Genomic DNA, 53,161 nt, shown 5'->3' on the forward strand with positions numbered 1-53,161 from the left:
TTACAGATGCCAAGAATCAAACCTTCACGATTATTAAGGAGATCCATAACAGCATCCATCATTTTTGGATTCCTGAAAACCGCAGCAATGAATTTACCTGAACCATCCGGTTGATCCCCAGCGCTGAAGCCCCCTGGAATCATGATCATCTGAGATTCCTGAATCTGCTTGACCATTTCATCAATGGACTCAGTAATGGCTTGAGCCGATCGGTTCCTGAAAATGGTGGTGACTGGTTTCCCGCCGGCATTTTCAAAGGCTCTGGCTGAGTCATATTCGCAATTTGTTCCTGGAAAAACAGGAATAAAAATTTGCGGTTTCCGAAATATCGGGGAACACTTGAGCTTTGTTATTTTAGCAAAGCTCAGGGTTTCCACATTTCCAAAACCATCAACCTTTTCCGGATAAACTTCCCTGAGTGGGGCTTCCCATGCCTCTGTCAGTTCTGCCAGGTCAATCGCATCATTTTGATACATGATTTTGCCCTCACTGTTGGTATATCCAATAATGGTTCCACCATCAAGCGGTTCCTTGCTTTCCACAAGAATACTTCCAAATAATGAATCAAAAAGTCTTTCCTGCGTAAAACAGGAAGCCAGATTAACCCCAATACCGTTTCCAAAAGCCATTTTTGCCACAGCTTCCGCAATTCCTCCCAGGCAGATGGTTTTGGCACTGACAATATTTCCAGCCTTGGCATGGGCTTGAATCGTCTCATAAACTTCTTTAATGCCATCTAAATCAGGAATGCCATTTTCTTCCATTGGCAATTCAAATAATTGCAGGATTGATTTGGGTGATTTTAGATCACTGGTTATAATAGCATCAATATGCGCAGTGGTCACCCCGAAGGAAATTAATGTGGGAGGAACCGTCAAATCTTCAAAGGTACCTGACATACTGTCTTTTCCACCAATAGCAGGTGTTCCCATTACTTTTTGTACTCTGTGAGCCCCTAAAAGCGCAGCAAAAGGACGTCCCCATTTAACCGGATCTTTTCCCAGACGCTCAAAATATTCCTGAAAACTTAAACGGGCCTTCTTATAATCCCCGCCTAGGGCGACAAGTTTAGACAGACTCTCAATGACACCCATCATTCCGCCTAAAAACGGACTTGCTTTTGCAATAACAGGATTATAGCCGTGAGTCATGATACTGCAGGTGGTGGTATCCCCTTTAATCATTGGAATCTTTGCCACCATACCATCCATTGGAGATAAAGCATTTTTCCCGCCATAAGGCATGGTAACTGTTCCAGCGCCAATGGTTGAATCAAACATTTCCCCTAAACCGCGCTGACTGGCGACATTTATATTTTGAAGTGTTTCTATTAGCTGGTCCTTAAATGAAACTTCTTTTTTCGCTAAAGACTGTTCCAGTTTTCCAGGCTTTTCAATAATAATTTCAGTAAACTGAGGGGCCCCATTAGTTTCCAGGAAATGACGGGACAAATTAAGAATTTCTTTCCCACGCCATTTCATAATCAAACGGCCGGTATCCGTGACCAAAGCCACTGGCGTCACCTCAAGGTTTTCGGCATTCCCCATTTGAATAAATTTCTCAACATCCTTGGGTTCAACCACTACTGCCATACGTTCCTGTGATTCTGAAATAGCCAGTTCGGTACCATCCAAACCATCATATTTTTTAGGCACTTTGTCCAAATCAATTTCCAGGCTGTCCGCCAGCTCTCCAATGGCAACCGAAACACCACCGGCACCAAAATCATTGCATCGTTTAATAAGAGTGGATAATTCTTTATTCCTGAACAGCCGTTGGATTTTTCGTTCTTCAACAGGATTCCCTTTTTGAACTTCCGCGCCGCAGCTCTGGATGGATTCTTCGGTATGCGCCTTGGAAGACCCGGTTGCGCCACCACAGCCGTCTCGCCCGGTTCGTCCTCCAACCAAAAGAATGACATCTCCCGGGGTTGGTCGTTCCCGAATTATATTTTCTTTGGGAGCCGCAGCAATCACCGCCCCAACTTCCATGTGTTTAGCCAGAAAGCCCGGGTCATAGACTTCAACAACCTGTCCGGTTGCTAATCCAATCTGGTTTCCGTAAGAGCTGTAGCCATGGGCTGCTTCCAGGGAAATTTTTCTTTGCGGCAATTTCCCTGGAATCGTATCTTCTATGGGTGTTCTCGGATCCCAGGCACCGGTTACCCGCATGGCCTGGTAAACATAGCTTCGCCCGGAAAGAGGATCACGAATAGCTCCTCCCAAACAGGTGGCTGCACCACCAAAAGGTTCTATTTCAGTGGGATGATTATGGGTTTCATTTTTAAACATTAAAAGCCATTCTTCATCCACGCCATCATGATCCACGGTTATTTTAATGCTGCAGGCATTGATTTCTTCAGATTCATCCAGATCTTCAATAAGATCCCGTTTTTTAAGAACCTTGGTTCCAATTACGGCCAAATCCATAAGCGTCATCGGACGATCGGTATTTTCCCCATAGACTTCCAAACGGGAATCAAGGTATTCTTCAAAGGCCAAGCCAATTTCTTTAGAAAGTGCATCCTCCCCATTAAAAGAGACATCCTGTATGTGCGTTTGAAAGGTCGTGTGACGACAATGGTCTGACCAATAGGTATCAATGACCTTTAATTCAGTAATGGTTGGATTTCGCCCTTCATCGTCCTTAAAATACTGTTGGACAAAGACAATGTCTTCATTGGCCATGGCAAATCCGGAATCACATCGAAATTTTTCTAAATCTGCAGGATTCAGTTCAATAAATGTTTCCAGAGTTGTAATATCTGATGGTTCACGAACCAAATCAACCAGAGCTGATAATTTTTCCATGGTTGTTTCCTCAGAGTCAACAGGATTAATCATGAATTTTTTAATTCGGTTAAATGCTTCCTGATTAATATCTCCTTGGAGAACAACAATCTTTCCTACTTTAATCAGAGGGCGATCCCCAGAAAGGATTTGAACACATTGAACTGCTGAATCAGCATGCTGATCATATTGACCGGGTAAATATGATATCCCAAAGATTTTATCTTTTTCTCCGATTGAAATATTATCCTGATAAACATTATCCACATTGGGTTCTGATAAAATCGTGTTAATCACCTGATCAAAAACTTCATCGGCAACATCATCCATATCATATCGATATAGGATGCGGACGGCATTAAGACCTTGAATCTTTAATATTTTTTGAAATGACTGAACGAGGGACTGGGCTTCAATATCAAAACCCTGCTTCTTTTCTACAAATATTCGTTTGATCACTATTATTCCACCTTTTTTTAAATGATGATACTATTTTACTATTTCCGAACGTTTTTTTCAATAGAATTTGGAACGTTCGGATTATTTTTTTATTTTTCTTAAATTATTTTTATAAATTATGCTTATTTAAGGGGAAAAAAGGTATGCTATTATAGTAAGAATATAACGTCAGGAAGTGTATTATGAAAATTATCCATTTACATCACAGTGGTTTTTTAATTCAATTCGAAGATAAAACACTGATTTTTGATTGTTTCACAAAAATTCCCAACAACTTTATGCGAGCAGGGTTACCCCATTATTTCTTTGTAACCCATGGTCACCGCGATCACTACTCCAAAGATATCCTAAAGACTGGAAGTGAGTTTCAACCAACCTATATTTTCAGCGATGACCTCCCTGAGACAGGAGCCCCCAGAAACTATCGAATGGCCCCCTATCAACACATGACATTGGGTGGTATGGATATTAGAACCTTTGGTTCCACTGATCTCGGCGTCTCTTTTTATATTGCCGCCAACAGTCATCGAATCTTCCACGCCGGGGATCTTAACTGGTGGGATTGGGATCCTACCCTGAAGCCGGAAATTGATCCTGCCCAGGAAGAAAAAGATTTTAAGTCAGAGCTTTCAAAACTCAAAGGACTTCCAATGGAATTTGCCTTTATACCTGTGGATCCTCGTTTGGGGGATTCTTTTTACAAAGCCGGAAAATATTTTATTGAAGAATTCCATCCAAAGGTACTGATTCCCATGCATTTTTTGGATGATTTTTCCATTATTAAAAAGTTTAAAGAAAAGGTCGAACCGACCGAAACCATTATTCCAGATTTTAAAGGAAGAAATACCACACTGAAGAATCAATGGTCAAAACAACACTAAATAATTCAGCGTCAGTTTCCTATCAAACTTTTTTTCGATTCAAAAGCAAACAAAGCCGACACAGTTGGATCAATGCAACAGTGTCGGCTTTTTGTATGTTTCTCGTTACATGCCAGGCGAGTTAACACAAAAAATACTAAAGCCGATTCTGCATTTTTATCTGCAAAATCGGCCTCAGCTCAAAATTTCTGATGTCATCTTTCTGGACTCACCCCTTTCTAATTACCAAAAATCTTCTTTCTCACTTTTCCAATGTAAACTTTTCACTTAACTGTTGGGGATTATCTTACTTTTAAAACAGAAGTATTTTTCTTTCATGTAAACTCATATGAAAATTATTTTGAGATAATCTAAAGTATTATTCTTTTAAACAAAGATTCTGTTTTTCGAAATCATGTATGGACTTTCTTCCAAACTGTGAAAAACGCTTCTTTGATTTATAAAACTTATCCTTTAAATTGACCTTTAATTTAATCATCAGTCGAGTTATTCTCCCGATTGTATTAATTTCAGAGCAATCTGTTCTTTTGTCCAAATCTTTTCTCCTGATAAAATTAGATTCATCTAATCGGTTTGTGTTCAATTTTTATCTTTAATAACGACCGATTATCCAAAAATTTTATCGATTAGTTAAGAGACTGTTTACTTTTCAATGATCAAGTTCATTGAATTCAGAAAAGGATTGAGTTGATCTTTGATTCACCTTTATTGTAACATGTTTTCACTCAATGTAAATTGTTTTTTTGTAAACGTTTGTAACATTTTTATATAAGTATCATTTCGAACTTCTGACATTGAAATACTTATCACTTTTGTCCAGTCTCAAGGGCTTAAATCCCCTTATAATCTTCCGATCCATCTTACTGCTCTGATGAATTTATTCGTCGGTGACGGCATGAACTTAATTGCTTTTTCCGGACAGACAAACGTGCAATAATAACAGTTGATACAGACAGAAGTATCAAGTACAATTTTTCCATCAACTTCTTTTATGGCATCAACCGGACATGCATAAATACAACTTTTATGTCTGGTGCATTTTGAATCGTCGATTGAAAGATCCACATAAGTATCCTTTACAAAAATACTGTCTTTATTGAAAATTCTGTTAAGGTCTTTTTTTACCAACTTTTTAAACTTTATGGGACCGATCTCCCCAAGAACCTGAATATCTTCAAAATTTTCAATCATCCCTCGTTTCTTTGCCTGCAATAAAATCGGCAGTTTTTCAGGATCATATCCGATCATTTTAGCAACAATAACATCCAGTGCAACAGCATTGGATGAGGCGATTATCCTAGAAACCTTTACAGGTCGGCCCAGGGCAGTTGGCCCACCATCCAAACCTACAATAGCATCCATAATCGACAGAGCAGGCTTTACCACCCGATGGATATCCATGAATACATCTGAAAGCTCAAATTCATCGTCAAGCCAGCGGTGAATTTTTTGTTTGTATCCACCCGGAAGACACCCAAACATGTTTTTTATGGCCCCTGATAAACGCAGCGAGCCATGGGTTTTAAGTTTACAGGCATCAATCACCATATCAGCCTCTAATAGAATTTTTGGAACATACAGCTCTTTTAAGCTTCTTATATCCCTGGTTATTCTGACCACTTGTTCTTCCTCAAACGCAATCAGAGTTGCACCATATTTATTGGCAACAACATCTATTTCTGATGTTGCAAATGCCTTTCTGGTAAGCCCCTGCTGGTAAAACGATATCGAATCACCAATCAGAATCTCGCAATTTTTTTCACTTAAAATTCTGCAAAGTGCATCGATCAGTGAATAATGAGTAATGGTATGCTGCTCCGGTCTGTTCTGTGTCAGAAGATTTGGTTTTATCAGAACAGTTTTATGCTCAGGAATGACGAACCCTATTCTTTGAATCGCTTCTTTAACTGCCTGATAAACTTCTTCTGTTTCGTAAGATGTACATTCGACTGCCGATACCTTTTCCATATTATTACCCCTTGCCTACTTATTCTATTAACTACAATACCCCATAAACACCACCTTTAAACAATGCCGCCTGATGTAATAAAAAAACCAGGGGTTCCCCCTGGCTTAAATAATTTGGTACTATTAAAAAATAATCTATTGCAGCAAAAATTTGTTATTCTCCCACTTTATTTATTTCATCAACATTACAATAGTCTTTTTTCTGCTTCTTAAGATATTTATCAAAACCATAAAATTGAGTCTGACTATAGGAAATAAGTTTTCCGGCCAGCTCACTGTTTGACGGTAAAAACCAATCAACGAATAAATGTTCACCACTTTGCTGGGTTGCTGCATTGAGTTGCTTGTATTCTCCATAATTTACGGATGATGAAATTTTTATTTGTTTACAAATTTCCGACATAATACTCTCACCTTTATAATGTGCAAACAAGGCGACATTGACACTTACCGGTTTAGCCCAATTATCATTTCTTAGCTGTGTTTTTAGTTGCTTTGTTAAATAGATAACACCATCTAATTTTGAATCTCTTGCAACCAGCATGATTAACTGAGAAATAATATATTCCGAACGAAACGTTCTTCCTGTTTCTTCAATTGTAAATGAAGCAGAAATAGATAATAGCCATAAAGACATCAATGTTTGGATCGCCTGATCAAAATTAATGTTGTATTTATCTTTTTCTTCTTCTGTTAAAGTATTAAACTCTGATATATCATAAACATTAACTGCTGTATTAAAGACCCTTATTGTATCGTCAAATTTCGCATGTGAAACATTGAAAACATTATCAGGCGGTTTACCCATTTCTATCCAGCAGTCATAGGACGATGTTCCAAAATAAAGACAAGGCAGGCCAGGTATACTAAAACGCTGGGTAGCAATTGTCCCTCTGTTATCAAACCCAATATGAAGCATATTTTCCGGTTTAAAACCGTTTATCCGATCACTTAATCTGGAACGGAATAAATCGACTTCTGAAAAAAGGCACTGATCATCTTCATCAATATCATTTCTGAAAACCTTAAGGCCTTTTAATGCCAGACTGTTTTCTAAATTTGAAACAACTAAAGGGTTTTGCATGAGGGGTTTTAAAATAACATTAAGACCATTTAAAGCGCCTCTTACATTACCGGAATAATATCTCTGTATGACTTCCAGAACAATATTGCCTGTTTTTCTTATTGTATCCTGAATGTCATAGGGCACTTTATTTTCCACAAGAATCGCATAAATCTCATTATATTTTTTTTTTAAAGCAGGATAATAATCTTTGTCTTTTGAAACCAAAGTCGGTGTAGTAAAATTATCTTGTTCAAACTTCATTGTCCATGCATACATTCAGATCACCAATACCCTTCCCTAGCTATCTCACACTGCATTTGTTTTATTTCTATTGAAAATATTTTACACCTCATTAACCTCATGTGCAATGTAAAATGACGATGTTTGAAAGTTTTTATTGACATACACCATTATTTATGATATTTTTTATTTATAATCATTCTAATTACAATAAAATCAATTAAAAACGGAGGAAAACAAATGGCAGAATCAAAGACCCTTAAAAATCTTATGGACGCGTTTGCCGGAGAATCTCAGGCAAACAGAAAATACCTGGCCTATTCTAAAAAGGCTGAAACTGATGGTAAATTAAATGCTGCAAAACTCTTCAAAGCAGCAGCGGATGCCGAAACCATACATGCACTCAAACATTTTGAAATTGCCGGAAAAATTAAATCAACCACTGAAAATCTGAATGATGCTGTTGCCGGTGAAACACATGAATATACAGAAATGTATCCTGATTTCCTGAAAGAAGCTGAAGCTGAAGGCAATAAAGAAGCAATCAGAATATTCACTCTTGCCATGAAGGCAGAAGAAGTTCATGCAAAACGATATCAGGAAGCCTTAGCTAATCTTGATCAAACGGATGAAGTATTTTATTATCTATGCCCGGTTTGTGGGAATATCGAAAAAGAAGTGCCTGATAAATGTGTGATCTGCAATGTTCCTGGATCCATGTTCATTAAATACTAAACGAAACGCCAGGTAAAAGCAATAAAGATCGGTGCATATTTTCATGCACCGATCTTTTTTTTCTAAAGAGAAAACCGGCTCCAATATTAAGAGAACTTTTTCTCGTTTTTAAAATGATGAATCAGAAAATATATTCCCATGCATATGAGTGCCGAAACCAACAAAGAAATCATTCTAAATCCGTCAATCAGCTGATCTGAATAATCAATGACCAGGTCGGTGAAAATGGTTACGAGCAATGTGTTTTTTGCTTCAATAAGAACAAAAAGTCGTATCACAAGCACTGAAAAAGCAATGGACAATATATAAAATAGTGCATACAGATTAGAGTTTATCGGGGCAATTTCGCCAACTTTCCTGATTTTAACCATAATATCCGATTTTCTGCTCTTAAAGGGTATCCCTGAGGCAAAGTCTTTAACAGATCTGTCGTTGAATCCCAGGCATTCCATCAACTTATCTAAATTTTCCATCGCCTCATTCCTCCTTCATATAAGTTTTCAGTTTTTTACAGGCTCGGTTTAATCGTGAGGATAATGTTCCCATGGGAATTTTTAAAAATTCGCAAATGGTTTTGTAATCCCAATCATAATAATATCGCAGAATAACAACCCCTTTGAGTTCATGAGGCAACAAATCAAGGGATTTTCCAACCTCTCCAAAGTCCAGAGAATCGATATTGTCATAGCTTAAGGCATGATCCTTATATAAGCTTTCGCTAGTTTCCAAATCATCGAGATAAATCATTTTTTTGTTTTTTCTTAAAAGATCAAAACAGGTGTTATGAACAATTTTCAAAAACCAGTTTTTAAAATTGCTGCCTAACCGGTATTGTCTTATTTTGGAAAACCCCTTTAAAAAACTTTCAGCTACCACGTCCTGTGCATCAAATTCATTATTAAGAAGGGAAAACGCGTAAATATAAGCGTATTTCTCATAGCGTTCAACAATGGATTCAAAATATTCAGAATTGCCGGTTGAAATAATCTTCTTTATGAGTTCATCATCGTCTTCCCCTTCTTTATGTTTAATCAGCACATTTCACCTCCGTTTGTTCTGCATACTTATATAACGGTTGAACCTGAGGTTTTCTTCCCGAAAAAATATTTATTTTTATTTTCTAAAATAGAAAATGTTTGCAAAATATTTTGTCTTGTCCTTATTGATACATATATTCTCTGGTTAAAGGCATTTCATTATTTACGCCTTTAGTAAACAATAGTTGGTGAATATCAATGTTCCCACAATTAAAAGATGCCGCACAGCCATTTAAATACAATCGCCACATCCTTGTAAAGGTTTCGTCCTTAATCTTCATGATTTCAGGCAAAGCATTTTCAAAGTTTTTTGCCCAATGCTCTAATGTTTTTGCATAGTGTATTCTGAGGCTTTCCGCATCGATTAAATGAAAATCCTCATTTATTATGTTTGATGTTAATTCTTCGACTGTAGGTAAATATCCTCCGGGAAAAACATACTTATCTATCCATGTATCTATTGCTACTCCACTATTGCAGGTGATGGAATGAAGCAGGGAAACGCCCTTTGGCATTAATAGTTTGTCTACTGCACAAAAGTATTCGTGGAGACAGTCCTTACCAACATGCTCTACCATTCCCACACTCACTATTCTGTCGAACTTTCTTTTTTTCAGTTCCCGATAATCAAGCAACTGCACTTCCACAAGATCTTCCAGCTTTTCAACTTTGATTCTTTCTTTAACTTTTAAAAATTGCTCAGAGCTTAATGTTATTCCCATAGATTTTACCTGATACTCTTTCGCCGCAGTTAGAATTAATTCTCCCCAACCACAACCAATATCAAGCAATGTTTGTCCCTTTTCAAGGTTTAATTTTCTTAAGATATAATCCACCTTATTTTTCTGAGCATCGTTCAAAGTATCATCAGGGGATTGAAAATACCCGCAGGAGTAAGTCATTGAATCATCTAACCAGAGTCTATAAAAATCATTGCCGATATCATAATGATACTCGACATTATCTTTACTTTTTTTTCTATTGTTACTAAAAAATTTATTTATAATAGGCCCATGCAAAAAGCTTTTACTATTATTATAGAGATATTCGATAACCTTTTGTAAATTCCCATCTAAATCAATGGCATTAGACATATAAGCCTCACCTAAAGCCATAGAAGGATCCTTTTTGATTTCAGTTAGCGGTATGGGATTATTAAAAATAAACGTAAATTCACTCTCTCCTTCTCCATATTTTATTACCTCTCCATCCCAAAATCTTATTTTAAAAGGCACAAAAAATGCATTTTTCAAAATAGTCTTATATAATATCTTGTTCATTTCCATAGTTTCAATTCCTTTCCTCAGTTAGATATTTTTTTTTTAAACACAAACGTTATTAACAATCTCTATTACTTTACCCCATATCTCTTTCTTTAAACAAATCAACTTCAGGGGGATTAAACATAAAAATTAAATTCTAATGTATAGTAGGGTTGGATTTTCATAGATTTTTCCAACCAACTTATCGACATTTTTTTCCCAGAGAGTCATTAACCTGTTAACTTAAGCAGTAGCAGTCTTTTGCTCTTATAGCTTCGTTAAATAAGCGGATTCAACAGTTTCTATACTGGCTGTATGATTAATACAGCACCAATTGCTATCAAAAGGCTTAATAATGTACCAACTAAATAATATTCTGCAAATGAGGGTTCTTTAATAATTTTATTATATCTTGTAAGGGATTTTGCCGCAAAGATTAATCCGACAGCTGCATATTGATTCAGCAGCACTAGAATTACAATTAGTATTCTTTCCAAAATACCGATAAGTTTTCCCGCATTTTTATATTCTGGTGCTTTTTCCTCACTATTCGTATTATTCGGCCAAATATTTTCTTTATTATTAATCTCTTTTATTAATATATTTGCCGGTTTTCCGATAATTAAGAAAACAAAAATGAAACGCAAGAATACTGACGGATCAATGGACATTCCTAAGTTATTATAAAATAACAATAACATCTTTCCAAATTGATTTAAGTCAATTGCATTACTATTTACGTAAATAGAGGCAAAAATTACTATCATTGCACTATGTAGAATTTGATCAACTATAAAAATATTTCTAAATATAAAATTTTCTTTATTGATTTCAATATTAACCCTTGTTTTTATGAAGTCAATTAGAAAATGACTGATCACTACAGGCAGAAAAACCACAATAAAAAGTTTGAGATTCAGGACTGGTGAAATAGTTAAAAATACTGTTAAAGCATAAATTAAAGCATGTAAGTATAAAGGACGTTTCTCCTCTTTTTTGTCCATTGCCATTTTTAATGTTTGAAAATAAAAATCACCAATAAAATGACCGCATATTAAAAGCCAAAACAGATTATTATCAATCATCATAATTTTTATTCCGATCTAAAGCATCACTATTTGTCACTTTGTTCAGATACTTTACCGCTTCTTCTGAATTATTTTTCATTTGATATATAGATGCAATTTTTTGATAAATTGCTGCGGTTTCAGGATGATCTGGTCCCAATTGTCTTTCTTTGATTAATAAGGCTTTTTTTAAATACTCAAGAGCTTCGTTCAGATTACCTTTTCTTAAAAAAATTGTTCCCATATTATTGTAAATAGAAGCGGCTTGTGAATCCTTCAACCTTTTTGGCAGAGTTTTTTTGAAGAACTCCAGTGCTTTATCTAATTCACCTATTTCTAAAAAGATATTACCCATTCTTATGTAAATATCTTCTAAATCCGAATGATCATCTCCTGAAACTTTTTCTCTTATTTCTAAAGATTTTTGATAATATTCCAAGCCTTTATTCAGTTCTTTTTTTAATGAATAGATTTCCCCTAAGTTATAATAAGTCGTTCCAATACCCGACTGATCCATTCCTGGATATTTTTCAAATATCGATAAAGCCCGTTCATAGAATTCAAGTGCTTCATCGTATTTACTCTGAGCTGAATAGATGTTTCCCATATCGTTATAAGTAGCTGCAACATTTGGGTGGTCTTCTCCAAATGTCTTAATTTTGATTTTTATGGATTTTCGAAACAATTCCAGTGATTTTTCATAATTTTCCAGTTTAAAATATACTCTGCTAATATTATCATAATTAGCAACAAGCTCCGGATGATCAGGATCCAATTCCTTGATTCTTATGTTTAAAGCCTTCTGTAAATTTTCTAAAGAAGCTTTAAAATCGCATTGTTTCATCAAGTATATTCCTTTATTATAATAACTTGTTGCTTGATTGAGCCTATTCCCTTCGATCTTAAAATCATATTCAATGCGCAAATATTTTTCAAGTGTATTTAATAATTTCCGATAATCTTCATAGTGAGCAGCTCTAAGGTGCCGTGTTACCGTTGAAGGATTTAACCCTAATTCAGCAGAAATTATATTTTGCTGTCCATCTATTTCAGACATTTTCCAGGCAACTTCTCTTTGTTTTTCTGTCCAACTGCTCATGAGTAAATCAATTGAAAGACACAATGCATTAATAAGTTCCTGGTCAATTTTATCAGTCTTAACATTTACTGAAAATGACGTTTTGTTTTTGTTTTTTTTTCCTTTTTCTATTCCTTCACGAGCAAAATAATATGCAGGTCCATCTGCCCCAACAGCTTTCTCCGGATTTATTTTTGTGTAGATATCACTGATCCCAATGCCAAAGCGAATCGCATGGGGATAAAGTTCTTTTAATATTAGTTCAATAATTTCAATTGATATCGATGATGCACTTAATAAACCCTGAAATTCATCCCCTAAAGTAATGGTAAATTTTGAAACAATATTTTCCTTAAAATTATTATTAATTTGTTCAAGAACATTCTCCAATTTTTCCTGGACAATTTTACGTTCGGTTGGATTGATTGATTGTGATTTTATTAAATCACCAATGATTGCACAATACATAATTCACCTTCTTATCCATTGTTTTTATAAGCATCGTATCATATCACCCATGCATTTTCAATGCATTTGCACATAAATATACAGATAGTCTATATTTGCTCATTTATACGCAAATATAGACTATTTGCGTATAATTTTAGGTATCCTTTCACTTTTCCTGTATTATATAAATTCCTCGAGGACTGCTTTACTATTTTTTTAATCCTCAACTTAAAAACAAATAACGGTTTTTCAGAAAGCATGCAATTCTCAGGCCCAGTTGCCGTTTTTGAAAACGCAGATTTCACAACCATCTTTTGTGATCCCCGTGATTTCCAGATCTTTTGTGCCAACCATGAAGTCAACATGGGCTCTCGACTGGTTTGCCCCTACTGCTAATAATTCTTCCTTGGTCATTTTGCCTCCGCCTTTGATGGTAGTGGGATAGCATTCACCCAGGGCAAAATGGCAGGCCGCATTCTCATCAAACAATGTATCATAGAAAAGAATACCCGTATTGGAAATCGGGGAATCATAAGGCACAAGAGCCACCTCACCCAGGCGGTTTGAATTCTCATCCGTATCAATAATCATTTTTAGAATATCAACTCCTTTTTCCGCCTTATAATCAGTCACCCTGCCTTCATGGAAGGTAATGCTGAAATTCTCAATGAGATTCCCCTGATAGGAAAGAGGGACCGATGACACCAGGATCCCTTCCCCCCTGTAACAGTCCGGCGTGGTAAAGATTTCCTCGGTGGGCATATTGGCAAAAAAATAGACTTTCTCCGGAGTAAATTCTCCCCCGCCTTCCCAGATATGATCTTTCTGGAGACCCAGGGTAAAATCAGTGCCGAGACTGTTTTTATAATGAAGAGAATCAAAATGATACTCATTTAACAAATCGCATTTTTCTCCCAGAAATGCATTGTGTTTTTCCCATGCTTTAACTGCATCTTCCCTGCCGATGCGTACCGAATCAAAAATAGCATCCCAGAGTTTTGCCACAGCCACTTCTTCTGACAGATCAGGAAACACCTTCATGGCCCATTTCTCTTCAGGCACTGCTGCAACACACCACTGAAAATCACTGTTCATCATCATTTTATAATAGGGTTCGAATGCCTCAGCAGCTGTCTGGGTACTGGTTTTCAGCTTTTCGCTGTCCACGCCCAAATAGGCTTCTGGATCACTGCCAATCACTGAAATCACTGCAGCTTTCTTTTTTGCGTAATAATTTCGTGACTCAGCCTGCCATTCTGGAATATTGCCAAAAACTTCCAGTGCTGCATAGTCAAATCGAAGTCGGCTTGTCTTCACATCGTTCCAGAAAACAATGACATCCTTTGCTCCGGCTTTATAGACTTCCTCAACCACCATTCTTCCAAAGATGTGATTCTCGACCGAGCAGTTTAAAACCACATATTGGTCCTTCTGGACATTTGCCCCTGTCCGTACAATTAATCGAGCATATTCTTTTAATTTTTCCATATGATTCATCTTAGCTTCTCCTTCGTATTAACGACCTGTTTTTGATTTATTTAAGATTGTATCATAAAAAGCCTCTTAAGGAATGGAATACCCTTTGACAATTCAAAGCTTCTTTGTTACACTTAAGAGTGATAATGTGACGGAAAGTTTTTAGACCACGATGCAATGTTCGTCATGGTCTTTTGAAATAGACAGGGAGTCAAATTAAAACTTGATTCCCTGTTTTTTGTTTTGCGCGAATGCAGTCACCAAGTGCTTGCGCGTACTTTGGGACTGTCCGCGGACAAAACAAGAAACTCGCAATACGCGTTTCTTGTGGTTGTATTCAAATATAGGAGAAATATTTATGGGATTATTGGACGTTATAAATGTATCACACTCTTTTGGCGACAAGGCTTTGTATCAGGAAGCCTCCTTTGAGCTTTATAAGGGTGAACATATGGGAATTGTGGGACGAAACGGCACAGGCAAAACCACACTTTTAAATTCACTCATCGGAGAAGTTATACCGGATGAAGGTGAAATTCGCTGGCAAAAAGGCATCAAAGTCGGATATCTGGATCAGCATGCCAAAATTGACAAGGAAATTTCGGTATTTGACTATCTGAAGACTGCTTTTTTCGAGCTTTATGACACTGAAGCCGAGTTGAGTAAAATTTATGAAAACATGGTGGATGACAGCAGTGAAAAGGCCCTTAATAAGGCTGCTGACCTCCAAAGTCTTTTGGAAAATTCCGGTTTTTATGAAATTGAAAGCAGCATCTTAAAAGTTGCCGATGGTCTTGGCATTACCGCATTGGGAATGGACAGCAAAATTGCCAAACTCAGCGGTGGTCAACGGGCAAAAGTCATTTTAGCAAAACTGCTTCTTGAAGAACCCAATGTATTATTATTGGATGAACCAACTAACTTTCTCGATAAAGAACATGTGGATTGGCTGACAGACTATTTAAGGGCCTATGAGGGAACATTTCTTGTAATTTCCCATGACTTTGATTTTCTTGATAAGATTACCACCTGCATCTGCGACATCGAGTTTTGTACAATCAAAAAGTATACCGGAAATATTACAAAGTTCATTGAACTCAAAGGTCTCAGAAAAGAAAGTTATATCAGGGAGTTTGAATCCCAAAAAAAAGAAATTAAGAAATTTGAAGATTATATATCAAAAAACAAGGCCCGGGCTTCCACTGCAAATATGGCAAAAAGCAGGCAAAAACAGCTTAATAAAATCGAGCGGCTTGCTCCACCTGAATCAGCCCCGAAGCCAAATTTTCGATTTAATGCATTACCAATTTCAGCTCAGAGATCTTTATCAGTAAAAGATCTGGAAATTGGCTATGACTACCCCCTTATATCCAAATTAAATTTCAAGGTCGAATCAGGTCAGAAAATAGTAATCACAGGATTCAACGGTATCGGCAAATCAACCTTGCTTAAAACATTAATACATCAGATCCCTGCGATCTCCGGAAAATTCAAATTTGCGGATAATCTGAAAACCGGATATTTCGAACAGGATCTGAACTGGGAGAATCCCCTTCAAACCCCTATACAAATTGTCTCCGATGAATTTCACAAGCTGTCTCAAAGTCAGATCAGAAGGAATTTGGCCCAGTGCGGATTAAAAGCAAAAAGCATGCAACAGTCGGTATCCACGCTTAGCGGTGGTGAACAGTCAAAAGTGAAAATCTGTAATTTAATGTTAACTCAATGTAATTTCATCTTTCTCGATGAGCCCACAAACCACCTTGATGCGGATGCAAAGGAAGTATTGAAAAAAGAGCTTATAAACTGGCAGGGCGGTCTTATTATGGTATCTCATGAAGCCTTGTTTTATGAAGATTGGGCTGATGAAATTATCAATATAGAAAACTGACCGGTTTTTATTCCAAATGAAATAAAAGCAGCGTACCAATGGTTCGCTGCTTTTTTATGCCCTTGATCTATTGTATATGCTAAGATAAAATCGATTTATTCTCGGCATCTTAAATATTCCTCGAATTCATTTTCTAATTCTATATACGACTTAAATGGTTACGCCGTATATGATCCCGGATACCATTGGTATTAACCAAATGATCCACACCACTATACTGAACTTGTGAAAGTTCAACTTCATATTTTCATCTTTTCTGATGATAACAATTGACGCCCAAATAGCATGAAAAAGCATGAGTAAGATTGCGATCATCCCTGTGATCCCGTGAAAATTGGCTTGAAAAATCCCACCGGATAAGATGCCCATGGCACTGGTACCCAAGGTATCAAAAATGAAACCACCCCAAAAAACAAACACATGCCAACCCATTAACTTATTTTGGATTTTTTCTGCCCATACACCAATGGTATAAAGCAGACACGCCAAACTAATGAATGTAATTGCATAGGTCAACATTTTCAAACCTCCTTCGATGCCATTTTTAAATTCAATAAATGATTTTATCAGATCTTCCTGCTGGAATAAAGCACAGCCTTCATGTGAATTCAATAAAAGACGTTTTGCATAAAACACAAAACGTCTTTTATTTTTACATCAGTTTACTGATATTTTGGGTGAAGGTTACCACATCATCAATAGGTAGTCCGGCAATGAGTCTTGCCTGATTATAAAGCAATTCCGTATAAAGTTTGAGCTGACCCTCATCTTTTTCATAAAATTCTTTCAGTTTTTCATATACAGGATGGTTTTTGTTGATTTCCAATACCTTTTTAGCTGACACTTTGCCACCCTGAGGCATGGTGTTTAATGTTTTTTCCATTTCGATGGAGAGATCCCCTTCAGTGGAAAGATAGACCAGATCATCCATTAGATGGGTGGTTGTTTTAACTTTCACCACGTCATTTCCAATCAGTTCTTTCATTTTTGAAAGAAGCTTTTCATCGGCTTCGGTTATCTCATTATTAGCTTCTGTTTCATCTTCTTTGGATTCTTCAAATCCCAGTTGATCACTTGATACTGAACGGAATTCCTTTTCCCCATAGGCTTTAAGTGTCTGGGTGACAAATTCATCAATAGTTTCAGTGAGATAGAGGATTTCAAAGTTTTTGCTCTTAACAATGGATACCTGGGGCAATTTTTCGATGGTTTCCACCGTCGCTCCGGCGGCATAATAAATATACTTCTGATCCTCAGGCATACGGTCCAGGTATTCTTTTAAGGTCACCAATTTTCCTTCTTTGGATGAGTAGAAAAGCATGAAGTCCTGGAGTTTCTCTTTATTCTGTCCCCAGTGGTCATAGGTTCCCACCTTTAACTGATTCCCGAAGGCCAGAAAGAATTTTTCATATTTTTCTCGGTCATTTTCCAACATTTTCTTGAGTTCTTCGGAAATTTTAGAATCAATTTTACGACTGATGAGACGAAGCTGTCGGTCCTGCTGGAGCATTTCCCGGGAAATATTAAGGGATAAATCCTCAGAATCCACTACCCCTTTTATAAAACTGAAATAATCCGGAAGAAGTTCTCCGCATTTATCCATAATCAGCACACCGTTAGCGTAAAGTTCCAGACCTTTTTCATAGTCCCTGGTATAGTAATCGAAGGACGGCTGTCCCGGAATATAGAGAATGGCTTTGTAACTCATGGCTCCTTCGATATTCAAATGAATATGTGCCAGAGGTTCTTCATAGCCATAGCGTTTGTCATGATAGAAATTCTGGTAATCTTCATCCGTCAGCTCATTCTTGTTTTTTCGCCAAATGGGAACCATTGAGTTTAGAATGGAATCCTCCAGATACGTTTCGTATTCCGGCTTTTCGGCATCTTTTGTTTCTTCTTTTATCCGGCTTTTTTCAACCACCATTTTAATGGGATAACTGATATAATTGGAATAATGTTCCACAAGTTGTTGAAGTCGCTGCGGTTCTAAATACTCATCGTAATTGTCATCTTCTGTGTTTTCCTTTAGATGCAAGGTGATTTTCGAGCCGTGGGATGTCTTTTTACCAGCTTCAATGAAATAACCATCTGCCCCTTGGGAAACCCAATAGTGCGCCTCATTTTCATCCATGGATTTTGTTTCCACTTCAACCTTATCAGAAACCATAAAGGCCGAATAAAAACCTACCCCAAACTGTCCAATGATATCAAATTCTTTTTCCATTTCCTGTTCCGATTTGAAATCGCTGGAGCCGCTTTTAGCAATGGTTCCTAAATTTTCTTCCAGTTCTTTTTCGGTCATACCGATACCGGTATCTTCAATAACCAGGGTTCGGTTATCTTTGTTCGGTAAAATCCGAATGTAATAGTCATCCTTGTTGAAATTTTTGTCGTTGTCTGCTAACGTCTTATAATAAATTTTATCGATTGCATCCGAAGCGTTTGAAATCAATTCACGGAGAAAAATCTCTTTGTTTGTATAAATTGAGTTGATCACCAAATCCATCAGACGTTTTGATTCTGATTTAAACTGTTTTTTTTCCATTGGTTGTGCCCTTTCAAAATAATGTAATTGTGTTAGCACTCTTATTGATTGAGTGCCAATAACTCTATTTTAATAATAATAATCCACTGTGTCAACAGTGTTTATGATTTTTATGGATTTTTTCTTAAATATTAAGGTTAAAAAAGCCACCGCTGTATTAATTCCGGCTGGTTCTTAAAAAATATTTGCTCATAAACCCTGGATTTCTGGTAGTAGGAGTATCCATAACTTTTCAATGATTGGATACTCGCCCTTTAATCTTCAGATTTTCCAGTGCTATCCTTCACTTCCTGTATCAGATCCTGAATACCGCCTTCTAAGTTTGGATATTCCAATTTTAAATGCTCTAATCTTTTCACAATCGTCTTCAGTATAATATAGTCCCGAAACCATCTGTGATTTGCAGGGATCACATACCATGGGGCTTCTTTTGTGCTGCAATTGGAAAGTACATCTGCATAGCATTCCTGATAATTATCCCAAAATTTCCGCTCTTTTAAATCATCATCTGAAAACTTCCAACGTTTTTCCGGTGTCTCTAACCGACTCTCCAACTTTTTCTGTTGAAAATCCTTTGATATATGCAAAAATAATTTTAATACAATGGTGTGATTATTAACAAGATATTTTTCAAATGCATTTATTTCTTTGAATCGTCTAAAAGCAGTGTCATCATCAATGGTTTTATGAACACGGGTAACCAGAACATCTTCATAGTATGACCGGTTAAACACCACAATGTTCCCTTTCATTGGTGTTTCCTTATGTATCCTCCAAAGATAATCATGGCCTAATTCTGCAGGTGTTGGTACCTTAAAACTTTCTACAGAAAACCCATTGGGATTCACGCTGCTTAATGCTTTTTTAACCGTCCCATCCTTACCGCTGCAGTCCATGCCCTGTAATATGATGAGCAGTGCATATTTCTTAGACGCATAAAGAACCTCCTGAAGTTCGCTGAATTTTTTTTGCAACTCACAGTATTCTTTTTTAACATCTTTTTTTGAAAGTTTGTCAGTGTCTTTTGAGCTAAACTCTTTGAGACTTACCTTGTGATGATTGGAATTGATCGTGTATTTTTCTATCATTTAAGTTACTCCATTTTATTCATTAATTATTAATTTTCTAAATTCGACAACAAAAGAGAGTCGTATTTTTGCCAGTGTGGATCTATTATCCCCTAGTTTATTTCGGCGCCAATAAAATATTATTTGCAGCTTTCACAAAAATGGAAGGTCACATCTGTACAATTTCTTTATTTCTTTTCATTGTACTTGTTTTGCTATTTTATGACAACAAAAAAATATTTCAAAATAACAAATAATCTTATCTTAATTTAAGCAATATTATGTTATACTATCTTTCGTGAAGAAATAAAATAATTTTATTTTATAAAAGAAATCAGGAGGTTTTTTATGCAAAAAGTAACAAAAAGTACGTTAATCGGTGAATTATTGCAAATGGACGCTGACCTTGCGCCTATTTTATTGGAAATTGGTATGCACTGTCTTGGCTGTCCATCTTCACAGAAGGAATCACTGGAAGAAGCCTGTGCTGTTCATAATACCAGTGTCGACGCTCTCGTAGACAAACTTAACGCAGCTATTGCTTCTTAAAAAAGCAAAATAAACATTAATAGGATGGACTTTAAGGGAACCCATGGGGTTCTCTTTTTTCGTGTCCAGCGATTTTTACTCTTAACATTATTTTCGCATTAAAAAAGCCAACGTTTTTTTAATGCTCGCTGGCTCTTTAATAATTAGTTTCTTTTAGACACTTGATTTCTATTTTTGTACGTGGCTTAATGATTTTCTGCCTCTTTATATAATACTGGTGGTTTGCAGTTCGCTTGTGGTTTTCAAATTTTCCGGTTGATTTGATGTTTCCTGATCAACCTGCCTGCTTTTTATTTCGGCATCACTACTTTCTTGAGGTGGTTTTCTGACAAACATTTGGGTGATCGTAGCGTTTAATTGATTCACATCGCTTGTCACTGCACTGTTTTCGCTTTTTGTCTTGTATTGCAAATAATCCTGAGACAGTTCCAGGGTGTCATATTTATTATAACTGTTTGCCTCATTTACGGAATTTTGTCCACTATTGCCTTCTTTAGTAGTTTTCACCCTAACATCCTCAACATTTTTTGTTATGGTTGCGGCTGAACCTTGAAGTTTGCTGGCAGTTAAGCTAATTGCTTCCATATAAATTCTCCTTTCTAAATTTTAAAAGGGAAATCGACGTTAATCAAACCATGATCAGTGATTTAAAGGATTTCCTTGACCTATTATTGCGAGTATATCATAAATTCCCAATGATTACATGAAATTTATATAAATTGGAAACAAAATAAAAATATTTTAAAAATATTTGAAGCTTAAAATCAATTAATCTATATTATCCTTATTATACGAGTTAATAAAATTATCATTATGACATAAGATCAGAACATTTGATCTCAGGATTATGATATTGTTTTCTTTTGGCTGTTTTATCTGCATATTCAATTGCATTTTTAGAACACCACGCAGTCTTTCATGAATTTAACAATAATTTGACCTGATCTTCATGTTGAAATAAAGCACAGCCACCATTGTGTTCGCCACCCACCAATTCTTCCTCTTGCAATTTTTTAAAAAATGGGGATGCCAAAACCTCTAACATGGAGTATTCTTTGAGGTTTCGATCAGAATAGGGAGAAAAAGGGCAAGCCTCGGCGGATCCATTGGGGTTAATGTGAAAGAACCCGCGACCGGCGGCGAGACAGCCTCCCATATATTTCTCATCTCCTGGAAAAGACACGAAAACCATGGAATCATAAACTTTTCTTAACGTGTTTTGTTTGTCTTCCATAAATAACCGTTCTTTTTCTCCAGGAGCCAAATAATCGGTTGTTGGGTCAACCGGAACATATTCAATAAAAAATACAATTCGGCAGCCAAGTTTGGCTAAAACATCTAAAAAATCCTTGGATGTGACTTCATTCATATTTTCTGTTGTAACGGTAATAGACACTCCAAACAATATCCTATGTTTATCCAGAGATTTCATGGTCGCTAAAAGTTTCTGGTAGGTTCCTTCCCCTCGCCTCTGATCTGTGGTAGGCTGACTTCCTTCAATGCTTAAAACAGGAATCAAATTTCGACGGGCGTTAAAAAGCTTTAGATAATCCTCATCAATCACGGTTCCATTGGTAAAGATTAGAAAAATGGTATTTTTCACACTGGCAGCAGCCTGAATCACGTCTCGTCTCAAAAGTGGTTCGCCACCGGCAAGTAAATTAAAGGAAATACCCAGGTCTTGGGATTGGTTAAAAATGTCCAACCATTGGGTTGCTGTCATTAATTCGACAGCTTCCTCTTCATTGCACATACCATTTTCCCGGGCATAACAGCCCTTACAAAAAAGGTTGCAGGCATTGGTAATGCTGGAAATAAGAAATGTGGGAATATGCTGGCCGGATGCTTCATAGGATTTTCGTTTGCGAAAATTACGTTTACTTATTTCTCTGTATTTTAGAAGAAAAGCCGTTTCTCTTGGATTTTTCAAAGTTGATTTTATGACATCCCTGATTATTATTTCAGTGGATTCATTCATATAGTTTGCAAGGTCAAAATGATCATTCATTAGTTTGTTTCTCCTTTAGCGCAAATTCTTTTTACTGTTAATAGAATAAAAAAAATAATCGCCATGAATCACCCTCGATTATGGTTGTTCTATATATTCGGATTGACACGTCGGACAAAGATGACGGTGGACGCAAATAATGCTGCCGCAGTTTGAACAGGTCCATTTTTTTCCTCTTGCTGCAAAAACGCATCTATTCCATTGTTTTTAATAAATTTAAGATTCTCTATCATACTCATATGATACTTGGTTCGATATCGTTTATCTAACTGTTTGAGTCTGGCACAAGGAAATTTATCACATTCATAGCAGAATCCAGAACCATTATTCTGAATGGTCGGACAATTTTTTATAATGCACTTCAGACAGCTGTTTGTCTTATATCCTGAATTGCTATTGCATCCTTTGCATTGTTTTTTTTCTCTTTGGTAGGCCATACAAAGTCTGCAATTCATACCACAGGGAGCAATTAGTTCCGCTCTCATTTCGCTCATTTCATCACCTCATTTTTAAAAATAAATGTTTCCAATAAAAAACAGCAATACAATATGCAGGGGATAAAAGATGTAGAATAAATATTTTAGCCCCATCCCCTTTTCCCCATTATACAGCAGCATCAATGGCAGTGTGGTAATCATCATTCATTGAAAATTTTGATAAAACATGGCCGTTATTCCGGGGGTTGACGTCCATTCCAAGGCAAAATAAACAAGACAGAAACTACCATAGGCAATAATAAGTCGTTTCTTATCCTCTTTGTTAAAGTATAACCATATGCCCAGAAAAACAAAAATGAAGCTGCCCTCATTGAAAATCAGGTTGGCCGAAATAGCTCCGGCAAACATTCCCATGCCATATAACGAGGATAATTGGCTGGCGATGGTGCATGCTGCAGTGGTGATCAGTTGGTAAACTGCAAATATTATAATTAACAGTGTTCCTTTTTTCTTATCAATTCTTACATATTCGATTAACCAGACAATGACTCCAACCAAAAATAAGGTCACAAAAATATTATTGTATATTGGAGACACCGCATCTGGATAGATACTGTTGCAAATTATGTCAATAATACCCATACCAACTCCAAAACCATACATTCGCAATAAATACTTCTTGCGATTACGGGTATAATAAAATCCCCAAGCCATACAGAACATAAATAGTGGGGCTGAAATTCTTCCTAGCCAATGAAACCAAATAGGGGTTCCTGGAATAAATTGAGCCACATGATCAAGCAGCATCAATACTAATGCAATTATTTTCAAGGTCGTACCAGTCATATTGTCAAACTCCTTACGAACTATTTTCCCAAACAACACTTTTTATGTTTTTTCAGACTTTCACCGAGACATGGATTGTTTTTCCGGATTTTTCAGTCATAAGCAGTAAACTTCACCTTAAATCAGGATTAATGAATCTCATCCATTTTTATTTTTTCCTTCACTTGCCTGATAAAATCATTCATGCGCTTGTAATGGGTTCCTTTCCAGTAAATGCGGCCGCAGTCCGAGCATTCTTGAAATTCGTCCAAAGACTCCCGGACATTCTTCGGCAGACGGGATAAGACCTCCGCCTTTGAGACAGACCTTAAAGCACCATTGCATGCCATACATCTCACAAAAGGGAGAAGTTTGTCAACCAGATTGAACCGGGTCAACACTTCGACGAGCTGCAAGCCAGGGTCCCGAGACCTGACCATATAGCCATACACCACTTTTGTTCGCATGAGCAATGCTCTGTCGGAGGTCAGCAGTATTCTGGATTCAGTTGCAGCATCGTTGACCAGTTGATTCTTGGAAGCGTTATTACTGTAATGTGTATCAAATCCCACCATCCGAAGAGTTGCTGCCAGTTTGCCAAGATGAACATCCAATGTAAAACGATATTCCTTAAGTGGAGCCGGCCGTACATGTGACACTGTGGATATATCAAGGCTTTTAAAAATCGGATACACAGCTACCCTTTCCCCACCCTGAAGCTGGTACAAAAAGTCCGAGGATTTTCCATTAATGAGAAGCAGCTCCACTGCTGTATGAGGAACTCCCAATGATTCAATCAAATCTTTAACAGAAGGCTGTCCTTTGAAAAAATGGTTGAAACTCAAATATTTCTGTTGTTGTGGAAGAAAGTCATTCAACTCTCCGTAAAAACGTATGGTAATACCATTCATGTTTTTAGTTCACTCCCCATTTAATTATCTATTGTCATGTTAACAGATCCCCCGGAACGGTTCAAGAAAATATTTGTGACGCTTATCATTTATAAAATATTCTAAAATTAGTATTGACACATTAAGAAAGGTAATGTATTATCTATTAAGGTAATATATTACCTTAATAGATACCGGAGGTAATTTATGGAAAAATTGGAATCGATGACCGATAGAAAATTTATTTTCGGCAGTATTTTAGTCGTTGCCAACCAGATGGACACTCTGCTTGGCCGAGAATTGAAAGAACATGATTTAACCACGAAACAATGGTTACTTACCATTGTTGTTGAAAATTCTTTTGAATATGATCCCTCCATCAAAGAAGTGGCTAAGGCAATGGGAAGCTCCCATCAAAATGTGAAACAGGTGGCTTTAAAACTTGAGAAAAAGGGCTTTCTCAGCTTAGAAAAAGATAAGAATGATGCCCGGGTCGTACGCATTAAATTAACCAATCGGATAGCTGCATTTGCAGAAGAAAGTGAATTAAAGGCTGATAATTTCACACGAAAATTATTTAAACGAATTTCGAAAGAAGAAATGGCAACAACTCGTTTACTTCTCGAAAAAATGTTATTTAATTTGACCGAAATGGAAACAGGAATTAAATAGGAGGTAGTACAAATGAAGAAAGCAATGATTATTGTTGGGTGTATTGTCGGTGTGTTTGCAGTGATTATCGGAAGTGGTCTATTATACATTACCAGTGGCTTAAAAACAGGTGAAAATTTAGCGATTAATGCTGTGGATCTCACTCAAATTCAAGATGGTACTTATCCGGGAAGTTATGAAAGTGGACGGTGGACCAACACTGTTGCGGTCACCGTAAGCGATAAAAAGATAACTCAAATTAATGTGGTTAAAACCGTTAATTTTGATAATCCGGAAGTCACGGATACAATTATTAAAGCTGTTATTGAAAAACAGAATACAACAGTAGACACTGTCAGCGGTGCAACGGTAACCAGTAAAGCCTATTTAAAATCTATTGAAAATGCTTTAATAAAATAAAAACATTCAGGAGGAATAAAATTCATGAAAACAATGATATTATTTGGAAGCACCTATGGATACACTCAAGAGTGTGCGACAAAGCTTACCAAAGATTTAGGTGGAGAAGTCCTTCTTGTAAACGCCAAAGATAAAATACCCTCATTAGAAGACTATGATACCATTTTAATCGGCGGATCTATTTATATGGGACAAATCCAGAAAAAAATTAAAGAATACTGCATTTCAAATGAAGAGGTATTGAAAAATAAAAACCTTGGCTTTTTTGTCTCATCCGGGATTCCTGAAAATTTTGATACCAATATTAAAAATGCATTTCCCGAATCCCTGTTAAAAAGTGCTCTTTCAATCGAAAATTTTGGTGGCGAGTTAAGAACTGAAAAAATGAAACTTTCCCATAAATTATTAACCGCTATGATGAAAAAAGCCACTGCAAAAGAAAATAAGCCACCCACAGAACCACTGCCTGAAAACATTGCAAAAATGGCAAAAACCATACTCCAGATGGTGGTCCCGACTTGTAACACTGTTACTCCATGAAAATTTAATTGAAACAAGCCTTGATCATACGACTTTTTTATTTATCTTTTGTTGCCGCAGCTCCTATTCGTCACTTTAATTTGAAGGCTTTCCATGACATTTAAAGCTTCCTCGTTTAGCTGGTCATCGTTACTGGCAGTGCAGGAAGCATCTACAACTATCTCAGCTTCCGGCAACGCCGCCTTTGCCAGCACAGCATTGGAAAGGACACAGATATTGGAGACAACACCCACAAGCTCAATGCTGTCATACTTATTCTGCGCAAGATAACCTGTCAGCTCCAAAGACCCGAAGGTATTTTTTTCAAAGCGCATATCTGTTTCAAGGCAAAGTGTGGCTATTTTTCCATACAGATGCCAGCCCTCTGTTCCCTTGATGCAGTGAGAAACAGGAAGGCTTCTACCTTCCCGGGTGTTTAAATAATCCTCCATATGTGTGTCAAAGGTAAAGGCGACCTCATCACCGTTATTTCGGTACTCCCCTATTTTTAGGGCAATGGCATCTTCCAGAACAACCGCCTTTCGAAAGCCAAGTGCCCCATCTACAAAATCATTCTGATAATCAATCACTAAAAGTATTTTTTTCATTGCAATGACTCCTTATAAATATTTGACCGCGGTATTAATTTCTAATAAATGGATGTTCGGTTGCACCTGATGCAGCACTGCCCTTGGTACAATTTGAATCCGTATGCCTTCAGACAATAGGATAACCCTTCAATTCTGGCACTAATACATTGGGGTTTTCTAATAATTCAGTAACCAGGGAATCCATATTTACCGACTCAGCGACTTCAATAATGACCCGGTCGTTTAATGTTTCTCCCCCCCTAATAAGATAGCTAATTGCCAATGCACGCTAGGCTTGCTATCTGTTTATATTCTGTTAATACCCATCAATGTGCGAAACTAATTGTCGGTGCCATCGCACTTTTTACCGCAAGCATGTCAAGTAATTGATACTATTCTTTGAAAAGGCACAGGATTCCAAATAGAATCCTGTGCCTTTAACTTTATTACATTCAATACATAGTTTTTCCCATCATTTAAATTTTAAACTTCATTCCAATTGAGAAGGCCTGTCCGAGTTGATCCCCTATCTGGTAATACCCTCGATCGGCTGCACTGAATACAAAAGGTGATACTTTTTCCAAAGATGGAATACCCTTTTCGTCGAGGACATCATGATCAGCCTTGACATCGACAATTTCACCGATAAACTGGGTGTGTATACCAAGTTCAACAGTCTGTATGAGTCGACATTCTAAAATCAGTGAAAATTCTCCAACATAAGGGGCATCAACAAGTTCACTCTTAACCGCGGTTAAACTCACCTTAGCAAATTTATCCGTATTTTTGCCACTGACAATGCCGACATAATCAGCCTCAGCAACTTGCTTGCTAGAGGGTATGCTAATGGTAAAGGCTTTTCGTTTTATGATGTTGTCATAAGAGGCCCGTTGTTTTTGCAAGGATACCGTCACGCATGGTGGGTCAGAACAACAAATCCCCCCCCATGCCGCGGTCATTACATTAGGAACATCGTTTTCTCCATAAGTTCCTACTACCCATACTGGACTCGGCAATGCGAATATTTTTGCGCCTAAAGATTTTTTCATTATGCTATTTCCTCCTTGTTAATTTAAAATCCATTATATGTATATATTATTAAATAAATACTGATGTTTGTCAAGATAACCGCCAACATTTTCAAATTTTTTAACTAGCATTATGCTGTCAAAATACCATTAAATCGTGAGGTTTTTTTATTCAGCTTAATTTTTCAAAGGCTGTTGATGGTTTCGATTCATCAGAATAATCAGCAGAAAGGCTGCCAGAAGTGACAGCACCGCGCCAAAAATAAAAGGTGCCTGGGCGCCATATGCATTCCACAAAAGGCCTGCAATGACACTGGCAGGAAGCAGGGCAAACCCTACAATTGTGGCCTGAAGCCCCAGCATGGTGCCTTTTAAACAGACGGGTGAAATTTCTGAAATCAGGGCCCGCTCAACACCTGCGGTCATTGCGGTGTAAAGGCCATACATGATAAATAAAATAAACAGAACACCGGTATTTGATACAACAGCAAAGCCAAAATAAACAAGGGCAAAGGTGATATAGCCTGAAACCAAAATTTTCTTCCTTCCGAACTTGTCCGACAGGTTTCCAAAAGGCACCGAGAACAGTGCGGCTGAGAGATTGTATATAAAATAAAGGAATATGACATTGGCATCAGTTAAGCCCATGCTCTTTGCCCGGAGGATTAAAAAAGCGTTGGACGAGTTGCCTAATGTGAAAATAAATGTCACCACCAGGTAAAGCTTTAGGTTACCATCCAGATTTTTTGCATTTTTCCAAAAAGGTTCCCTTTTAATTTCCCGGTGTTCCTTTTTTTCTTTGACAAATAATAAGATAACCAAACCGATTACTCCCGGAATAATGGAAATAGCAAACAGGGTCTTGTAGTCAAAATTTCCATTCGCTTTTGACAATAGCATATAAACAATGAAAATCCCCAGAGCGGAGCCCGCCATATCCAAGGCCTTATGAATCCCGAAGGCCTTCCCCATTTTATTCTTGTCGCGGTGCTGTCACCCTGTCATCCATTCTTTAGATCCACTGTGCTTCTGCTGAAATCATCAGGAATATTTCAATTGGTTAAGCGGCAGACTCGGATAACATAATTTAATCTTTACCTTTCCTTACTAAACAATTCTTTAAACCGTTTTACCGCATACTTACCAATATCACTTATCCATTTCCATAAAGTATCAAGGGGCTGCTTTTTCCATAAGTAAATCCTGATAAGCACTAAAAATAGTAGCAGTATGAATCCTATAATGATAAACACAACTGCAATCGGATTTTCTTCATACAAGGCTTCGGAAAAAAGTTGTGCAGTTGCCGTATATCTGGTAATATAGTTGTTTGCCGGTGAGGGCAATTCAACCATAGTGGTGGTATTAATATCTCCGATTTTTGCAATCATATAGTGATAATAACTGTTTTTGGTTAACAACTCTGCACCGGCACCTCCGGTAATGAGATAGCGCACGCCAGCTTTTGTATATTCCAAATAGCTGTGAATATGGGATAGATAAACCGTATCCACATGATATGTACTCATGAGATTTTCAAACTTTTCCGCTTCCTGGGGGTCTTGGAAGCCATGATTCATAGCCTTGGTTTCATTGTAGTTATCTAATTTCTGCTCCAGAAAATTGTCTCCGCTTTTTATTTTATTTACAAAGTTCGGAATTTCATTGGCAGTTACACCGCTTCTTGGGTCTTGAGGCGGTATATGGGTAATAACAAAAATATCTTTACCCTGTGCCTTGCTCAAATCTTTTTCAAGCCATGCGTATTGTTCGTCAGTAATTGCCTGTTTTTCACTCCATCCGGGAGATGAATCGATAAACGCAAAATGGCTATTTTCAAAATCAAAGGAATAATACGCCGGACCGTAGAGCATCGTATAGGTGCTGCGCCCATTGCCCCTAATATCGTGATTACCCAGAGTGGTACAGAGTGTTGTTGAGATATTTGATACCATTTTGTCAAAGAGTCTGTACTGATTAGGTTTTCCACTGAACACCAGGTCCCCGTTGTCAATTACAAATACAGGATTTTCGCCATTGACCTGCTGAATAATCTGACCAAAAATATCATATCCATCACGATTATCACCGAGAATAATGTATTTAGATTGCCCTGTATTATCTTCACCACTTGGTTGGACCGGATCAATTTTTATGGTTTCTTCGGGATTTGCAGCTATGTTCAACTGTACTGTATTCACCGTCACTTTTGTCAAGGGAAGGTTGTTGCCTACAATGCTCTTTGCATAAAAATCCGGGTTTATATTTTCAACCAATAACGAAACCGCAGTAGCCGCTTTACTGGTCACCGTTATGGACGGCAGCGGTGATAATGCTCTGATAACAATACTTTGGGTACCATCTTCATCTTTTTGAATCCCCTTTACAAAACCGCCGTTAACCGTAATTTGCGCATTCTGTGTTTGATAAACAGAAGATGCGGCATCAGGATTGAACTGAAGTGGAACGCTTACAAAATCATTGCTGATTTTGTAAGCATTGACGGCATTATACCAAAATGCACCGACACCAGCAATTAGGCACAAACACAGGATAAGCATTGTAATATTGATTATTTTCTTGATTTTCACAATTATACTTCCTTCTCAGCTTTTTTAATTTTTAGAAAACACAAAGGACTAATCCGTTCATAAACAATTAGATACCACTCTTTTTTTTCAAGTTGTCTCGGGATTCTAATTTTGCTTTTTTCATCAAGATGCTCTGCATAATTTCTCATTACAGTTTTGGTTTGCTTTTCATCTATTTTAGCATTTATTCCCGATTTCAACAATGACTTTACGTTTAATCCTCCAGAATCCTATTATGAAATAAAGCAAAAAGATGATATAATATAAAAGCCTACTAATGGACGAAGATACTCTTGACGCTTATATCCGGCAATTACTGGAGTCATCACCCGGCACAGATGTCCAGATTACCTGGCAGGGCGGCGAGGATATTCTCAGCTATCTCTGTTCCAGATTTCGGATGTTCTTTCCCTGCATTGACTCTTCCATGAAAATCATGGCCAAACTCCTTCGAAAAAGAAGTTGCGCAGACGAAATCATGAACCATATTAACTTAAATTCGACGGATTATAGAATTTGATTTGAGCCAAATTTTTTAGAAGAAATTTTGATTAGGAAGGCTTTCACATGCATAAAATACACATGAATAATAAAAAAAACCCAAAACAGAAGCCTCCGGGAAATCGATATGACCGGTCCGAATGGGCGGGTGCATTTGGCGATCTCGGAACACTGATCCCATTTATTGTTGGATACATCAGCATAATAAAGCTGGATCCCTTAGGTGTTCTTTTTACCTTTGGGATTCTTTTGATCGGGTCAGGTTTATACTATAAAACACCCATTCCTGTCCAGCCAATGAAAGCCATTGGAGGCGCCGCAATCGCAGGTGGAGCCGCGATCACTTCCGGCATGATATTTGGAGCTGGAATTTTTACCGGGCTTTTCTGGTTAATTTTAGGACTCACAGGCAAACTGAACTCCATCTCTAAAATAGCTTCGAAACCGGTCCTTAGGGGCATCATGCTGGGACTTGGACTGATTTTTATCATCGAGGGAACAAAAATGATGCAAACGGATTTTTTAATCGCTGTGATTGGTCTGGCCCTCACATTTTTCCTTTTAACAAACAAACGAATTCCTGCCATGTTTGTCTTAATCATTTTCGGAATTGCAGCTGGTCTTATTAGAAATCCCGAACTGATCAAAGAATTGGCCAATGTCCATTTTGATTTCAGACTTCCTCAGTATTCTTTAGGTCAGATTACTTACTCGGATTTTTTTAAAGGTATCCTGATTCTGGGTATTCCCCAGATTCCATTAACCCTTGGAAACGCTGTAATCGCAATCACTCAAGAAAATAACAGACTGTTTCCAGAGCATCCAGTCACCGAAAATAAAATAGCGATTACACAAGGAATTATGAATTTATTCTCCCCGATTTTCGGTGGAATTCCAGTATGTCACGGTGCCGGAGGGATGGCTGGACATGTTCGGTTTGGCGCTCGCACCGGGGGATCCCTTATTATTTTAGGGGGAATACTTCTGATTGTTGGATTATGTTTCAGCAGTTCATTTTTATTGCTGTTAAGCATCTTCCCGGCAAGTGTACTGGGTGTCGTTCTATTCTTTGCCGGATTGGAGTTGGCAGTCTCAGCTCGTGATGTCGGCTCAGATAAAGGTGATTACTATGTCTTATTGATTACCGCTGGTTTTTCTATATGGAATATCGGAATTGGGTTTGTTGCAGGTTTGATCATGCAGGAGATGCTAAAGAGAAAAATTTTCAAAGTATAACAAATAAGATGCGCAGGAACAGATAAAAATCAACAGCCTGCAAAAATCGTTTTAAATGAGTTCATGTCCGGTAGGAAGACGGGGATGAAAAAAAGCAATTGTCCTATACTTTAATGATAAAATAAATTCAATGAGTATACAAAATATTTTAAGGTGATAAAATGACGAGCAAACCAGAAATAAAACTATCCGTTAGAAACCTGGTAGAATTCATACTTCGTTCCGGTGATATTGATTCTCAATTTATGAGTAATTCAAGGGCTTTGGAAGGAACCAGGATACATCAGAAAATTCAAAAGGAGAATAAAGATAAAGGGTACACTCCTGAAGTGACCTTAAAATATAGGGTAGAATATCAGGGCTTCAACTTTAGGATTGAAGGCCGTGCAGACGGCATCATCACCAACGATGATTTTGCGATTGTTGACGAAATAAAATCCACAAACAGACCCCTGGAACACATTGAAGAAAATTACAATGAAACCCATTGGGCACAGGCAAAATGCTATGCCTTTATTTACTGTGTACAAAATAATATTGAAGAGATTGCTGTCCAGCTTACCTATTATCAATTGGAAACGGATGAGATAAAAAAGTTTATCAAACATTTCCAGCAAAATGAATTAAAGACCTTCTTTTTTAATCTCATGGATAAATATCTCGTTTGGGCAAGTCTCACCAGGGATTGGGTTACTAAAAGGGATCTCTCAATAAAATCCCTGGATTTTCCTTTTGAGACATACCGAAAGGGCCAACGGCAGCTGGCTGTTTCCGTGTATAAAACCATTGTTGAAAATAAAAAAATATTTATTCAAGCTCCAACAGGCATTGGGAAAACCATATCAACATTGTTTCCGGCAATAAAAGCAATGGCAGAAGGTCATACCTCTAAACTGTTTTATCTCACAGCTAAAACCATAGTCAGGGAAGTGGCTGAAGAAACGTTTTCCAAAATGAAAGACAAAGGTCTTGAATTCAAGACTGTCACCCTTACCGCCAAAGATAAATTATGTTTTAAAGAGGAATCGATTTGCGATCCGGAGCATTGTGAATTTGCCAAAGGTCACTTTGATCGTGTTAATCTCGCACTTCTTGATTCTTTGCAGCATGAAAATTATTTCACCAGGCCGGTTATCGAAAACTATGCCAGGAAGCATAAAATCTGTCCCTTTGAATTTTCCCTGGATTTAACCCTATGGTCAGATTGTGTTATTTGCGACTATAACTACGTTTTTGATCCAAGAGTCTATCTCAAACGATTTTTTTCAGAAAATGGTGGCGACTATACTTTTCTTATTGACGAGGCCCACAATCTGGTTGATCGTGCCAGGTCCATGTTTTCTGCCGAACTCGATAAAAAACCAATGCTTGAGCTGAAAAAAATGTTTAAGGATAAAAACCCTGGAATCGCCAAGTCCCTGGGTAAATTGAATTCATTTATGATCGAAATGAGGAAATTAGTTGAAGATGAACATCACTGCATTCAGAAGGACGAACCTAAAGACATCTATCCTTTAATCATGAAATTCATCAAAGAATCCGAAGAATGGCTGGTTAAAAACGAAGGAAATGAAGGCCATGAGAAGCTGCTGGAACTTTACTTTAATGCATTAACCTTTATGAGAACTTCCGAGTTCTACGATGAACGATACGTGACAACCATTGAAAACAGTCAAGATGATACTAAACTGAAATTGTTCTGTCTGGATCCATCCTACCTGCTGAGTGAAGTGATTAAGCGTGGCAAGGCCGCCATCTTCTTTTCGGCAACCCTATCACCCATTGAATACTTTTTAGAAATTCTGGGTGGCGGAAATGACAGTTATAAAATCAGTTTTCCCTCCCCTTTTGATGTAAATAATAGAGCATTGCTGATTTCTGATAATATATCAACGAAATACAGGAATCGGGATAAATCCTTTTTATCCATTGCCGAATCCATAAAATCCGTTTTAAATCAAAAACAGGGCAATTATATTGTTTATTTCCCGTCCTATAAATATATGAATAACGTTTTTGATGTGTTTACCAAACATTATCCGGATGTTTATACCATTAAACAATCGGCTGATATGAATGAGGAAGATCGGGAAATATTCTTAAATTTATTTAGGTCGGATACCAGTGATGGTGTTTTGGGTTTTTGCGTCTTGGGAGGGATATTTTCTGAAGGAGTGGACCTGAAACAGGATGGATTAATCGGTTCGATTATTGTCGGCGTTGGTTTGCCTCAGATTTGTTTTGAGAGAAATATTATCAGGGACTATTTTAATGAAAAAAACAACTGCGGGTATGAATATTCCTATTTGTATCCAGGAATGAATAAAGTTTTACAGGCTGCGGGCAGAGTCATTCGAACCGAAACGGACAAGGGGATTATACTACTCATTGATGAACGTTTCAGTAATCGAAGCTATCTTCAATTATTTCCAAAGGAATGGTTTCCCCATACCAGAGTCAGAAATTTCAGCGAACTGGAAAAAGGGTTAAAGAACTTTTGGGAAACCCACTAAGTATGTAAGAAATAATAATCGATATGGTCTGTTTGCAGCCTTTCTAATTCAGCGTTAAAAATCTTGTTAAGGTCTCCATATTTTTTTTCATCTGTTTATGAAACCGCTAAAACTCCCAGGATAACCGCTACTGCTAGCCCAGCCGCTGTTAGAGGAACCATTCCGACCCAGTAACTTACAATTTCGTCTAGACGATAATAAAGTACGTAGCAGATCAAACTGACGACAGTGGCAATTCCCACAAGGACTGCCAGTGTCACCGCAGATCCCGAGCCAAAGCGCCCTGTGCCGTACAGCACAGTGATCACGGACAACTCCAATGCTGCCCAGATAAGTATTATTATCAGCTCCGAAGTCACTATCCGGTGAAATGCCATGGTCGTGACCAGAACCAGAACGATTAATAAAGCGACAGCGCCCAGCAGAATGAACATCACCGGTATACTTTCTGAACTCTGCGAAAGCAAGCTAATACCGCCAGACAACAGAACAATCGCAACAATTCCTGTGATAAAAGCGGCCACGATGCAGAACACGCCAACCGGCCCACCGGATGAATTCGGACGAAAGGTAACCACCCACCAGGCAAGGTAAAATAAGCTGCAAAACAAAAGCAGCAGATTGCCGGCGAATATCTCCCAGAGTGGGGCGTTGAAGTTACGAAAAAGCATCATAGAGACCTCCCCTATTTCAATTATTAGTAAGCCAAGTTAAATCGATGCTTTCAAACTGTCACTGTCATTTATGACTTTTTAACAAATTCTGATTTTAATTGCATCGCTCCAAAACCATCAATTTTACAATCAATATTATGATCCCCATCAACCAAACGTATATTTTTTACTTTTGTTCCTTTTTTTAAGTCTGATGAACTTCCTTTTACTTTAAGGTCTTTGATTATTATGATCGTATCACCATCATTTAAGACATTTCCATTTGCATCTTTGATAATCTTTTCTTCTTCACACTCTTCGTTTTTGGATTCTAAAGTCCACTCATAAGCGCATTCAGGGCAAACAAAAAGATCTCTATCTTCGTAAGTGTATTCTGAATTACATTTTGGGCAATTTGGTAACGCAACCATAATTTCATTTTCTCCATTCATAATTGTTAATACTACAATATAAGTTCTTTCTTATATGATTTTATATTATCATAATATCCTCATATTAACAACCCTTCAGGCATACAACTGATTAACAATTGATCGATATCAACACGTTTATTCTCAAGGGATTACATAAAAAAACTCTAAGCTTTTCCCGGCTTTTGACGATATTTTAAAAAGTACAATAAAATCAACAAAGGAGAAAAAAATGAAGATCACAAAATACCTGTTTTTATCACTCACTGTTATATTTTGCTGTTTGGCTGTTGCCGGATGCAGCACGGTCACAAATGAAGATACGGCCCAAACGGAAACCTCCACTGCCATCCAGGCAACGGATTACAGCCAGGGTGACCACTGGCTGAACCTGCCCACGGAGCTCAACAAAGACGTGGATGTATTTTACCTCTATCCATCAGCCTGGGCAAAGGTGAATGCATCCGACCCGATTGTCTGTGACATTGATAACCCTGTCATGCTTCAGCAATCAAAGCTGGCATTTGACAGACAGGCCACTGCCTTTTCAGACACTGCCAATATCTATGCCCCCTACTATCGCCAGGATGATGCCGGCTCAACCCTTGCCATGTCCGTTGGTGAACAACAGGATATTGTCAAAGGCATTCCCCTCACCGATGCTATGGCAGCCTTTGACTACTACATCAAGAATTATAATAATGGCCGACCCTTTATTTTAGCCAGTCATTCCCAGGGTTCCAATGTGATGATCTATATTCTGTCGGAATACATGAAAGAACACCCTGAGGTAAATGATCGCATGATTGCTGCCTATGTCATTGGCTATTCCGTCACCGATGATTATCTGTCCCAGAATCCCCACCTTAAATTTGCCACAGGCGCTGGTGACACCGGGGTTATTGTTTCATACAACACCCAGGCCCCTACCATTGAAGGAACCGATGGTGTAGTTACCCCCGGTGCCAAGGCGATCAACCCCATCAGCTGGACCACCGACGAAACAGTGGCACCTGCATCAGATAACCTGGGTTCACTCCAATTGAATCCGGACGGTTCTGTGGTTAAAAATCCTGATGGAACCAATATGGTTGTGAAGAATTTTGCTGATGCCCAGGTGGATACCGCCAAGGGTGTTATCATTTGCAGCACCGTGGATGTCAATACCTATGCTCCGGGAAATGCAATGTTTGGCAAAGGAGTTTTTCATTCCTTTGATTTCCCCTTCTACTACTACGATATCCAGACAAACGCAGCATTGCGAACCCAAAATTACCTCAAGGATCATAAATAATCCAGTCCGTAAATAATGGATTCAACTGCTTGCTGAAAACAAACCCATCTTAAAAACAATGCGAAAAAGGACTGAACTCTGTATTATCCAGGGCTCAGTCCTTTTAATTTGCGGTTAATGGGGAATGGTCGTTTTTCTCTGAGACTGTAATCATTGACCATTTTCGTCTTTCCTCGTCTTTAATTGAGTTAATACTACTTTGGAAATATTTTCCGGATTTTGTGCTTTTACGATCGCATATGCAAAGTAAGGAGAAAAAGGCTTTGGATAATAAGCCAGATAGCGCTCTTCCCAGTAGGAAGGCGCATATTTTTCTTTTGCATGATGAAGTGCTTTAAAATTATAGGCATTGTTCATATTTTCATAAACATAAGCAAAAAGTTTTTCGTTAAATGTTATTTTATCTCCTGAATCTACATTATACAGGGGCGAAAGTCCCATATTGCCTATTTGAACACCTTCATCCTTCATTACCATAAATGCTTCATAGTTAATTTTTTCAAGAACACCTTGAGGAGCGTTGTTTTTTCTTCTTGTTACGTCGGCAAGATATCCCATGCCATTTAAATATGGTAAAAAAACAACAAATCCCAGCATTTCTCCTTGGGCATCCCTTGCATAAAAATACCGCCGATCAAGAGGATTGTCAAGACTGACACCACCCAGCATAAATGTCATTTCGGAAATCATTTTACTCTTCTTCCATTCTTCTGATATTTCCAGTATTTCTCTTTCTATTTCCAGATCCCGCTGTTTTTTTGGCTGATATTCTTCAACAATAATCCCTGCTTTGTTGGCATGATTAATCGCCGCCCTAACCTTGGCAACTTTTCCACCGGCAAGATTGTATTCAGAAAGTTTAAAACAGGCATCCTCTCCATATTTCACAACACCAAACTGAGCTGCCTGGTATAAATCAAGAAAATATTCAGTTATATTGAGTAATAAAATATCCAAGCCATTTTGCCTGGAAAATGTTAACAGCTCCGTTAAAAAAATAAAGCCATCATTTTTGTCGCAGATAATATCTCCACAACATACTAAAACTTTGCCAACTATGGTATAGGAGCAAACACCTTCAACATTTTTACCAAAAAAATAATGTTTGTCATTTTCCAGAGACAGATACGACATAGGATTCTGTCCGTGTTTAAGAACAATTTTTCGGGCCTTTTCCTTATCCTGCTTATCATGAATATAATCATACACCAGGGGTTTCATAAGCAACAATACTGATGCGAAAATACATATCCAGTTAGTAATTATTAACGAGTCTGCATAAATTCGGCCTAAATTACTTTTTATATCCAATACATTTGTATCCATAAATATCAATAAGTTGATTGAACTTAACAAAGCATTATAGACTGTATGGACATCATTTATATGTGCCCTCATGATGTATAAACCAAATGAAGCATTTACGAGGAGCAATGTAAACGAAACTCCGATAAATATAAAAGCCCATTTCAAAGTTACTTTATTGGGCAATCTAAAAAAGTCCTTATACGAAACCAGCAGCACAAGAAGCACAAATGACTCAATGATCACAATGGGAACCGTAAATCTGTGAAAGTGAACTATTTGTAAAATCAGTGTTGCAAATAAAACAATCACCTCAATAATCCATGCATTACGAACCCGTTTAAATAAACTGTAAGCAAGAAGAAGCATGAGCAGACCCAGCAAAAAAGACAATACTCCATGGGTTACCACAACATTAGGATCAAACATATTCCCATAAATATGTTCAAACTCTTTGGCAAATTTTAAAGGCAATGCCGCAAATAAATTCCCAAATCCAATGATTACTAAAAGAAAAATAGCAAAATTTTGAATTTGCCTTTTTAAAAATGCATTCATGTATTCTTATCCCTTCAAGCTTTGGTTGAAAACATACCTTCTGCTCAATGTGATTCAAAGTTAAATATTACCCATTTGGAGACATAGCCACCAACTACATAATACTGGTATGATTTCTGGCGATAATGATATCACAATTTGCCTCTTTAATACCATATAACTTTACATTTTTACCAGATATTTTGCCTTTCCTTAATTCTATTTTCTTGCTCACATGAACAGGCCCGGGAAAGTTTCGGTTTTCATATCTTTAAATTGACTTGACAGCTAATGATGCTATTGCTTCCACACAGTTGTCGATACCAATGACCTCGCTATTAAGGCACACATCATAGGTATCCATACTGTACCACTTTTTATGAGCGTGGGTATTATAGAATTCTGAACGTCGCTTGTCGGTTTTTTTCAGCACAGCATGGACTTCATCTTCAGATATTCCATACTCTTCAACCGCTCTTCTGATTCGCGCATCTTCATTGGCATGAATGAATACACTCAGACAATTTTTTCGATTTGCTAATATCTGGGTCGCACATCGTCCCACAATGACAGAATTTCCGGTAAGTGCCAAAAGATTAATAATTTCACTTTCTGCGCAGAATAATTTGTCTGACAGTTCTTGGTCTTCAGTGAAATTTGCCACCCTGGCCATGGCGTTCATTATGTTGCTTGTTGCTGTTTCTTCCAGGTGCTCAATATAATCTGTTTCAATATTGAGCTTTTTAGCTGCCATATTAAGAATCTCTTCATTGTAAAATTCAAAGCCTAATTTTTTCGCTAATTGTTTTGCGATTTGCTTTCCACCGCTGGCATACTGCCTTTCAATTGTTATAATACGATATTTTCCCATTTTGATTTTCCTCCATTTTTATAGTTTAATAACTGTTTTATTCAAATACAAGTACTTCTTTTTCGAGTTTCGATTCTTCCAGCTTCGGTTTTTTGAAGAAGAAGGACAGAACCAAAGCGATTGCGCTAATAATAGCAGAAACTAAAAAGGCGCTGTTGATCCCATGAATTGCAGCGAGTTTGGCAGCGTCGGCAGTGACAGCCGTTCCCAAATCCTGAATATAATATCTTGCCTGGTTGGTCATTACAACCACAAGAGACGCGATACCGATGGAAGCCGCAACCTGCCTTAATGTACTTGAAAGTGCATTTGCATGAGGAATCAGCTCTCTTGGAATCGTCGCAAGTCCGGCTGAGGTAACCGGCATGAGAACAAAGGACAAACCAAAGAGACGAATGGTGTACAGTATCATGATTTCCATATAGGGCGTATCCATTGAAAGTTTTGTAAACATATAGGTAATAACCGTCAATATGGTGAAGCCAATAATGGCAAGCGGTTTAATGCCCATCCTGTCATAAAGCTTTCCTGTCCATATGCCCATAATACCCATTAAGAGAGAACCGGGAAGAAGCAAAAGCCCTGCCTCCAATGGGCTAAATCCTCGGATCACCTGTAAGTAAAGAGGCAGCAGAATCATACCACCATAAAGGGCAACTTGAAGAATAATATTCACAATGATCGTATAGGAAAAATTAAAGTCTTTAAAAACTTTCATCTCAAGCAATGGATTTTGTTTTTTAAGTTCATAGAATACGAACACCGTCAATGAAATAACCGAAACAGCCAGAAATGTTAAGACCTCTGAATCATTCCAGCCTTTTCCCGCAATCTCATTGATACCGTAAAGCAACGACCCAAAACCAATACTGGAGGTTATGACTCCAAAATAATCAAGCTTTACATCTCTTTTTTCGTTCCTAAAATTAAAGAAAAAGAATGCAACCATTAAAACACAAAAACCGATGGCTGTCATTGCATAGAACAAAACGTTCCAATTATAATACTCAATCACATATCCGCTGACGGTAGGCCCCAATGCCGGCGCAAGGATCAACCCAATACCGAGTAAACCCATTGCCGAACCACGTTTTTCAACAGGAAATGCTGATATGAAAATATTCATGCTCAGAGGCATGAGTATTCCTCCGCCAACCGATTGAATTACCCGACCCGTCAGCATCACTTCAAACCCGTTGGAAATGGCACAAATATAGGAACCAATTGTAAAAAATGCCATTGCTGTGATAAACAGCTGTTTATAACTAAACTTTTGCACCAAATAGGCACTGATCGGCACAAGAATGCCACACACCAGCATGTAAGCGGTGGCCAGCCACTGGGCCGTGGATGCATCAATATTAAACTGGGTCATTATTTGGGGCAGTGCAATATTAATAATGGATTGATTCAGCATGGTGATGACCATACCCGCAAGTATAATGGCCAGCATCACTGCAAATGCTTTGTCTTTTGTTTTTTCAATCATAACTATATCTCCTCAGATGAATCGGTGGCTACATCAATGTCACCTTGTGTCGTGCTAGTTCTCAGCAAAAACCCTCTTGCCATAAGGCCTTGTTTCATTTTGGGTTTTCAAGCATATCAAACAATTTGTTGAGCTTGACAAGGCCTGTATTAATGTCCTCAAAATCTTTTTGAGTGACATTTTCTTCTATTCTCCTGTAGAAGGCATCGACACAGGCTTTGATGTCGACCATTTTACTTCGGGCACTATCTGTCAGTTGGATATTGACAACCCTCTGGTCATCCTTTAATCGGTCGCGGACTATAAACCCGGCTTTTTCAAGACGGGAACAGATATTGGATGCATTGCTGTGGATCATACCACGCTCATCCGCAATATCACCGATTTTCATAGCGCCTTTTTTGTCAAGTAATAACAGAATGCCAATTTGTGGTCCAGTCAATCCATGTGCCCCGAATGCGTTAACTCTGGCTTTTGATAATTTTGATTCTGCACTTTGTAAAAGATTGATAATTTCAGGCCAGGGATTTTTATTTTTCATATTATTTCTCCAGTTTCTATGCCTATTTAATTCCATACCGCACTATTATATATCGCGGAATATAATATCACGGCATATAATTATTGTCAATAGTGCACCTCTAAAAAAACCTGATCCTTTTCTGTCAAGCTGGCAGTTAAAAAAAAGATTGCAAACCATACACATTGATTTAGCCAAAATAATAAAACCACAGAGAATGGTCTCCTTCAATATGGATTAATACAACAATCAGGTTGATTTGAGCTCTAAATTATAATACAATGAACGTAAATTACACACTATGATTGGAGGTATCAGCATGAGTGAAAAGCTATGTCAAAGTTGTGGCAAACCCATGGGCGAAACGGACAAATTATATGGTATTGAAAAAAACGGAGAAAAAAGCAGAGATTATTGTGACGACTGCTATAAAAACGGTGAATTCACAAGCAACATCTCGATGAAAAGAATGATTGAAGTCAGTATTCCATTCCTGATTAAAGAAAAACAAGGAATGACAGAAGAAGATGCAAGAAAAGAAATGGAAGCATTTTTTCCAACATTGAAACGTTGGAAAAAGACCTGATTTTAAAGAGTGCGTAGGGGGATATTTCTTTCATATTTAGTGAAAGATGATTTGGCGGCTCCACCATCATAAATGTCATAAAACATAACAGCAAGATAGTTTATCTGTTTACTAAATGCTGAAGGCTTGCCGCTTTATGGTCCTCTACCATCTTTTTCTTTACTATTCAACGGAGTAAAAATACCAGTATAATAGAAATTAAAACAATACATCCAATAATTATGATAAAAAGATTCTTTCTTGAATTTTCTTTCTTAATTGCCGGTACATTTTTTTGGCTATCCGACATTGATTTCATTTCATATTCTGGTTCTTCCTTCACACTGCCTTTTTCCTGTAGGTTCGCCCCACAGTAAAGACAGAATTCAGTGCCCTCAGGGTTTGACTTCCCACATCTTGGACAAATCATAGTTACACCTCCTTTGCTTTTGTAGATATAGTTAATAAACCATATCCCTCATTCAGATACTATTTATTGCTCCTGATTGGATGCCGGACAACCGTTTTCATTTTTTCCGGGGCAACTCTACGCGGATCGCTCAGGTAAATTTCATGGTGCCTTCGGATGGCGCCGTCTGGACGGACTTCTGAAATGGCATTGCCGTATCCATTGGATGCGGCAAAGTCATCGATGGCTTTAACCGTCACTGCCTCCGTATCATATGAACCCAAATGCATCATCTGAACGCAGAGTCCTTCTGTGAACGCCTCCAGCCTTGCCTTATCGGTGTCAAGCTGTGGCTTTCTTTTCTTCAATTCATCAACAGCCCATTTGAATAGTTCGTTGGTGACAAATTCCGGCTGTCGAATCATCGCCGTCCAGATCAATTCTTCCTTCCTGCTCGTGTCAAAAGGGCGATCAACTGCTGTCCACCATAAGCCCTCCAGAGGAGGAACGACATATTCAAAGTAATCCGTTGGCGCATTTCCGCTCTTTATGCTCATTTTAATAGTGTAGGACAATCCATAAAGCAATTCGATTGCTTTTGCATATTCTCCCGACTCATCATTAGGGTCTCCTTTCCCATCGATCATGATGAATTTCATCTTTGGTACATCGACGATCATAGGAACCTTCTTAGGCTGATAAAGGTTCTTGTATTCCTTTTTAAAATCCAATTTATCTGACATCATCTTACCTCCTGTTTTTTAACAGCGTCTGCCGTAATCCATAACGTTCTCTGAATCATTGTCTACGCATACTCTTTCCCATACATTTTCGTGCTCATTATTGATGTTATTACCTTGTGCGTTTATTTATACCCTAATCCCTATTGAAATATCATTCCAATTGCTGATATAGTCCATCAATACAAAAGGTTCAACATCAATAGTCTATGACGATTATTTTATTTGCATTAAAGATGTAGTTTTGTTTATACATCTTTAATGCAATAAAACAGCTTGGCTTTTATTTTTCCTCTCATTCAAATGCACATTACCCTTGTGGATATTCTCAAGAATCCTGATGCCTTTTCTGCCCTAAATATTTTGTGCTAAATCCAACAGTCTGTTCAGCCGTTTGTTGAGTTTGGCGATGGGGAGACCCACAATATTATTGTAATCCCCTTTTATCCACTTCACCCAAAGTCCAGCCTCTTCCTGTATGCCATATCCGCCGGCTTTATCATTGGCCTTGCCCGAGGACACATAATCTGCAACCTCCCGCTGCATCTGTTCATTCCATTCATAAAACTTTATTTGCGATACCGATACAAATTGATCTTCCACTTTGCCGTATCTTATGCTGACACCGGTTAAAACCTGATGGGTGTTCCCGGATAGTTGTTTGATCATGTTGTAGGCATCAACTTCATCGATGGGTTTACCCAGTATTTTATCATTCAAGACCACAACGGTGTCGGCTCCAATCACCAGGGCATTTCGATTGATCTTTTGAATGATTGTCGCTTTTCTTGATGCCAGCTCCAAAACAAGTTTTTTGGCTGTTATCAAAAAATCATCATCCCTGTTTTGTAAAATCGCATTCTCGATTCTCTTTTCATCAATTTCCGGTACCTGTATTTCAAAATCCTTTGTGACCAGTTCAAGCAGCTCCCGTCTTCGGGGAGACTGGCTGGCCAGAATTATTTTTGGTTTCAATGGTTACCTCCTTGTTTTTCAACAGCATCTACCGTAATCCAAAACCTTCTCTGAATAGTTATCGTTACATACCCAGCAGATCCAGCACCTTTTCTTCAACATGCCGGTTCTTACCCACATAGGGATAATTATGAATATGCAGGGCCGGGTTGAAGTTGAGCTCGATAATGCTGTGGTTCTGTGCATCCGGCTTTCTGGAAATATCCTGAATAATCATATCCGCACCGCAGATCTTTGCACCGACGGCTTTTGCCGCCCGGACTGCGATGGCTTTATATGCATCCATAATATCATCGGTAAAGTCGATGCTGTCACCGCCGGTGCTGATGTTGGAATTCTCCCTGAGAAAGACGGTTTCCCCCTTACGGGGAATGTCATCGATGGTCTTTTTCTGCAATTTGAGAAAATCAATTTCCGGGTATTCCAGTTTTATTTTTTCAAGGGGTTTGACATAACCCGTTCCCCTCAGGGGATTTTTGTTCTTTTCAGCCACCAATTCTTCAAAACTATGGATCCCGTCCCCCACCACATTGGCCGGGATCCGGTGGAGGATGGCCACCACCTCATCCCCGATAATGAGAAACCGGTACTCTTTGCCGGAGATAAAATCTTCGATGAGCACCGCATCATCATGTTTGAAGGCGGTTTCCAGTGCATTACGGAAATTGGTTTCACAAATCCGGTAATTGGTTTCACATTGCATCTCTTTCAGGATAACCACACCCAGACCAAAATTGGTACTGTTTGGCTTGACAACAATGCTTCTGCCATCAAATTGGTGGCAGTATTCAAAGGCTTCTTCAATCGACTTGATTTTAATGCCCATGGGTACATTGATCCCATTTTCACGGAGGATCAGCTTGGTCACCTCTTTGTTTTCCATAATCAGCGGCACAATGTAGGGATCCAAAGATGTTTTGGTTGCCTGCTTCACATACTCGGTTTTACTGTATTTTTTCAATCTGATGAAATTGTCATCTCTATCAAGTATGTCAACGACAATTCCCCGCTTCTCTGCTGCTTTAATCAGCATCGCTGTTGACAGTTCCAGTCCGTCATAATCATGTTCCTGCATACCTGTTACCTCCAGAATTTTTTTAAGCCCTGTTCATCTAGCCTGTTTATGAGAATATAGCATAGTTTATTCCTCTTGTCCCATGTTTTTTGTTTAATTAGGGGTTCTATTTGTTTCCCAGGTGCAGACTTTGCAATATTTATTTCTGAATTCAGATTCTTTCATTGCGTCCCCCTTTAGCTTTTCAAAAAATGAAAAGTCTGATCTCAATAAATGTTGAAATCAAACTTTTAGTTTACATTATAATTTTTCTTCCCAGATTTACAAGGGGAGCTTTTTCAAGATCTAAACCGTTGTTTTAATACTTGCGCTTGTTTTTTTCTTTCATGATTTTTCTGGCTTTTTTCATACCACCAACCTCTGCAAACATTTCATTAAATTTTTCCGATTCAATCTGTCTTGAGCTTAAGCCTTCATATCGGGCTTCTTTTTTGAGTTTCAAATAGTTTTCAAGTCTGCGGGGATTAAGGCTTCCATCTTCAATGGCGCCTCTTACTGCACAGCCCGGTTCCTTTTTATGAGCACAATCCTTAAATCGGCATTGACTGGCTAATACTTCTATATCTGAAAATGACTGTGCTAAATCAACCGAGTCCACCCCCAGTTCTCTCATACCCGGGGTATCAATAAGAACTCCTCCTTCTGATAAAAGAATGAGTTCTCGTCTTGTACTGGCATGACGTCCTTTATCATCCTGACGAATTTCTTTTGTAGACAGAATTTCCTGACCTGCCAGACAATTGATCAGTGTGGATTTTCCAACACCTGAAGATCCGATAAACGCAGCTGTTGAGCCTTCCTTGATATAGGGTAGAAGCCTATCAATGGATGAGGTATCCTGATTGGATGTTGTGACAATATCTGTACCAATGGCGATGGATCTAATCTCAGCCTGTTTTTGCATCACATCTTCACACAAATCCGCTTTTGTCAGAACCACAACCGGTATGGCTCCGCTGTTCCAGGCCACGGAAAGGTAGCGTTCAAGACGGGATAAATTATAATCGTTGTTTAAGGACATGCAGATAAACACAATATCAATATTCGCTGCAACGATCTGAACTTCATTTTTAAAGCCAACGGCTGTTCGTTCAAATGAACTTTTTCGTTTCAGTACATGATGAATGATCCCGTTGCCATTTTCATCATTGCTGCGATCAACCATGACAAAATCTCCAACCGCCGGGAATTCTAAAAGATGTTTTGCTTTATGGCGAAATTTCCCAGCCAGGGTAGCAAAAAACTCTCCCTGATCTGTCACCACTTTATATAGATCCCGATAATGGGATATAATCCGGCCTGGTATAAACTCTGAATAACAGGTTGCTTCTGTTTTAAAACCTGGGGTAAAACCATATGCTTCTAATTTTTTCAATGGGTGTTCCTCCTACATATAAAAGTCCGATGGAGGCATTATGCAAGGGCCTTTATTTTACACAAACCTCCGTGTAAAACACACTATCCGCTTTTTCAAATCTTTTCTTCATAAAAAACAGCTCCTTTCAAAGTAGATTTAATCACATTATACTATAAATATTTATAGATTTCACCCTAATGGAGCGTTAAAGTTACGGAAATACTTCATAGAGACATCCCATATTACAATTTTTAGAATGCTAAGCACCCATCGCCATTCCAAGACATTATTCTATATTTGATATATTACACCAATCAGCTTGAAAATCCCTCTTATTCGCACTATAATTAAACCAACAAATATTGCTAATTATTAAGATTATCGTATGTGTCAAAATGAAGTCAGTGGAGGGCTTTGCCCGAAAGCAAGTTTTTGATGAAATAATGCAAATGTGTTATACTCTGAATTTCAATTAAAATAAAATATAAATAGAGTAAAGTGATTGATTAAGTATTTGAAAAAAGGAGAACGGTGTGAAATATCTGATTATAGGAGCAGGCGGTACCGGTGGATGCATTGGGGCTTATATGGCGAAAGCAGGAAAAGATGTGACTTTAATTGCCAGAGGCGAACATTTGGCAGATATTCAGAAAAGCGGACTTACGGTGGAAACAAATTGGCAGGGGACTTATACCGTGTTCCCCATAAAGGCCTGTGACACACAACATTATAATGAACAACCGGATGTAATTTTTGTCTGCGTAAAAGGCTATTCTCTGGAAGAAATTGTTCCGTTTATTAAACAGGTGGCTCATAAAAATACGGTAGTGATTCCCATTTTAAACATTTACGGAACCGGTGGGAAACTTCAGGAAATGCTTCCAGAACTGCTGATTACCGACGGCTGTATTTATGTGTCCGCCAATATTAAAGGTCCCGGAAGGATTCAGATGCACGGTGAAATTTTCAGGATTTTTTTTGGAGTCCGTGATCCAGCCCAATACCGACCGGTTCTGAAACAAATTGAAAGAGATTTAAATGATAGCCATATCATGGGAGTTCTATCCTCTGATATCAGAAGAGACGCTTTACAAAAATTTTCCTATATATCTGCAATGGCGGCCTGCGGTTTGTATTATCATGCAAAGGCGGCATCGATTCAGAAGCCCGGTGAAATAAGAGTGTCGTTTATCAATTTAATCCGGGAAATCCAGGCTCTGGCGGTGGCCATGGACATTCATTTTACCGTTGATATTGTCCAGTTTAATTTGGATATTTTAGATACACTTGCCCCTACGGCATCAACATCCGTACAGCGTGATATTAACCTGGGGAAACAGTCGGAAATTGACGGCCTTGTTTTTGAAGTCCTTCGAATGGGAGAAAAACACAATGTTTCCATGCCTACATATAAAAGGATATCAGAAAATATCAGAAATTCCTTTTAACCTTCCCAGAGCCTTCTCTGTAAAATAGGACGTTTCAGCTTTTTTTATATTAATTCTGCGAATTAACTATTCTGTAAAACGAAATTTTTTATTCTTTCTCTCAACTTTTTTTGTTACTCTCCTTATCGAAGTGGGTATAATTATTTATAATTGGTTACCATTAAAATTTAAAGGAGGAAGTAAAAATGAACATTCATTTAAGTAGTGTGACAAAGGGCAGTAAAGGTCTGGGGATCTTTGTCTCCATCCTTATGGTACTCCTTGGTATTGGGGTTTTCATAGCCCCACAGTTTTTCGTATCCATGATGATGTGGATATTCGTTATCGGCCTTATAATTTATGGTGTTTTCATGATTTTCGATTTTGCCAAAAGTTCAATTAAAAACGGTTGGAACCTCACCGCTGGGATTATGGTAGTCATCCTGGGCTTCTTATTGATTTTTGTTCCGGTATTGGCCACTGCAGAGACTTTCGCATTTATACTTGCATTCATGACCCTGTTCATTGGGATTAACCAGGTCACTGACTCAGTAGCGGCGAAAAAACAGGGCGGCGGTTCCGGATGGCTTACGGCTGCCGGGGTCATTAATATTATTCTAGGATTTTTCTTTCTTTTTAACCCTTACATCATGCTATTAACCTTTTCAATCATTGCCGGTATTTATTTATTTGTTGGTGGCATTGCGCTTTTTGCATCAACCATGTCAAGTAAGGCCTAACATTTTTTCAAATATTAATAAAGGCACAGGGTTTCAAATAGAACCCTGTGCCTTAAAATTATGATTCTTTTACTTTTCTTCTTTTCCATCTTTCTTTTTATCAATGAAGTCATTGATCTTTTCTGCGACATCTTCTTTTATTTCGCCTACCTTATCACCGATATCCATCGCTTTTCCTTCTAGATCCCCTTTTAAGGACTGAGTTTTACCCTTCAATTCCAACTCTTCGTTACCGGTAACTTTGCCAGCTACTTCCTTGACTGCACCTACGGTCTTATCTTTGGCTTCATCAATTCTACCTTTTGAATCTGTCATAATTAAATCCTCCATTCTATAAATTATTTTTATACTAAAACAAATGCCTTACTTGTCAATCAAGCTTAAAACCTAGTTTGGATCTAAGGGGTCATGGCCACGTGCGGTGCGAAGATTGAACGATAGAGCAAGTAACCACCATTGAAATTGTATGTATCAAAGCCGTTTTGCATCAGTATACGCGCGGCCACATAACCGCGAGCCCCGACCATGCAGGTCTCATAAACCGGCTTATCTTTGTCGAGTTCATTAAGATGGTCCCTCAGCGAATCCAGGGGAATATTAATAAATCCATCGATATGACCGTTTTCGTACTCCGCTGTTGTCCGTACATCCAGAAGCGTCACACTGCCATCGCGCGGAAGCTTTTCCACATCGTGCCAGTGAAAATTTTTCACCTTGCCCTTTAAAAGATTTTCGATGGCGAAGCCCACCATGTTCACGGGATCCTTGGCCGAACTATAGGGTGGCGCGTAACAAAGCTCCAGTTTCGTAAGATCATAAGCGGTCATCCCTGCTCGAATCGCGGTTGCCAGTACATCACACCGCTTGTCCACGCCATCATAGCCAACGATCTGAGCCCCCAGAATTTTACCGGTCTTTTTTTCAAAAACAGTCTTGATCCTCATGTTTGAAGCTCCGGGATAATACCCTGCATGGCTGGCTGAATAGGTAAATAATTTATCATAATCGAGCCCCAGACGTTTCGCGGTTTTTTCATTGACTCCGGTGGAAGCAACGGTGAGATCAAACACCTTCAGGATTGAGGACCCCTGCGTTCCGGTATAAACACTGTGATCGCCGCAGATGTTGTCCGCGGCGACTCGGGCCTGTTTGTTCGCCGGGCCCGCCAGTGCTACGAAGCCCTTGTTTCCAGTTACAAAATCAGTAATTTCAACGGCATCCCCCACAGCGTAAATATCTTTCTCCGAGGTCAGCATCTGGTCATCAACCACAATGGAACCGCGCTTATTCAGTAAAATACCTGCATCTCTGGCGATTCCGGTGTCAGGACGCACTCCGATGGCCATGATCAGCATGTCTGCGTCGATCTCATCGTTGTCCAGGGTAATTTTAAGAGAAGATCCATTATCACTGATGGAACGAAGCCCGTTGCCAAGCATCAGCCGCACCCCTTTGCTTTCAAGATGCCGATGAACATCGCAGGCCATGTCATAATCAATGGGAGCGATTACCTGATCCAGCATTTCAATAATGGTAACCGATAGACCCGCGTTCTTGAGGTTTTCAGCCATTTCAACACCAATGAATCCCCCTCCGACAACGACGGCGCTTTGGGGCTTATGATCATCGATATACTCTTTGATTTTGTAGGTATCCGGAATCGTTCGCAGAGTAAATACCTTATCCGAATCGATCCCTTCGATTTCTGGCCGGAATGGCTCGGCACCCATGGACAGGATCAATTTGTCATAGCCTTCCGAATAGCTTTCACCGGTGGCATGGTTTGTGACCATGACTGATTTCGCCTTTGGATCAATGGCGATCACCTCGCTGAGAATGCGTACATCCACATTGAACCGATCGTGAAAGCTCTTTGGTGTCTGCAAAGTCAGTGCTGATTTCTCCTTTATTTCACCACCGATATAATAAGGCAGCCCGCAATTCGCGTAGGAGATATAGTTGCCTTTTTCAAATATGATGATTTCCGCGTTTTCATCCAGGCGTCTCAGACGCGCTGCGGCGGTAGCCCCTCCGGCGACGCCGCCAACAATTAAAACTTTCTTACTCGTTGTCATTTTTTAGTCCTCCAATCTTATTTTCATACACAAAAAACTTGCTTATCCTGGATTACCCGAGTCGTCCCAAAGCGTGCTTGTGCTCGTTGACCCAGCATCCCACTTTGATCATGCCTTTCACAAATGTAACGACAAGCTCGGGGGAAATTTCACCATTTCGCCGTCATCACGGGTCATTCCATTCATTTTTTTGTTCATCACCGAACCTGCCAGTGACAATCGAACTCTTTTCTATGAAAAGCTCTATTAGTATGTTCATACCAAATAAATGAAATGATAAACAAAAAAATGACAACATAAAAAAAAGAGCCAGCATCCAAGGGAAAGATGCTGAACTCAAGGGATTTCATGGACTAAACCGGGCAAAAGTTAAAGTTATAAAAACGAACCCGTGTCATGCGTTTTTATGCTGATTACTTTTTTTCAATTTCAGTAACAGATTTGCTTTTAATCGTTTCAACCAGAAATTGTAAAGCATCGATCACATGTGGTCTGATGTCACCGCCGATCAGAACGTACATGATATCGTCACCGACCTCCAGCTGACCTTCATTAAGCCAAACCCTGACATGGAATATGCCGTCCATCTTGTAGGTTTCAGCAATTGCCGCATCAACTTTTTCTGCATCATAAGAAAATTCCATTCCTTTTACTAAAGAACCGTCATCCAATCCCTGGCGAACCTTGGCTTTGGGCGTTTGGCGCACGATACCATTGTGGGCTAAAAACATGCCTTCCTGTAAAGCAGCCGGATCATTTTTGGCTTCTTTGAGCCATTCATCAATGGATGGCGATATTTTTTTCATTTTTTCATTCATCATCAATTAACACTCCTTTTCATTATAATAATTACTGGCCAGATGAAAATCAACATAATTTGGTCCCTGTGAAAAAATTTGATTCTGTCATACATTGTCTTATCTATCATACCAGCATTTCATTCATATTGTCAACAAACCGGAAACAAATCATCGAGAAAGGTTATTAAGACCTCATGGCAACGAAGCGTATTATTGGTCCTTGCTATTACTTTTCACAATATACCCGAAGGTCTGGCTGTTGGAGTGGCCTTTGGAGGGCTGGCCTCGGGATCATCAGCGATGACCTTGGCCGGTGCTCTCACCTTGACACTGGGGATTGGACTTCAGGACTTTCCTGAAGGAGCGGCTGTATCCATTCCATTAAGACGAGAACATATGAGTCGAAAAAAAGCATTTTGCATTGGCCAATTTTCAGGCATGGTTGAACCTATCGCAGCAGTCATTGGAGCCGCCGCAGTGGTATTCATCACTCCCATCTTACCTTTTGCCCTTTCATTTGCAGCAGGTGCGATGATTTACGTCGTAGCGGAAGAACTGATTCCCGAGAAGACGAAGAGGATATTGCAACCGTCAGTGTTATTTTGGGTTTTACTTTAATGATGTTTTTGGACGTTGCCTTGGGATAGACCAATCTTTAATCTTCCTTATGTGATATAATGAAATTGCAAATGAACTCGTTTATAAAACACCCCAGACAGATTTAAGCTATATTTTGGAGGTAGTAAATATGTTAAGTGGAAAAACAATTACTTTAGGAATTACTGCGTGCAGTCCTGCAATCAAGTCTCTTGATTTGATTAGGGAACTAAAACATTTGGGAGCAGAAGTGCATGTTATTATGACACCTAATTCAGTAAACTTTGTCACCCCTTTGCTTGTTCAAAGAGAAGCTGGCACACCTATTCAAATTGAACAGTTTGATTTACCAAAAGCTTTTGATTTAAATCACCAAGCGAATTCAATAAAATCCGATTTAATGTTGATTGCTCCTGCATCTGCAAACACTTTAGGAAAAGCTGCAAATGGCATTGCTGATAATCTGCTTTCAACGAATATCCTGTCAGCAAAATCTCCGATCATGATTGCTACACATATAAACCCTACA

Annotated in this window: 53 protein-coding genes and 1 pseudogene; 16 read left to right on the forward strand and 38 right to left on the reverse strand. The window is 38.3% G+C overall.

The window, feature by feature from the left end; translation table 11 throughout:
- Positions 1-3,248 (reverse strand): phosphoribosylformylglycinamidine synthase (locus tag VIK44_RS13385; RefSeq protein WP_331554392.1); only part of this gene is annotated, 3,248 nt, incomplete at its 3' end.
- Positions 3,249-3,430: 182 nt separating this feature from the next.
- On the opposite strand from VIK44_RS13385, the gene VIK44_RS13390 reads away from it, so the two are divergent.
- Positions 3,431-4,129, forward strand: a complete 699-nt coding sequence (locus tag VIK44_RS13390; RefSeq protein WP_331554393.1) for an MBL fold metallo-hydrolase — start codon at positions 3,431-3,433, stop codon at positions 4,127-4,129.
- Positions 4,130-4,487: 358 nt separating this feature from the next.
- Here VIK44_RS13390 and VIK44_RS13395 read toward each other — a convergent pair whose 3' ends face one another.
- The 3 genes from VIK44_RS13395 to VIK44_RS13405 form a co-directional block, all read right to left on the reverse strand.
- On the reverse strand, positions 4,488-4,664 hold the full coding sequence (locus tag VIK44_RS13395) for a hypothetical protein (RefSeq protein WP_331554394.1): 177 nt from the start codon (positions 4,662-4,664) through the stop codon (positions 4,488-4,490).
- Positions 4,665-4,969: 305 nt separating this feature from the next.
- Positions 4,970-6,097: a DUF362 domain-containing protein gene (locus tag VIK44_RS13400; protein ID WP_331554395.1), complete on the reverse strand. Its 1,128-nt coding sequence runs from the start codon at positions 6,095-6,097 to the stop codon at positions 4,970-4,972.
- Between the two features lie 154 nt (positions 6,098-6,251).
- Entirely contained in the window at positions 6,252-7,439 is a 1,188-nt protein-coding gene (locus VIK44_RS13405; protein ID WP_331554396.1) for a hypothetical protein, read from the reverse strand.
- Between the two features lie 204 nt (positions 7,440-7,643).
- On the opposite strand from VIK44_RS13405, the gene VIK44_RS13410 reads away from it, so the two are divergent.
- On the forward strand, positions 7,644-8,138 hold the full coding sequence (locus VIK44_RS13410) for a rubrerythrin family protein (protein WP_331554397.1): 495 nt from the start codon (positions 7,644-7,646) through the stop codon (positions 8,136-8,138).
- Between the two features lie 86 nt (positions 8,139-8,224).
- Here the strand turns inward: VIK44_RS13410 and VIK44_RS13415 are convergent, their stop codons facing one another.
- The 6 genes from VIK44_RS13415 to VIK44_RS13440 form a co-directional block, all read right to left on the reverse strand.
- Complete coding sequence (locus tag VIK44_RS13415; RefSeq protein ID WP_331554398.1) at positions 8,225-8,611, reverse strand: hypothetical protein; 387 nt, start codon at positions 8,609-8,611, stop codon at positions 8,225-8,227.
- 4 nt (positions 8,612-8,615) lie between these two features.
- The gene (locus tag VIK44_RS13420; protein ID WP_331554399.1) at positions 8,616-9,176 is read right to left on the reverse strand and encodes an RNA polymerase sigma factor; all 561 of its coding nucleotides are present in this window, start codon (positions 9,174-9,176) and stop codon (positions 8,616-8,618) included.
- Between the two features lie 121 nt (positions 9,177-9,297).
- On the reverse strand, positions 9,298-10,461 hold the full coding sequence (locus VIK44_RS13425) for a cyclopropane-fatty-acyl-phospholipid synthase family protein (RefSeq protein ID WP_331554400.1): 1,164 nt from the start codon (positions 10,459-10,461) through the stop codon (positions 9,298-9,300).
- Positions 10,462-10,739: 278 nt separating this feature from the next.
- Positions 10,740-11,525, reverse strand: coding sequence for a DUF3307 domain-containing protein (locus VIK44_RS13430; RefSeq protein ID WP_331554401.1), 786 nt, complete (start codon positions 11,523-11,525; stop codon positions 10,740-10,742).
- Complete coding sequence (locus tag VIK44_RS13435; protein WP_331554402.1) at positions 11,515-13,050, reverse strand: SatD family protein; 1,536 nt, start codon at positions 13,048-13,050, stop codon at positions 11,515-11,517. The genes VIK44_RS13430 and VIK44_RS13435 overlap by 11 nt, the downstream gene beginning before the upstream one ends.
- Positions 13,051-13,299: 249 nt before the next feature.
- Entirely contained in the window at positions 13,300-14,529 is a 1,230-nt protein-coding gene (locus VIK44_RS13440) for an aminopeptidase (protein WP_331554403.1), read from the reverse strand.
- A gap of 337 nt (positions 14,530-14,866) precedes the next feature.
- Between VIK44_RS13440 and VIK44_RS13445 the strand changes: the two genes are divergently transcribed.
- The gene (locus VIK44_RS13445; protein WP_331554404.1) at positions 14,867-16,399 is read left to right on the forward strand and encodes an ABC-F family ATP-binding cassette domain-containing protein; all 1,533 of its coding nucleotides are present in this window, start codon (positions 14,867-14,869) and stop codon (positions 16,397-16,399) included.
- 150 nt (positions 16,400-16,549) lie between these two features.
- Here the strand turns inward: VIK44_RS13445 and VIK44_RS13450 are convergent, their stop codons facing one another.
- The 3 genes from VIK44_RS13450 to VIK44_RS13460 all read right to left on the reverse strand — a co-directional run bounded on the left by VIK44_RS13450 (position 16,550) and on the right by VIK44_RS13460 (position 20,035).
- Positions 16,550-16,918, reverse strand: coding sequence for an HsmA family protein (locus tag VIK44_RS13450; protein ID WP_331554405.1), 369 nt, complete (start codon positions 16,916-16,918; stop codon positions 16,550-16,552).
- Between the two features lie 133 nt (positions 16,919-17,051).
- On the reverse strand, positions 17,052-18,947 hold the full coding sequence (htpG, locus tag VIK44_RS13455; protein ID WP_331554406.1) for a molecular chaperone HtpG: 1,896 nt from the start codon (positions 18,945-18,947) through the stop codon (positions 17,052-17,054).
- Positions 18,948-19,201: 254 nt separating this feature from the next.
- Positions 19,202-20,035: a PPK2 family polyphosphate kinase gene (locus VIK44_RS13460; protein WP_331554407.1), complete on the reverse strand. Its 834-nt coding sequence runs from the start codon at positions 20,033-20,035 to the stop codon at positions 19,202-19,204.
- A 327-nt stretch (positions 20,036-20,362) separates the two neighbouring features.
- On the opposite strand from VIK44_RS13460, the gene VIK44_RS13465 reads away from it, so the two are divergent.
- Positions 20,363-20,563, forward strand: a complete 201-nt coding sequence (locus VIK44_RS13465; protein WP_331554408.1) for a DUF1858 domain-containing protein — start codon at positions 20,363-20,365, stop codon at positions 20,561-20,563.
- Positions 20,564-20,767: 204 nt separating this feature from the next.
- Here VIK44_RS13465 and VIK44_RS13470 read toward each other — a convergent pair whose 3' ends face one another.
- From VIK44_RS13470 to VIK44_RS13490, 6 genes are all read right to left on the reverse strand, one after another.
- Positions 20,768-21,148: a hypothetical protein gene (locus tag VIK44_RS13470; protein WP_331554409.1), complete on the reverse strand. Its 381-nt coding sequence runs from the start codon at positions 21,146-21,148 to the stop codon at positions 20,768-20,770.
- A 331-nt stretch (positions 21,149-21,479) separates the two neighbouring features.
- Positions 21,480-22,571, reverse strand: a complete 1,092-nt coding sequence (locus tag VIK44_RS13475; protein WP_331554410.1) for a radical SAM protein — start codon at positions 22,569-22,571, stop codon at positions 21,480-21,482.
- Positions 22,572-22,660: 89 nt separating this feature from the next.
- Complete coding sequence (locus VIK44_RS13480; RefSeq protein ID WP_331554411.1) at positions 22,661-23,065, reverse strand: DUF3795 domain-containing protein; 405 nt, start codon at positions 23,063-23,065, stop codon at positions 22,661-22,663.
- Between the two features lie 15 nt (positions 23,066-23,080).
- On the reverse strand, positions 23,081-23,212 hold the full coding sequence (locus tag VIK44_RS14280) for a TraX family protein (RefSeq protein ID WP_414637085.1): 132 nt from the start codon (positions 23,210-23,212) through the stop codon (positions 23,081-23,083).
- The gene (locus tag VIK44_RS13485) at positions 23,213-23,854 is read right to left on the reverse strand and encodes a TraX family protein (protein WP_331554412.1); all 642 of its coding nucleotides are present in this window, start codon (positions 23,852-23,854) and stop codon (positions 23,213-23,215) included.
- Positions 23,855-23,982: 128 nt separating this feature from the next.
- Entirely contained in the window at positions 23,983-24,744 is a 762-nt protein-coding gene (locus tag VIK44_RS13490) for a Mut7-C RNAse domain-containing protein (protein ID WP_331554413.1), read from the reverse strand.
- A gap of 186 nt (positions 24,745-24,930) precedes the next feature.
- Here VIK44_RS13490 and VIK44_RS13495 point away from each other — a divergent pair, with 186 nt between their 5' ends.
- Genes VIK44_RS13495 through VIK44_RS13505 form a run of 3 tightly spaced genes read left to right on the forward strand, consistent with a single transcriptional unit; the run spans position 24,931 to position 26,334 of the window.
- Positions 24,931-25,395, forward strand: coding sequence for a MarR family transcriptional regulator (locus VIK44_RS13495; RefSeq protein ID WP_331554414.1), 465 nt, complete (start codon positions 24,931-24,933; stop codon positions 25,393-25,395).
- Positions 25,396-25,407: 12 nt separating this feature from the next.
- A complete protein-coding gene (locus VIK44_RS13500; RefSeq protein WP_331554415.1) occupies positions 25,408-25,794 on the forward strand; it encodes an FMN-binding protein in 387 nt (128 codons plus the stop codon).
- A gap of 24 nt (positions 25,795-25,818) precedes the next feature.
- The gene (locus VIK44_RS13505; RefSeq protein ID WP_331554416.1) at positions 25,819-26,334 is read left to right on the forward strand and encodes a flavodoxin domain-containing protein; all 516 of its coding nucleotides are present in this window, start codon (positions 25,819-25,821) and stop codon (positions 26,332-26,334) included.
- Between the two features lie 41 nt (positions 26,335-26,375).
- Here VIK44_RS13505 and VIK44_RS13510 read toward each other — a convergent pair whose 3' ends face one another.
- From VIK44_RS13510 to VIK44_RS13530, 5 genes are all read right to left on the reverse strand, one after another.
- Positions 26,376-26,921: a cysteine hydrolase family protein gene (locus VIK44_RS13510; RefSeq protein WP_331554417.1), complete on the reverse strand. Its 546-nt coding sequence runs from the start codon at positions 26,919-26,921 to the stop codon at positions 26,376-26,378.
- A 109-nt stretch (positions 26,922-27,030) separates the two neighbouring features.
- A complete protein-coding gene (locus tag VIK44_RS13515) occupies positions 27,031-27,186 on the reverse strand; it encodes a hypothetical protein (RefSeq protein ID WP_331554418.1) in 156 nt (51 codons plus the stop codon).
- Positions 27,187-27,379: 193 nt separating this feature from the next.
- Complete coding sequence (locus VIK44_RS13520; RefSeq protein WP_331554419.1) at positions 27,380-27,952, reverse strand: flavin reductase family protein; 573 nt, start codon at positions 27,950-27,952, stop codon at positions 27,380-27,382.
- Between the two features lie 156 nt (positions 27,953-28,108).
- A complete protein-coding gene (locus VIK44_RS13525) occupies positions 28,109-28,867 on the reverse strand; it encodes an MFS transporter (RefSeq protein ID WP_331554420.1) in 759 nt (252 codons plus the stop codon).
- 158 nt (positions 28,868-29,025) lie between these two features.
- The gene (locus VIK44_RS13530) at positions 29,026-30,522 is read right to left on the reverse strand and encodes a metallophosphoesterase family protein (RefSeq protein WP_331554421.1); all 1,497 of its coding nucleotides are present in this window, start codon (positions 30,520-30,522) and stop codon (positions 29,026-29,028) included.
- Positions 30,523-30,799: 277 nt separating this feature from the next.
- Between VIK44_RS13530 and VIK44_RS13535 the strand changes: the two genes are divergently transcribed.
- The 3 genes from VIK44_RS13535 (at position 30,800) to VIK44_RS13545 (ending at position 34,772) form a co-directional block, all read left to right on the forward strand.
- Positions 30,800-31,042: a hypothetical protein gene (locus tag VIK44_RS13535; RefSeq protein WP_331554422.1), complete on the forward strand. Its 243-nt coding sequence runs from the start codon at positions 30,800-30,802 to the stop codon at positions 31,040-31,042.
- 47 nt (positions 31,043-31,089) lie between these two features.
- Entirely contained in the window at positions 31,090-32,259 is a 1,170-nt protein-coding gene (locus VIK44_RS13540) for a putative sulfate/molybdate transporter (RefSeq protein ID WP_331554423.1), read from the forward strand.
- Positions 32,260-32,420: 161 nt separating this feature from the next.
- Positions 32,421-34,772, forward strand: coding sequence for an ATP-dependent DNA helicase (locus VIK44_RS13545; RefSeq protein WP_331554424.1), 2,352 nt, complete (start codon positions 32,421-32,423; stop codon positions 34,770-34,772).
- A gap of 95 nt (positions 34,773-34,867) precedes the next feature.
- Here VIK44_RS13545 and VIK44_RS13550 read toward each other — a convergent pair whose 3' ends face one another.
- Positions 34,868-35,446, reverse strand: a complete 579-nt coding sequence (locus VIK44_RS13550; protein ID WP_331554425.1) for a hypothetical protein — start codon at positions 35,444-35,446, stop codon at positions 34,868-34,870.
- Positions 35,447-35,514: 68 nt separating this feature from the next.
- Positions 35,515-35,856 (reverse strand): zinc ribbon domain-containing protein YjdM, encoded by a 342-nt coding sequence (locus VIK44_RS13555; RefSeq protein WP_331554426.1) that lies wholly within the window; start codon positions 35,854-35,856, stop codon positions 35,515-35,517.
- 232 nt (positions 35,857-36,088) lie between these two features.
- Between VIK44_RS13555 and VIK44_RS13560 the strand changes: the two genes are divergently transcribed.
- Complete coding sequence (locus VIK44_RS13560; RefSeq protein WP_331554427.1) at positions 36,089-37,150, forward strand: DUF3089 domain-containing protein; 1,062 nt, start codon at positions 36,089-36,091, stop codon at positions 37,148-37,150.
- Positions 37,151-37,300: 150 nt separating this feature from the next.
- Here the strand turns inward: VIK44_RS13560 and VIK44_RS13565 are convergent, their stop codons facing one another.
- From VIK44_RS13565 to VIK44_RS13580, 4 genes are all read right to left on the reverse strand, one after another.
- A complete protein-coding gene (locus VIK44_RS13565) occupies positions 37,301-39,013 on the reverse strand; it encodes a phosphatidylglycerol lysyltransferase domain-containing protein (protein WP_331554428.1) in 1,713 nt (570 codons plus the stop codon).
- A gap of 250 nt (positions 39,014-39,263) precedes the next feature.
- Complete coding sequence (locus VIK44_RS13570) at positions 39,264-39,863, reverse strand: cytidylate kinase-like family protein (RefSeq protein WP_331554429.1); 600 nt, start codon at positions 39,861-39,863, stop codon at positions 39,264-39,266.
- Positions 39,864-39,900: 37 nt separating this feature from the next.
- The gene (locus VIK44_RS13575; protein WP_331554430.1) at positions 39,901-41,352 is read right to left on the reverse strand and encodes a DHA2 family efflux MFS transporter permease subunit; all 1,452 of its coding nucleotides are present in this window, start codon (positions 41,350-41,352) and stop codon (positions 39,901-39,903) included.
- Between the two features lie 94 nt (positions 41,353-41,446).
- On the reverse strand, positions 41,447-41,893 hold the full coding sequence (locus tag VIK44_RS13580; RefSeq protein WP_331554431.1) for a MarR family winged helix-turn-helix transcriptional regulator: 447 nt from the start codon (positions 41,891-41,893) through the stop codon (positions 41,447-41,449).
- A 298-nt stretch (positions 41,894-42,191) separates the two neighbouring features.
- On the opposite strand from VIK44_RS13580, the gene VIK44_RS13585 reads away from it, so the two are divergent.
- Positions 42,192-42,458, forward strand: a complete 267-nt coding sequence (locus tag VIK44_RS13585; protein WP_331554432.1) for a zinc ribbon domain-containing protein — start codon at positions 42,192-42,194, stop codon at positions 42,456-42,458.
- A gap of 166 nt (positions 42,459-42,624) precedes the next feature.
- On the opposite strand, the gene VIK44_RS13590 is transcribed toward VIK44_RS13585, so the two are convergent.
- From VIK44_RS13590 to rsgA, 5 genes are all read right to left on the reverse strand, one after another.
- On the reverse strand, positions 42,625-42,867 hold the full coding sequence (locus VIK44_RS13590) for a zinc-ribbon domain-containing protein (RefSeq protein ID WP_331554433.1): 243 nt from the start codon (positions 42,865-42,867) through the stop codon (positions 42,625-42,627).
- A 59-nt stretch (positions 42,868-42,926) separates the two neighbouring features.
- On the reverse strand, positions 42,927-43,592 hold the full coding sequence (locus VIK44_RS13595) for a GyrI-like domain-containing protein (protein ID WP_333783809.1): 666 nt from the start codon (positions 43,590-43,592) through the stop codon (positions 42,927-42,929).
- 348 nt (positions 43,593-43,940) lie between these two features.
- Positions 43,941-44,561, reverse strand: coding sequence for a Maf family protein (locus VIK44_RS13600; protein WP_331554434.1), 621 nt, complete (start codon positions 44,559-44,561; stop codon positions 43,941-43,943).
- A gap of 64 nt (positions 44,562-44,625) precedes the next feature.
- The gene (gene gshAB, locus VIK44_RS13605; RefSeq protein WP_331554435.1) at positions 44,626-45,636 is read right to left on the reverse strand and encodes a bifunctional glutamate--cysteine ligase GshA/glutathione synthetase GshB; all 1,011 of its coding nucleotides are present in this window, start codon (positions 45,634-45,636) and stop codon (positions 44,626-44,628) included.
- A 298-nt stretch (positions 45,637-45,934) separates the two neighbouring features.
- The gene (gene rsgA / locus VIK44_RS13610) at positions 45,935-47,011 is read right to left on the reverse strand and encodes a ribosome small subunit-dependent GTPase A (RefSeq protein WP_331554436.1); all 1,077 of its coding nucleotides are present in this window, start codon (positions 47,009-47,011) and stop codon (positions 45,935-45,937) included.
- A gap of 515 nt (positions 47,012-47,526) precedes the next feature.
- Between rsgA and VIK44_RS13615 the strand changes: the two genes are divergently transcribed.
- The gene (locus tag VIK44_RS13615) at positions 47,527-48,441 is read left to right on the forward strand and encodes a 2-dehydropantoate 2-reductase (protein WP_331554437.1); all 915 of its coding nucleotides are present in this window, start codon (positions 47,527-47,529) and stop codon (positions 48,439-48,441) included.
- A 185-nt stretch (positions 48,442-48,626) separates the two neighbouring features.
- A complete protein-coding gene (locus VIK44_RS13620; RefSeq protein WP_331554438.1) occupies positions 48,627-49,160 on the forward strand; it encodes an HdeD family acid-resistance protein in 534 nt (177 codons plus the stop codon).
- A gap of 69 nt (positions 49,161-49,229) precedes the next feature.
- Here the strand turns inward: VIK44_RS13620 and VIK44_RS13625 are convergent, their stop codons facing one another.
- From VIK44_RS13625 to VIK44_RS13635, 3 genes are all read right to left on the reverse strand, one after another.
- Positions 49,230-49,475 carry a CsbD family protein gene (locus tag VIK44_RS13625; RefSeq protein WP_331554439.1) on the reverse strand — a complete coding sequence of 82 codons (246 nt, stop codon included), beginning with the start codon at positions 49,473-49,475 and terminating at the stop codon, positions 49,230-49,232.
- A gap of 83 nt (positions 49,476-49,558) precedes the next feature.
- Positions 49,559-51,235, reverse strand: coding sequence for an FAD-dependent oxidoreductase (locus tag VIK44_RS13630; protein ID WP_331554440.1), 1,677 nt, complete (start codon positions 51,233-51,235; stop codon positions 49,559-49,561).
- A gap of 413 nt (positions 51,236-51,648) precedes the next feature.
- Positions 51,649-52,056, reverse strand: a complete 408-nt coding sequence (locus VIK44_RS13635) for a molybdenum cofactor biosynthesis protein MoaE (RefSeq protein ID WP_331554441.1) — start codon at positions 52,054-52,056, stop codon at positions 51,649-51,651.
- Positions 52,057-52,146: 90 nt separating this feature from the next.
- On the opposite strand from VIK44_RS13635, the pseudogene VIK44_RS13640 reads away from it, so the two are divergent.
- Together VIK44_RS13640 and VIK44_RS13645 are read left to right on the forward strand one after the other, a co-directional pair.
- Positions 52,147-52,682: pseudogene (locus VIK44_RS13640) on the forward strand (ZIP family metal transporter); the annotation flags it as partial.
- Between the two features lie 101 nt (positions 52,683-52,783).
- Positions 52,784-53,161 (forward strand): flavoprotein (locus VIK44_RS13645; protein WP_331554442.1); only part of this gene is annotated, 378 nt, incomplete at its 3' end.

The organism is Acetobacterium sp. (genome assembly GCF_036508315.1).
In the GTDB taxonomy this organism is placed as follows: domain Bacteria; phylum Bacillota; class Clostridia; order Eubacteriales; family Eubacteriaceae; genus Acetobacterium.

What these genes read in the sequence shown, in the direction of transcription:
- VIK44_RS13405 (WP_331554396.1), bottom strand. Translation starts at nt 7,439, where the DNA reads ATGTATGCATGGACAATGAAGTTTGAACAAGATAATTTTACTACACCG.
- VIK44_RS13535 (WP_331554422.1), top strand. Translation starts at nt 30,800, where the DNA reads ATGGACGAAGATACTCTTGACGCTTATATCCGGCAATTACTGGAGTCA.
- VIK44_RS13460 (WP_331554407.1), bottom strand. Translation starts at nt 20,035, where the DNA reads ATGATAGAAAAATACACGATCAATTCCAATCATCACAAGGTAAGTCTC.
- VIK44_RS13415 (WP_331554398.1), bottom strand. Translation starts at nt 8,611, where the DNA reads ATGGAAAATTTAGATAAGTTGATGGAATGCCTGGGATTCAACGACAGA.
- VIK44_RS13595 (WP_333783809.1), bottom strand. Translation starts at nt 43,592, where the DNA reads ATGATGTCAGATAAATTGGATTTTAAAAAGGAATACAAGAACCTTTAT.
- VIK44_RS13555 (WP_331554426.1), bottom strand. Translation starts at nt 35,856, where the DNA reads ATGGTTGCGTTACCAAATTGCCCAAAATGTAATTCAGAATACACTTAC.
- VIK44_RS13480 (WP_331554411.1), bottom strand. Translation starts at nt 23,065, where the DNA reads ATGAGCGAAATGAGAGCGGAACTAATTGCTCCCTGTGGTATGAATTGC.
- VIK44_RS13575 (WP_331554430.1), bottom strand. Translation starts at nt 41,352, where the DNA reads ATGATTGAAAAAACAAAAGACAAAGCATTTGCAGTGATGCTGGCCATT.
- VIK44_RS13550 (WP_331554425.1), bottom strand. Translation starts at nt 35,446, where the DNA reads ATGATGCTTTTTCGTAACTTCAACGCCCCACTCTGGGAGATATTCGCC.
- VIK44_RS13525 (WP_331554420.1), bottom strand. Translation starts at nt 28,867, where the DNA reads ATGGCGGGCTCCGCTCTGGGGATTTTCATTGTTTATATGCTATTGTCA.
- gshAB (WP_331554435.1), bottom strand. Translation starts at nt 45,636, where the DNA reads ATGCAGGAACATGATTATGACGGACTGGAACTGTCAACAGCGATGCTG.
- VIK44_RS13465 (WP_331554408.1), top strand. Translation starts at nt 20,363, where the DNA reads ATGCAAAAAGTAACAAAAAGTACGTTAATCGGTGAATTATTGCAAATG.
- VIK44_RS13540 (WP_331554423.1), top strand. Translation starts at nt 31,090, where the DNA reads ATGCATAAAATACACATGAATAATAAAAAAAACCCAAAACAGAAGCCT.
- VIK44_RS13475 (WP_331554410.1), bottom strand. Translation starts at nt 22,571, where the DNA reads ATGAATGATCATTTTGACCTTGCAAACTATATGAATGAATCCACTGAA.
- VIK44_RS13590 (WP_331554433.1), bottom strand. Translation starts at nt 42,867, where the DNA reads ATGATTTGTCCAAGATGTGGGAAGTCAAACCCTGAGGGCACTGAATTC.
- VIK44_RS13570 (WP_331554429.1), bottom strand. Translation starts at nt 39,863, where the DNA reads ATGGGAAAATATCGTATTATAACAATTGAAAGGCAGTATGCCAGCGGT.
- VIK44_RS13560 (WP_331554427.1), top strand. Translation starts at nt 36,089, where the DNA reads ATGAAGATCACAAAATACCTGTTTTTATCACTCACTGTTATATTTTGC.
- VIK44_RS13490 (WP_331554413.1), bottom strand. Translation starts at nt 24,744, where the DNA reads ATGAATGGTATTACCATACGTTTTTACGGAGAGTTGAATGACTTTCTT.
- VIK44_RS13580 (WP_331554431.1), bottom strand. Translation starts at nt 41,893, where the DNA reads ATGAAAAATAAAAATCCCTGGCCTGAAATTATCAATCTTTTACAAAGT.
- VIK44_RS13425 (WP_331554400.1), bottom strand. Translation starts at nt 10,461, where the DNA reads ATGGAAATGAACAAGATATTATATAAGACTATTTTGAAAAATGCATTT.
- VIK44_RS13630 (WP_331554440.1), bottom strand. Translation starts at nt 51,235, where the DNA reads ATGACAACGAGTAAGAAAGTTTTAATTGTTGGCGGCGTCGCCGGAGGG.
- VIK44_RS13565 (WP_331554428.1), bottom strand. Translation starts at nt 39,013, where the DNA reads ATGAATGCATTTTTAAAAAGGCAAATTCAAAATTTTGCTATTTTTCTT.
- VIK44_RS13500 (WP_331554415.1), top strand. Translation starts at nt 25,408, where the DNA reads ATGAAGAAAGCAATGATTATTGTTGGGTGTATTGTCGGTGTGTTTGCA.
- VIK44_RS13435 (WP_331554402.1), bottom strand. Translation starts at nt 13,050, where the DNA reads ATGTATTGTGCAATCATTGGTGATTTAATAAAATCACAATCAATCAAT.
- VIK44_RS14280 (WP_414637085.1), bottom strand. Translation starts at nt 23,212, where the DNA reads ATGATGATTACCACACTGCCATTGATGCTGCTGTATAATGGGGAAAAG.
- VIK44_RS13445 (WP_331554404.1), top strand. Translation starts at nt 14,867, where the DNA reads ATGGGATTATTGGACGTTATAAATGTATCACACTCTTTTGGCGACAAG.
- VIK44_RS13620 (WP_331554438.1), top strand. Translation starts at nt 48,627, where the DNA reads ATGAACATTCATTTAAGTAGTGTGACAAAGGGCAGTAAAGGTCTGGGG.
- VIK44_RS13585 (WP_331554432.1), top strand. Translation starts at nt 42,192, where the DNA reads ATGAGTGAAAAGCTATGTCAAAGTTGTGGCAAACCCATGGGCGAAACG.
- VIK44_RS13495 (WP_331554414.1), top strand. Translation starts at nt 24,931, where the DNA reads ATGGAAAAATTGGAATCGATGACCGATAGAAAATTTATTTTCGGCAGT.
- VIK44_RS13510 (WP_331554417.1), bottom strand. Translation starts at nt 26,921, where the DNA reads ATGAAAAAAATACTTTTAGTGATTGATTATCAGAATGATTTTGTAGAT.
- VIK44_RS13505 (WP_331554416.1), top strand. Translation starts at nt 25,819, where the DNA reads ATGAAAACAATGATATTATTTGGAAGCACCTATGGATACACTCAAGAG.
- VIK44_RS13635 (WP_331554441.1), bottom strand. Translation starts at nt 52,056, where the DNA reads ATGATGAATGAAAAAATGAAAAAAATATCGCCATCCATTGATGAATGG.
- VIK44_RS13430 (WP_331554401.1), bottom strand. Translation starts at nt 11,525, where the DNA reads ATGATGATTGATAATAATCTGTTTTGGCTTTTAATATGCGGTCATTTT.
- VIK44_RS13545 (WP_331554424.1), top strand. Translation starts at nt 32,421, where the DNA reads ATGACGAGCAAACCAGAAATAAAACTATCCGTTAGAAACCTGGTAGAA.
- VIK44_RS13390 (WP_331554393.1), top strand. Translation starts at nt 3,431, where the DNA reads ATGAAAATTATCCATTTACATCACAGTGGTTTTTTAATTCAATTCGAA.
- VIK44_RS13440 (WP_331554403.1), bottom strand. Translation starts at nt 14,529, where the DNA reads ATGAATCATATGGAAAAATTAAAAGAATATGCTCGATTAATTGTACGG.
- VIK44_RS13625 (WP_331554439.1), bottom strand. Translation starts at nt 49,475, where the DNA reads ATGACAGATTCAAAAGGTAGAATTGATGAAGCCAAAGATAAGACCGTA.
- VIK44_RS13520 (WP_331554419.1), bottom strand. Translation starts at nt 27,952, where the DNA reads ATGAAAAAATCTTTAGGCGCAAAAATATTCGCATTGCCGAGTCCAGTA.
- htpG (WP_331554406.1), bottom strand. Translation starts at nt 18,947, where the DNA reads ATGGAAAAAAAACAGTTTAAATCAGAATCAAAACGTCTGATGGATTTG.
- VIK44_RS13450 (WP_331554405.1), bottom strand. Translation starts at nt 16,918, where the DNA reads ATGTTGACCTATGCAATTACATTCATTAGTTTGGCGTGTCTGCTTTAT.
- VIK44_RS13400 (WP_331554395.1), bottom strand. Translation starts at nt 6,097, where the DNA reads ATGGAAAAGGTATCGGCAGTCGAATGTACATCTTACGAAACAGAAGAA.
- VIK44_RS13470 (WP_331554409.1), bottom strand. Translation starts at nt 21,148, where the DNA reads ATGGAAGCAATTAGCTTAACTGCCAGCAAACTTCAAGGTTCAGCCGCA.
- VIK44_RS13485 (WP_331554412.1), bottom strand. Translation starts at nt 23,854, where the DNA reads ATGACTGGTACGACCTTGAAAATAATTGCATTAGTATTGATGCTGCTT.
- VIK44_RS13410 (WP_331554397.1), top strand. Translation starts at nt 7,644, where the DNA reads ATGGCAGAATCAAAGACCCTTAAAAATCTTATGGACGCGTTTGCCGGA.